The 57,671-nt window shown below is 45.6% G+C and carries 37 protein-coding genes (2 of these 37 running past the window's edge); 14 read left to right on the top strand and 23 right to left on the bottom strand.

Annotated features, from left to right (window positions below; genetic code table 11):
- Positions 1-845, bottom strand: partial view of a trigger factor gene (gene tig, locus OCV24_RS04650; protein WP_017056938.1) — the 5' portion only. The gene continues 454 nt to the left of window position 1, outside the view; only the first 845 of its 1,299 coding nucleotides appear in the window; it begins with the start codon at positions 843-845; its stop codon lies beyond the left edge, outside the window.
- 640 nt (positions 846-1,485) lie between these two features.
- On the opposite strand from tig, the gene OCV24_RS04645 reads away from it, so the two are divergent.
- From OCV24_RS04645 to OCV24_RS04635, 3 genes are all read left to right on the top strand, one after another.
- Positions 1,486-3,312 carry a sensor histidine kinase gene (locus tag OCV24_RS04645; protein ID WP_150878127.1) on the top strand — a complete coding sequence of 609 codons (1,827 nt, stop codon included), beginning with the start codon at positions 1,486-1,488 and terminating at the stop codon, positions 3,310-3,312.
- Positions 3,313-3,364: 52 nt separating this feature from the next.
- Positions 3,365-4,714: a sigma-54-dependent transcriptional regulator gene (locus tag OCV24_RS04640; protein WP_017056936.1), complete on the top strand. Its 1,350-nt coding sequence runs from the start codon at positions 3,365-3,367 to the stop codon at positions 4,712-4,714.
- A 78-nt stretch (positions 4,715-4,792) separates the two neighbouring features.
- Positions 4,793-4,966, top strand: a complete 174-nt coding sequence (locus OCV24_RS04635; protein WP_167346764.1) for a hypothetical protein — start codon at positions 4,793-4,795, stop codon at positions 4,964-4,966.
- Between the two features lie 60 nt (positions 4,967-5,026).
- Here the strand turns inward: OCV24_RS04635 and OCV24_RS04630 are convergent, their stop codons facing one another.
- The 3 genes from OCV24_RS04630 to OCV24_RS04620 all read right to left on the bottom strand — a co-directional run bounded on the left by OCV24_RS04630 (position 5,027) and on the right by OCV24_RS04620 (position 8,208).
- A complete protein-coding gene (locus OCV24_RS04630; RefSeq protein WP_017056934.1) occupies positions 5,027-6,388 on the bottom strand; it encodes a TRAP transporter large permease in 1,362 nt (453 codons plus the stop codon).
- Positions 6,389-6,390: 2 nt separating this feature from the next.
- Positions 6,391-7,146: a TRAP transporter small permease gene (locus OCV24_RS04625; RefSeq protein WP_150878124.1), complete on the bottom strand. Its 756-nt coding sequence runs from the start codon at positions 7,144-7,146 to the stop codon at positions 6,391-6,393.
- 66 nt (positions 7,147-7,212) lie between these two features.
- Positions 7,213-8,208 (bottom strand): TRAP transporter substrate-binding protein, encoded by a 996-nt coding sequence (locus OCV24_RS04620; protein WP_150878121.1) that lies wholly within the window; start codon positions 8,206-8,208, stop codon positions 7,213-7,215.
- A 347-nt stretch (positions 8,209-8,555) separates the two neighbouring features.
- Here OCV24_RS04620 and OCV24_RS04615 point away from each other — a divergent pair, with 347 nt between their 5' ends.
- Positions 8,556-8,963 carry a thioesterase family protein gene (locus OCV24_RS04615; protein ID WP_102506063.1) on the top strand — a complete coding sequence of 136 codons (408 nt, stop codon included), beginning with the start codon at positions 8,556-8,558 and terminating at the stop codon, positions 8,961-8,963.
- Positions 8,964-9,054: 91 nt separating this feature from the next.
- Here OCV24_RS04615 and OCV24_RS04610 read toward each other — a convergent pair whose 3' ends face one another.
- Positions 9,055-9,873: a 4'-phosphopantetheinyl transferase family protein gene (locus OCV24_RS04610; RefSeq protein WP_150878118.1), complete on the bottom strand. Its 819-nt coding sequence runs from the start codon at positions 9,871-9,873 to the stop codon at positions 9,055-9,057.
- 721 nt (positions 9,874-10,594) lie between these two features.
- On the opposite strand from OCV24_RS04610, the gene OCV24_RS04605 reads away from it, so the two are divergent.
- Genes OCV24_RS04605 through pfaD form a run of 4 tightly spaced genes read left to right on the top strand, consistent with a single transcriptional unit; the run spans position 10,595 to position 28,132 of the window.
- The gene (locus OCV24_RS04605; RefSeq protein WP_150878115.1) at positions 10,595-18,442 is read left to right on the top strand and encodes a type I polyketide synthase; all 7,848 of its coding nucleotides are present in this window, start codon (positions 10,595-10,597) and stop codon (positions 18,440-18,442) included.
- Complete coding sequence (locus OCV24_RS04600; RefSeq protein ID WP_150878112.1) at positions 18,442-20,490, top strand: PfaB family protein; 2,049 nt, start codon at positions 18,442-18,444, stop codon at positions 20,488-20,490. Before OCV24_RS04605 ends, OCV24_RS04600 begins: the two co-directional genes overlap by 1 nt.
- Positions 20,487-26,456, top strand: coding sequence for a hotdog fold thioesterase (locus tag OCV24_RS04595; protein WP_150878109.1), 5,970 nt, complete (start codon positions 20,487-20,489; stop codon positions 26,454-26,456). The genes OCV24_RS04600 and OCV24_RS04595 overlap by 4 nt, the downstream gene beginning before the upstream one ends.
- Before the next feature lie 38 nt (positions 26,457-26,494).
- The gene (pfaD, locus tag OCV24_RS04590) at positions 26,495-28,132 is read left to right on the top strand and encodes an eicosapentaenoate synthase subunit PfaD (RefSeq protein ID WP_150878106.1); all 1,638 of its coding nucleotides are present in this window, start codon (positions 26,495-26,497) and stop codon (positions 28,130-28,132) included.
- 96 nt (positions 28,133-28,228) lie between these two features.
- Here pfaD and hflX read toward each other — a convergent pair whose 3' ends face one another.
- The 10 genes from hflX to prmB all read right to left on the bottom strand — a co-directional run bounded on the left by hflX (position 28,229) and on the right by prmB (position 40,464).
- Entirely contained in the window at positions 28,229-29,596 is a 1,368-nt protein-coding gene (gene hflX / locus OCV24_RS04585) for a GTPase HflX (RefSeq protein WP_017056924.1), read from the bottom strand.
- Positions 29,597-29,875: 279 nt separating this feature from the next.
- Positions 29,876-30,988: an ABC transporter ATP-binding protein gene (locus OCV24_RS04580; RefSeq protein WP_048613122.1), complete on the bottom strand. Its 1,113-nt coding sequence runs from the start codon at positions 30,986-30,988 to the stop codon at positions 29,876-29,878.
- Positions 30,989-30,994: 6 nt separating this feature from the next.
- Positions 30,995-31,852, bottom strand: coding sequence for a carbohydrate ABC transporter permease (locus tag OCV24_RS04575; RefSeq protein ID WP_150878103.1), 858 nt, complete (start codon positions 31,850-31,852; stop codon positions 30,995-30,997).
- On the bottom strand, positions 31,849-32,787 hold the full coding sequence (locus OCV24_RS04570) for a carbohydrate ABC transporter permease (RefSeq protein WP_009848503.1): 939 nt from the start codon (positions 32,785-32,787) through the stop codon (positions 31,849-31,851). The genes OCV24_RS04575 and OCV24_RS04570 overlap by 4 nt, the downstream gene beginning before the upstream one ends.
- 181 nt (positions 32,788-32,968) lie before the next feature.
- Positions 32,969-34,216 carry an ABC transporter substrate-binding protein gene (locus tag OCV24_RS04565; protein ID WP_046224385.1) on the bottom strand — a complete coding sequence of 416 codons (1,248 nt, stop codon included), beginning with the start codon at positions 34,214-34,216 and terminating at the stop codon, positions 32,969-32,971.
- Positions 34,217-34,326: 110 nt separating this feature from the next.
- The gene (locus tag OCV24_RS04560; RefSeq protein ID WP_150878100.1) at positions 34,327-35,772 is read right to left on the bottom strand and encodes an ATP-binding protein; all 1,446 of its coding nucleotides are present in this window, start codon (positions 35,770-35,772) and stop codon (positions 34,327-34,329) included.
- A 45-nt stretch (positions 35,773-35,817) separates the two neighbouring features.
- On the bottom strand, positions 35,818-36,546 hold the full coding sequence (locus OCV24_RS04555) for a response regulator (RefSeq protein ID WP_150878098.1): 729 nt from the start codon (positions 36,544-36,546) through the stop codon (positions 35,818-35,820).
- A gap of 159 nt (positions 36,547-36,705) precedes the next feature.
- Positions 36,706-38,163 carry a protein adenylyltransferase SelO gene (locus tag OCV24_RS04550; RefSeq protein ID WP_150878095.1) on the bottom strand — a complete coding sequence of 486 codons (1,458 nt, stop codon included), beginning with the start codon at positions 38,161-38,163 and terminating at the stop codon, positions 36,706-36,708.
- Positions 38,164-38,650: 487 nt separating this feature from the next.
- Positions 38,651-39,292, bottom strand: a complete 642-nt coding sequence (locus OCV24_RS04545) for a LysE family translocator (RefSeq protein ID WP_136980156.1) — start codon at positions 39,290-39,292, stop codon at positions 38,651-38,653.
- 239 nt (positions 39,293-39,531) lie between these two features.
- Positions 39,532-40,464 (bottom strand): 50S ribosomal protein L3 N(5)-glutamine methyltransferase, encoded by a 933-nt coding sequence (gene prmB / locus OCV24_RS04540; protein WP_017056915.1) that lies wholly within the window; start codon positions 40,462-40,464, stop codon positions 39,532-39,534.
- 62 nt (positions 40,465-40,526) lie between these two features.
- Between prmB and smrB the strand changes: the two genes are divergently transcribed.
- The gene (gene smrB, locus OCV24_RS04535) at positions 40,527-41,057 is read left to right on the top strand and encodes an endonuclease SmrB (protein ID WP_017056914.1); all 531 of its coding nucleotides are present in this window, start codon (positions 40,527-40,529) and stop codon (positions 41,055-41,057) included.
- Positions 41,058-41,168: 111 nt separating this feature from the next.
- Here smrB and sixA read toward each other — a convergent pair whose 3' ends face one another.
- The gene (gene sixA, locus OCV24_RS04530) at positions 41,169-41,633 is read right to left on the bottom strand and encodes a phosphohistidine phosphatase SixA (protein ID WP_046224380.1); all 465 of its coding nucleotides are present in this window, start codon (positions 41,631-41,633) and stop codon (positions 41,169-41,171) included.
- Positions 41,634-41,938: 305 nt separating this feature from the next.
- Here sixA and OCV24_RS04525 point away from each other — a divergent pair, with 305 nt between their 5' ends.
- A complete protein-coding gene (locus OCV24_RS04525) occupies positions 41,939-44,716 on the top strand; it encodes an insulinase family protein (RefSeq protein ID WP_150878092.1) in 2,778 nt (925 codons plus the stop codon).
- Positions 44,717-44,816: 100 nt separating this feature from the next.
- Here OCV24_RS04525 and fadJ read toward each other — a convergent pair whose 3' ends face one another.
- The gene (gene fadJ / locus OCV24_RS04520; protein ID WP_150878089.1) at positions 44,817-47,033 is read right to left on the bottom strand and encodes a fatty acid oxidation complex subunit alpha FadJ; all 2,217 of its coding nucleotides are present in this window, start codon (positions 47,031-47,033) and stop codon (positions 44,817-44,819) included.
- Complete coding sequence (fadI, locus tag OCV24_RS04515) at positions 47,033-48,340, bottom strand: acetyl-CoA C-acyltransferase FadI (RefSeq protein ID WP_017056910.1); 1,308 nt, start codon at positions 48,338-48,340, stop codon at positions 47,033-47,035. Before fadI ends, fadJ begins: the two co-directional genes overlap by 1 nt.
- A gap of 561 nt (positions 48,341-48,901) precedes the next feature.
- Here fadI and OCV24_RS04510 point away from each other — a divergent pair.
- From OCV24_RS04510 to OCV24_RS04495, 4 genes are all read left to right on the top strand, one after another.
- A complete protein-coding gene (locus OCV24_RS04510; RefSeq protein WP_004736042.1) occupies positions 48,902-49,450 on the top strand; it encodes a sigma-70 family RNA polymerase sigma factor in 549 nt (182 codons plus the stop codon).
- The gene (locus OCV24_RS04505; RefSeq protein WP_077680070.1) at positions 49,443-50,171 is read left to right on the top strand and encodes a DUF3379 domain-containing protein; all 729 of its coding nucleotides are present in this window, start codon (positions 49,443-49,445) and stop codon (positions 50,169-50,171) included. The genes OCV24_RS04510 and OCV24_RS04505 overlap by 8 nt, the downstream gene beginning before the upstream one ends.
- A 296-nt stretch (positions 50,172-50,467) precedes the next feature.
- Positions 50,468-51,736 carry an outer membrane protein transport protein gene (locus OCV24_RS04500; protein WP_017056908.1) on the top strand — a complete coding sequence of 423 codons (1,269 nt, stop codon included), beginning with the start codon at positions 50,468-50,470 and terminating at the stop codon, positions 51,734-51,736.
- 297 nt (positions 51,737-52,033) lie between these two features.
- The gene (locus tag OCV24_RS04495; RefSeq protein WP_077680100.1) at positions 52,034-53,356 is read left to right on the top strand and encodes an outer membrane protein transport protein; all 1,323 of its coding nucleotides are present in this window, start codon (positions 52,034-52,036) and stop codon (positions 53,354-53,356) included.
- Between the two features lie 95 nt (positions 53,357-53,451).
- Here the strand turns inward: OCV24_RS04495 and OCV24_RS04490 are convergent, their stop codons facing one another.
- The 5 genes from OCV24_RS04490 to OCV24_RS04470 all read right to left on the bottom strand — a co-directional run.
- A complete protein-coding gene (locus OCV24_RS04490; RefSeq protein WP_077680069.1) occupies positions 53,452-54,237 on the bottom strand; it encodes an MlaA family lipoprotein in 786 nt (261 codons plus the stop codon).
- A 125-nt stretch (positions 54,238-54,362) separates the two neighbouring features.
- Complete coding sequence (gene ccmI, locus OCV24_RS04485; protein ID WP_017056905.1) at positions 54,363-55,583, bottom strand: c-type cytochrome biogenesis protein CcmI; 1,221 nt, start codon at positions 55,581-55,583, stop codon at positions 54,363-54,365.
- The gene (locus tag OCV24_RS04480) at positions 55,583-56,074 is read right to left on the bottom strand and encodes a cytochrome c-type biogenesis protein (RefSeq protein WP_017056904.1); all 492 of its coding nucleotides are present in this window, start codon (positions 56,072-56,074) and stop codon (positions 55,583-55,585) included. The genes ccmI and OCV24_RS04480 overlap by 1 nt, the downstream gene beginning before the upstream one ends.
- Positions 56,071-56,622 (bottom strand): DsbE family thiol:disulfide interchange protein, encoded by a 552-nt coding sequence (locus OCV24_RS04475; RefSeq protein ID WP_017056903.1) that lies wholly within the window; start codon positions 56,620-56,622, stop codon positions 56,071-56,073. Before OCV24_RS04475 ends, OCV24_RS04480 begins: the two co-directional genes overlap by 4 nt.
- A gap of 5 nt (positions 56,623-56,627) precedes the next feature.
- Positions 56,628-57,671 carry the 3' portion of a heme lyase CcmF/NrfE family subunit gene (locus OCV24_RS04470; RefSeq protein ID WP_017056902.1) on the bottom strand. It continues 927 nt past the right edge of the window, so the window shows 1,044 of its 1,971 coding nt (coding positions 928-1,971); the start codon falls outside the window, past its right edge — the gene reads right to left on this strand; the stop codon is at positions 56,628-56,630.

The raw sequence follows: 57,671 nt of genomic DNA, 5'->3' as shown, positions 1-57,671 counted from the left end.
TTAACAGCTTGCTTAAGCTCACGCTCCATGTTCTTACGAACTTCAGCTTTAAGACCTTCAACGCCGTCAGCAGCGCCGAACTTAGAAACGAATTCTTCGTTTAGTTCTGGAAGTTCACGAGCTTCAACTTTGTTCAACTTGATAGAGAACTTAGCTGATTTACCTTTTAGGTTTTCAGCGTGGTAATCTTCTGGGAAGTTTACGTCGATTTCGAATTCCATGCCTGCTGTTTTACCAACGATACCGTCTTCAAAACCAGGGATCATGCGACCAGCACCCATCTCTAGTGGGAAGTTCTCAGCTTTACCGCCTTCGAACTCTTCACCGTCGATAGAACCAACGAAGTCGATAGTTGCACGAGAGCTAGCGTCAGCTGCAGTGTCAACTTCAGTCCAAGTTGCTTGTTGCTTACGTAGAGTTTCGATCATCTCTTCAACGTCAGCTTCTTTAACTTCTACTGCAGGTTTCTCAACAGTGATGTTTTCTAGACCTTTCAGCTCAACTTCTGGGTAAACTTCAAAAGTTGCGTTGAATACTAGGTCAGCGCCTTCGCTGTTTTCAACTGGTGCGAAAGTAGGTGCGCCAGCTGGGTTGATTTTCTCTTTAACGATCGCTTCGATGAAGTGACGTTGCATTACTTCGCCCATCACGTCTTGACGTACTGCTTTGCCGTACATTTTAGCAACCATCTTCATTGGCACTTTGCCTTTACGGAAACCATCGAAACGACGATTTTTCGCGATGTTGCGTAGTTCAGCTGTAACTGCATCTTCGATGTTAGCAGCAGGAACAGTAATATTAAGACGGCGCTCTAGGCCTTCTAGCGTTTCAACAGTAACTTGCATTATATAAACCTCAAAACTGGCTCAGTAATCTGAGCATATGAGCCGTAACTTAGCTTTAATTCAAAAGCCGACGTTGTTGGCTGCATCCTTGTGTAGTGCTCTATCCGAACACCTAATTTAAAATCGAGCATTGATGTTTGAATTGATTATTCAACTAAACACCAGACTAATCAGCGATATCTTCGTTCTTCACGCGCCGATTAAAACGCAACAAAGCTTGTTTTCAGAAACAAGAAAGGTATCTCCGATTAGCCTCAGGACAGAGATTTTAGACGCGACATTCTAGCGATCTGTTTAATCTCTGTCGAGCCGTTCACCTCTGCTTAATGATGAATGCTCTAAATTCGTTCAACTAAATGATACAAAAACGATCAAAACATCACTTAGCACAACAGAAATGGGGACAATAGCGACTTTTTCAAGGGAATCGAGGCCTTTTTTTGCTAAAAACCTTAAAAAGAGATCTTGCTCTTGTTTTACCCCTCAGAGTCGATAAGTTTTTCAACAATCTCCGTTACAAAGCCTTAACCTACAACCATCTGTTCACTCTCTGCTTCCAGCAAAAACTACCGCTATTTGCTACCATAAACGAGAGGAGACAGGCTTGATTGTTTACCAAAGAAATTAGCGGAGAGCCTTCATGTTTCAAGCTTTTAGAATCCCAATACTGTTAATGGTCACATACAGTTTACTGATGGTGTTTGGCGGTCATTGGGTGTGGAGCACAAGCCATGAAAGTTTGTTAAATGATCATCAATCTAAGCTGGACCGTTTTTCGGTTCACATTTCCAGTCAATTGGACAAGTTCGCGCACATTCCAGAGCTGCTTTCAAAGGATATAGAACTGGTCGATGCCTTACATTCACCAGATAACTCCGCACAAATTGAACTGACCAATCGCTATCTAGAACACGTCAACACTGTGATTCAAGCCTCTGACACCTACTTATTGGACAGCATTGGCACTACCATCGCGGCTAGTAACTGGAACCTTAAACACTCGTTTGTTGGACGTAATTTTGCGTTTCGTCCTTACTATCAACAAGCGATTCTCGGCAATGAAAATCAGTACTTTGCTTTAGGTTCTACTTCAGGGAAGCGGGGCTATTATTATTCCTTTCCTGTCTCCTACGCAGCCGAAATCATTGGCGTGATTGTCGTAAAAATGGATTTATCACTGATTGAAACAAGTTGGAAAGGTAAACAGAGTTATTTTGTTGCTGACGATAAAGACCTGATTGTTTTTATGTCAAGTAATCCAGAATGGTTACTCAAAAGCCTCCAACCACTCAGTAAGGCCCAACAGGCTCGAATTCAAGAAAGTAGACAGTATCTAGATACAAAAATCGAGAGTCTGCATTTTTCAGGTGATTTGGAGAGCTCTACCAGCAGTATTAAGTCAACGCATAAACTCGTTCAAGAACACTTTTTTACTTCCTCACGTTTTTTAGATGACCCCAAATTAACCGTCCGGGTATTCTCTCCGACACACTTAGTTTGGTGGGATCTGATCGCCTATATGGTAGTGTTGAGCTTGGTATTTGCGATTATTTATCTCACTATACAACTCAACAACCATCGCCAACAAAGACGCGCCCAGATCGATAGGCTGCAATCTGAAGCCAAACAAAAGCTAGAATTTCAAGTTCTTGAGCGCACATCAGAACTGCACGTCGAGATCAAGCACCGTATCGAAACAGAACAGATACTCAGACAGACCCAAGACGAGCTAATACAAGCAGCAAAGCTGGCAGTATTAGGTCAGATGTCAGCAAGCATCAGCCACGAACTGAATAACCCATTGGCGGCCATTCGCAGTTATGCCGACAATGGCCGACTCTTTCTTGAAAAAGATAAGACAGACCGAGTCGATGACAACCTCTCTCGTATTTCAGCACTGACGGATCGTATGGCAAAAATAAGCCATCAACTCCGTTCCTTCGCTAAGAAATCCACGGCGGAAGAACTACACACATTGCAGATACTGCCTATTCTTCATTCCTCAAAAGAACTGATGAAACCGCAGTTAAAAACTGAACGAGTCAAAGTAAATGAGCTCCCTGAAATCTTCGACGTCTGCGTACTCGCTAATGCCATTCAATTGGAACAGGTGATCATTAACCTACTGACCAATGCTGTTCAAGCTATGGAAAATCAAGAAGATAAACAATTGGCTATCCTGTTAGAGATTAGGGAATCAGATAATGAACAATCAAAAACTCTGTTGATTCATGTCGATGACAATGGCCCTGGTTTTGTCTCGCCTACGACGGGACACTTTTTTGAACCCTTCCATACCACCAAGAAAAACGGACTTGGACTTGGGCTGTCGATTTCTCAACAAATAATCAGCGGAATTAACGGCAAACTAGTGACAGGAGTCAGTCCGCAAGACGGTGCTCGTTTTAGTATTGAACTCCCGATAGTGCCCGACGAGCAACGTTCCAAAAAGAACAAAACGGACTGAAGCAAAACAAAAATTTCAGCAATATTCAGTATCAAAGAGTAAAGGAATAACTATGTGTCACGTCTATTTCATTGATGATGAATCCGATTTAAGGATGGCAATTGAACAGAGCTTTGAGCTTGCTGGCATTAATGCTGAATTCTTTCATGATGCGGAATCAGCACTACTTGCGATCCAAAAAAATGGTCTTCCCCATGTGATCATCACAGATATCTGTTTACCGGGTATTTCTGGACATGATCTACTCAACACGGCCATGCACAAAGATAAAGAGATTCCGGTCATCATGATCACCGGGCATGGTGATATATCAATGGCCGTGCAAGCTATCCATGATGGTGCCTATGATTTCATTGAAAAACCATTTGCCAATGAGCGTTTGATCGAAACCACCAAACGGGCAATCGAAAAACGCCAATTGACCCTTGAAAACCAAGAACTGAAGCGTTCGTTGAAAGCGAGTAAAGCACTGGGTCCAAGAATCATTGGTGACACGCAATCGATGACTGAGCTTCGTTCGATCATCACTCACGTCGCCGATACCAACGCCGATATTTTATTGTTTGGCGAAACGGGAACAGGTAAAGAACTAGTCGCACGTTCCCTACATGAACAAAGCAGCCGTCGAGAGCAAAATTTTGTCGCAGTCAATTGTGGTGCAGTCCCTGAAAATCTGATTGAAAGCGAGCTCTATGGCCATGAAAAAGGCGCTTTCACGGGTGCTGATAACAAACGCGTAGGTAAATTTGAGTTTGCACAAGGCGGCACCCTGTTCTTGGATGAAATAGAATCCATGCCGATGCAAGCGCAGATACGTCTGTTACGCGTATTACAAGAGCGTGTCATTGAAAGGGTTGGCTCAAACGGTTTAGTGCCTCTCGACATCCGGGTGATTGCCGCAACCAAAGTGGACTTAAAGAAGGCTGCTGAAGAAGGAACTTTCCGCCAAGATCTATATTATCGACTTAATGTTGTCACTTTAGAGTTGCCGCCATTAAGAGGTCGCCAAGAAGACATCCCTGCACTCTTTCACCATTTCTTGCTCGTCGCAGCAGCTCGTTATGGTAAAACAGCCCCCGCACTGCCACAAACAGAACTGCACGCGCTTTTAGCTCATGATTGGCCCGGAAATGTACGAGAACTACGTAATACTGCAGAGCGTTTTGTACTTTTAGGTAAGCTTTCTCATTTATCAGACAACACCGTTGAATCAAACCAACACTTATCGCTAGCTGAGCTGGTCTCTGACTTTGAGAAAAGTGCACTAAAGCAAGCGCTTATTGAGTGTAATGGCAGTATAAAAGAGACCATGGAAAGGCTTCAACTTCCACGCAAAACCCTTTACGACAAGATGCAAAAATACCAGCTTGTAAAAGAATCATATCGACAAAGAGAAAACTAAGCTATTTGTGTGAGCAAGATCACCTATACTTATTTCGGTCATAGGATGTTCTACGATCAGAACAGTGAGGAGATGGTTATGGGTGAGAAAACGAGAGTGCCATCCATTACTGACACACTTGAAATAGATGGTGTTTATTACATTGATCAGCATGTCGACTTAAACACACCGGAGTTAGAAGCAAAAAGGTCCCTCTATCAACAGAGCGACCATCATTTGAACTTCGGTAAAAATATTGATGAGGAGGTCTAACGACCTCCTTTTTTCCATTCTAATTGTTCTTTTTCTATTTTACGCAAATAATGTCCACACTTACTTAGTGATAATTTCTGGTCCCATCAATGTGGTTGGTAACCATGTAGAAACCCAAGGCACGTAAGTTACGATAATCAAGAACAGGAACATTACTCCTACCCAAGGCAGTGCCGCTTTCACTACGTTCATCATCGACATCTTCGCAACCCCTGCGGTCACAAACAAGTTGAGTCCAACAGGCGGCGTGATCATCCCTATCTCCATGTTCACTACCATCATGATACCGAGGTGAATCGGGTCGATACCCAAAGCTATTGCGATTGGGAATACCAACGGCGCAACGATGATCAGTAAGCCTGATGGCTCCATGAACTGCCCACCAATCAAGAGTAGAACGTTCACTACAATCAAGAAGGTAATAGGACCTAACCCAGCAGAAAGCATCGACTCAGTGATCATTTGAGGGATACGTTCTTCTGTCAGTACGTGCTTAAGAATCAGAGCATTAGCAATGATAAACAGCAACATAATCGTTAGCTTGCCTGCATCGTAAAGCGTGTCTTTAGTGTCTTTGTGAAATAAAGTTTGGAACGCTTTAACCAGAGCCGGTTTAGTGTTGTTCCTGTCAGCAAATGGACCCATATCTTTATAGATAAAGTTGGCAATAAAGAACGCATACACCGCTGCGACTGCCGCCGCTTCTGTCGGAGTGAAGATACCGCCGTAGATCCCCCCCAAAATGATGACAATCAATAGCAGGCCCCAACTCGCGTCTTTTGCTGCCGCGAACATTTCGCCCCAACCCACAAATGGCTGTGCTGGAATCTTTTTAATACGTGCAGCAATGTAGATAGCAATCATCAACATCACACCCGCTAGCAGGCCAGGAATAACGCCACCAAGGAACATACGACCTACCGACACATCGGTCGCCGCTGCGTAAACCACCATCACGATTGACGGTGGAATCAAGATACCCAAAGTGCCTGCATTACAGATAACCCCTGCTGCGAATTCTTTTGTGTAGCCGTTTTTGATCATACCTGCGATAACAATACTACCGATTGCCACTACCGTTGCTGGAGACGATCCAGATAACGCTGCGAACATCATACATGCCACAACCGAAGCCATCGCTAACCCGCCACGGAACCAGCCGACCATTGCGATAGCAAAACGAATAATACGTTTCGCCACACCGCCTGTGGACATGAAACTAGAGGCCAAAATAAAGAAAGGTATCGCTAAGAGTGTGTAGTGGCCTGCAAAAGCATTAAACAACGTTTGTGCAACGGATGCCAAAGAAGCATCAGAGTGCATTAACAAGAATATGATGCTCGATAAACCTAGGGAAATCGCAATTGGTACACCGACCAACATGAAAGCAATTACCATTAAGAATAGAAATAACATTGCCATGATTAGTCTTCCTTTCCGTTAGATTTTGTACCCGACTCATTCGCCTTGTTCTGCTTAGTCGAATCCAATACCGCTATCGCGTCTTCATCAGAACCCGCTAACACATCAGCTTTCAATGCATCCAGCTCTTCTTCGGCTTCATGACCTGCAATCATACGGTCAAGCTTGCCAGTGACTACTTGGTAAGCGACTTGGGCAAAACGGAACGTCAGCATTGCCATACCAATCGGCAATGCCATGTAAGGAATAAAACGTGGCAGTTTCTCGTATCGCTCGCCTTCATTCATCCAATCAGAAAGAAACTGAAGCATCTCGGGCATTGGAATATCATCGGTTTCATACCATGCGCGCTCAGTCGCGAACGGGTACCAGTAATTCCAAGAACCGATAAGAAGTAAGATTGAGAATGCTAGGCAGCTTGTGACGGCTATTAACGCATACACTTTACGTAGCTTTTCTGGGGCAAGGTTGATGATCACATCAACGCCAATGTGGAAGTGTTTTTTAACGCCATAAGATGCGCCCACTAACACCATCCAAGCAAACATGAACACCGTCAGTTCTAGTGCCCACAAGATATTGCCATTGAATGCGTATCGAAATACCACATTGGCAAAAGTAAGTAGCGTCATTGCGCCAAGGAAAAATGCGATTAATGACTCTTCAATCGCATCCGTAACTCTTCCAACTTTGGAAAAAAGAGAGGGTTCCAGTACTGATTCGCTAGAATTTGGTTGTTCCATTTGAGGCTTTTCCATAATTGACTCCGCTTATAATTGTTTTAATAAGAAGTGGCGAAAACGCTCGCCACTTCTCTAGCGGTGTTATTGGTTTGAAGCTAATGCTGCATCGATAAGATCTGAACCGATGTCTTTTTCAAACTTCTTCCATACTGGTTGAAGTGCAGTTACCCATGCTTGACGCTGTTCAGGCGTAAGCGTACGAACCTCACCACCGGCTTCGATGATGTTATTTTTGTTCGCTAGGTTAACTTTTGAAGATTCAGCATTACGCGTCTCAGACACTTCTTTAACGATAGTGCCAAGCTGTGTGCGTACATCTTCAGGTAGGTCCTTCCAGAAGTCGTTTGAGGTTACAACTAGGTAATCCAAGATACCGTGATTGGTTTCAGTCACGCCGTCTTGTACTTCAAAAAACTTCTTACCGTAAATGTTTGACCATGTATTTTCTTGGCCATCGATAACCTTAGTTTGTAGGCCACCGTACACTTCTTTGAAAGACATCTTCTGTGGGTTAGCGCCTAGTTGTTCAAACTGAGCGACTAATACGTCTGATGCTTGAACACGGAACTTCAAACCTTTTGCATCTTCAGGGCTGATTAGAGGTTTGTTCGCCGACATCTGTTTCATGCCATTATGCCAAAAAGCTAGACCCTGTAGGCCACGACGTTTCATTGCGTTCTTCAGTTTTTCACCAGATTCTGAGTTTTGGAAACGATCTACAGCGTCTACATCTTCAAATAGGAACGGAAGGTCAAAAATGCGGTATTTCTTAGTGAACTTCTCAAATTTAGACAGCGATGGCGCCGCCATTTGAACATCACCATTTAACAGGGCTTCCAGTACCTTATTATCATCGTAAAGTGTTGAGTTAGGGAAAACTTGCATACAAGCTTTTCCATTCATTTCCGTGTTTACTCGCTGTTCCAGTAAAGAAGCGGCGATGCCTTTCGGGTGCTTATCGGTATTGGTTACATGACTGAATTTAATCACGATTTCACCAGGGTCACAGTTTGCAGCAGCATTAAAACTTGTGAGCGCCAGAGCAGATACAGACAGCAGGGTAAGAGGCTTAAACATTATTATTCTCCTTAGTAAACAAAGCAGCCCTTCAATGGGAACTGCGTGCATTAACTAAGGCAATTTGCGCGCCATATTGACACAATCCATTAACAACCCTTTAACCATAAGGCTTCGTCAGATCTGCCAGTAATCGTCGCCAACTCGCTGCATAAATTAATGGGTGGAAAATGACACATAGAATATTTGTAAATGGGTGGAAGCTGACCAATGTATTAGTAATGAATGAGGCAGAATGAGGTCTGACCAAAAGCCACATTACCGATGATGCCTTGAAGTAATTTCGATCTATCCTGTAGAGTGCAGCACAACTTAGTCAGATTTACACTTAATAAGAGTTGATACCAATGAGTCAGATCTACCATCACCCAGTACAAATTTACTACGAAGATACCGATCACTCAGGCGTGGTTTATCACCCTAACTTTCTTAAATACTTCGAGCGTGCTCGCGAGCATGTCTTGGGTAGCGATAAACTGGCGGAATTGTGGAATGAACACGGACTAGGTTTTGCGGTCTATAAAGCCAACATGACTTTTCAAGATGGGGTTGAGTTCGCTGAGATCTGCGACATCCGAACCTCTTTTGAACTCGATGGAAAATACAAAACCTTATGGCGACAAGAGGTATGGCGTAAAGATGCTACTAAGCCTGCTGTGATTAGTGATATTGAAATGGTCTGCCTTGATAAAGACAAGCAACTTCAGCCTGTACCCGCTGAAGTATTAAAAGCGATGCTTGGCGAGACGATTTAACCAATATTACGAGTGGCTGAAAGTGCGAGTGGCTGATGGTGTGCTTTTTTCAAGATTAGAGGTTTAAGTTTCTAGTATAACAAGCTCACACTCAGCCAAGTAGCTTAGCTACTGGGAAACATTTCATCTCTAAGTGCATCGGAAGCGTTGCACCGCCAAGCGTTACGGCAAATCGGAACTGGTCATCCAGCCGTCCTAAACGACATTGCCAGCTTGTAGAAGCATCGTCAATTTCAGCAGCGTCCAAATCCAACCCAATTCCACTGTACAACCGAATCTCTCCATTCAACACCGATTGGAAATCAGAAGAACTAAATGGCAGCGTTTGCTTAGTCAGATTGGAGAAATTGAACGAAAAACTTTTCAACGATGTGGCTAGCCCCTTGCCTGTCGCTTTTATATACGACTCTTTCAGCGCCCACAAATCGAAAAAACGTTCTCTTTGGGATGCGTCATCCAGCTCGAGAAAGTCGCTAATCTCGGATTCCGAAAAGTAATGCTTCATGATCGCAGCAATATTGGTCGAGATTCTTGCATGTTCAATATCCACCCCAAGCTGAAGTGGTTGCCCTTTCATTTGGCATACCGCGATTAACAAATATTCTTTGCTATGACTGATATTAAAATTCAGGCCAGTTTCTATCTGTTGCTTCTCAACTAAGCTTGGTTTGCCTTTTTCACCATATTCAAAGCGCCACTCTTCAGGCTGAAAACAAAAGTAACGAGATAAGATCGCTCTCAAACAGCTTCGCACATACAGAGCTTGAGTCTGAGATGAAGGCATTCGATAGCGCTCAACTTTGGCTACTTCATCGGCAGTAAGTTTCTGTTTTAGGCGCGACACATGATCACTATCTTCATCCAAATCACTTAGAGAACAAAACCACAAATCAATGACTGACGTTTCCATCTTTTTAGCACTCATTTCTTAAAAATCAACCACCATAAAGCCATCAGTAAAACATCAAAACGAACAAATTTAACCCACCTATGTTTTGAGGTAAACATAGAGAGTTTGGCCAGGAAACTCCCTTCATATGCGGATTTAAAACTCATTTTTCAAATAATAACAAATTGAAACATAGATCACACTAAGCCTTACTGAACAATTACCTATTAAATATTACTTACAAAAACCTGACGTAGATCTCACCAACCCATAAAATAGAGTATAAACACTAAAAAACCACCTATACCCCTTAAATATCAACAGGTTAAATTTAATTAAAACACAAAAAACAAAAACACACTCAATTCATCTGGTCTGAACAGATCGTGGCGGCCTTTAGGAGCATTGTATCGGTTACGTACCTCGGGTAGCCTGCTCAACCATTAAACAAATTCACATGTTTTTATTGCGGATATCTGCTTTAACAAAAGCAGTACTTTGGACAGGATTTTAATGGACACTACCCTCACATTCGAATGCCTCTCCCGCACATGAAACACGTTCTCAATTTCCGTAAGTCAACGCACTTTGAAGGCCTAACTTCTATCTGGTTGCCGCCACTCAGCAACCTGAATTTTCAGCTGCGCTTCCCTAAATCTGTTTCAGATTTTCTTCCTATAGCTTTAAAAGCGCAGCCTCAAAACACGACATCACTTTCTGTGATTTCTAGTGGAGACTCATAATGAGCCAACCCGAAAAAAATACACCGGAATCAGTCGACGACACTCGACTTAATAAACGTCTTAAAGACATGCCTATTGCTATCGTTGGTATGGCAAGCATGTTTGCGAACTCTCGTTACTTAAACAAGTTCTGGGATTTGATCAGTGAAAAGATCGATGCCATTACCGAAGTACCTGATACGCACTGGCGTCCAGAAGATTACTACGATTCAGATCGTACTGCGCCAGACAAGTCTTACTGCAAGCGTGGTGGTTTCATCCCTGAAGTAGACTTCAATCCTATGGAGTTCGGCCTTCCGCCAAATATCCTAGAACTGACTGATACCTCACAGCTACTTTCTCTGATCGTGGCAAAGGAAGTACTCGAAGACGCCAAGCTGCCTGAAGGCTACGATCGCGACAAGATCGGTATTACGTTGGGTGTGGGTGGTGGTCAGAAGATTGCTCAAAGCCTGAATGCTCGTCTTCAATACCCTGTTTTGAAAAAAGTCTTCAAGAGCAGTGGCATCAACGACGAAGACAGCGAAATGCTGATCAAAAAGTTCCAAGACCAATACATCCACTGGGAAGAAAACTCATTCCCTGGTTCATTGGGTAACGTAATTTCAGGTCGTATTGCTAACCGCTTTGACCTTGGTGGCATCAACTGTGTGGTAGATGCTGCGTGTGCAGGTTCTCTAGCCGCAATGCGCATGGCACTGAGCGAGCTGGTTGAAGGCCGCAGCGAAATGATGATCACAGGTGGTGTGTGTACTGATAACTCGCCAACCATGTACATGAGTTTCTCTAAAACACCTGCATTTACCACCAATGAAACCATTCAACCTTTCGACATCGACTCAAAAGGCATGATGATTGGTGAAGGCATCGGTATGGTTGCTCTGAAGCGCTTAGAAGATGCAGAACGCGATGGCGACAGAATCTACTCAGTGATTAAAGGTGTCGGTTCTTCTTCGGATGGTAAATTCAAGAGTATTTACGCACCTCGCCCTGAAGGACAAGCAAAAGCACTGAAACGTGCTTACGACGATGCTGGTTTCGCACCGCACACGCTTGGCCTATTAGAAGCGCACGGTACAGGTACAGCAGCGGGTGATGTTGCTGAATTTGGAGGCTTAAACTCGGTATTCAGTGAGAACAATGAAGAGAAGCAACACATTGCGTTAGGCTCTGTGAAATCTCAAATTGGTCACACCAAATCAACCGCGGGTACTGCAGGTTTAATCAAAGCTGCATTAGCACTGCACCACAAAGTACTGCCGCCAACGATCAACGTATCGGCTCCGAATCCTAAACTGGATATCGAGAACTCTCCGTTCTACCTAAACACACAAACGCGTCCTTGGATGAAACGTGTCGACGGCACACCACGCCGTGCAGGTATCAGCTCATTCGGTTTTGGTGGCACTAACTTCCACGTTGTATTGGAAGAGTACACACCAGAGCACGCTCGCGGTGACAAATACCGTCAGCGCCAAGTGCCGCAAACGCTGTTATTCAGCGCAGAATCTCGTCAAGCACTGATCAATGAGCTCAAGCAGGTTTCAACTCAAGCTGCAGACGCTGCGTTCAAACTGGAAGCGCTTGCTGAACAACACGCTCTACGCGAAGTTGATGCTAAGCATGCTCGTATTGGTTTAGTTGTCACTGACCAAGCAGACCTTCAAGCGCAACTGACTCAAGCGGTTTCTATGCTTGAGAGCCAAACCAAAACACATTGGCAGATGCCAAACGGTACTAGCTACCGTGAATCAGCACTGATTGCTGAAAACGGTGCTGGTAAAGTGGCTGCATTATTTGCAGGTCAAGGTTCGCAATACCTAAACATGGGTCGCGAGCTTGCTTGTCATTACCCTGAGATGCGTCAACAGCTTGCTCAAGCGGATCAGGTATTTGGTCAACACAAGAAAACGGCTCTGTCGCAAATTCTGTTCCCAATTCCAACCTTCACACCAGAAGCAACCAAAGCTCAAGAAGCGGTGCTAACCAACACGGCCAATGCGCAAAGTGCGATTGGTACTGTGTCTATGGGTCAGTTCGACATCATGACTCAAGCTGGCTTCAAAGCCGACATGGTCGCAGGCCACAGCTTTGGTGAGCTAAGCGCACTATGTGCATCGGGTGTTATCTCGCAAGACGATTACTACCAGCTAGCTTTCGCTCGTGGCGATGCGATGGCGGCGACACCAGAACAAGGCGACAGCGGTACTATGTTTGCGGTCATCCTAGACGCAGACAAGCTTCCAGCCGTTGAAAGCTGCATCAGCCAATTCGAAGGTGTGAGCATTGCCAACTACAACGCTCCGACTCAATTGGTTATTGCAGGTCCAACGGCGACGGTTCAACAAGCAGCACAAGCGCTAACTGAACAAGGCTTCAAAGCGATTGCTCTGCCAGTGTCTGGTGCTTTCCACACACCGCTTGTTGCTCACGCTCAAAAACCATTTGCTGCTGCAATTGATAAAGCTTCATTCAGCGCTCCAACGCTACCGCTTTACTCAAACGCAACGGGCAAACTGCACAGCAAAGACGCGAAAGCGATCAAGAAAGCGTTCAAGCAACACATGCTGCAATCGGTTCGTTTCAGCGAGCAAATTGAAGCGATGTATGAAGCCGGTGCGCGTGTATTCGTTGAGTTCGGTCCTAAGAACATTCTTCAAAAGCTGGTTGAGAAAACATTGGCTGATAAGAACGAAGAGCTTTACGCAATCAGTATCAACCCAAGCCCTAAAGGCGACAGTGACCAACAGCTTCGTTTAGCTGCGGTTCAACTGTGCGTGGCAGGTGTCTCATTAGACAACATTGACCCTTACCAAGCTGACATTGCTGAACCTGCAAAGGCATCACCAATGAACATCAAGCTGAATGCAACCAACTACATCAGCCCTGCTACTCGTAAGAAAATGGCTCAATCATTGGCTTCGGGCAACGTCACCGAAAAGGCTGGGATTGTTGAAGTGAAAGTTGAAGTCGAGAAAATCGTGGAAAAAGAAGTGATTAAGACAGAAATCGTTGAAGTACCTGTGGCTGCTCCTCAAGCTTCAAATGTACAACAGTCAGCTGCTCCAGCACCAAGTGCACAAGTGGCAACAGCAGCTCCGCAATCACAAGTGGTTCAAACTGCCCCAGCTACTAGTCAGCCAACAGCTCAAGTAACAGTAGATGAGTCTTCATTGCAGTCGTTCTTCAATGCTCAACAACAAGCAGCAGAAGTACATCAGCAGTTCCTTGCGATTCCTCAGCAATACGGTGACACGTTCAACACCCTAATGTCTGAGCAAGCGAAAATGGCAACAGCAGGCGTAGCAATTCCTGAGAACCTACAGCGTTCTATGGAGATGTTCCACCAGCACCAAGCTGAAACGCTAAAAGCTCACGCTCATTACCTAGAAATGCAAGCGCACAGCAACAACTCAGCACTTAATATGCTGACGCAAGGTTCAGTACAAACGGCACAACCAACCTTCGTTGCTTCTGTAAATGCTCAGCCAGCGATTCAAGCGACTCCAACAACTATCGTTCAACAGCCTGTAGCTCAAGTACAAGCGACTCCTGTACAAGCCGCGCCAGTTCAAGCTCAGTCTGTTCAAGTTACACCAGTACAGAAAGCTGCTCCTACACCACAAGTAGCGGCTCAAGCGGCAGCGTCTGTTGCAGCTCAACCTGTGCCAGTTAAAGCGCAACCAGCTCCTGTGGCTGCACCAGTAGCAGTACAATCAGCCGATGCTGAAAAAGTGATGCTAGAAGTGGTCGCCGAGAAAACGGGTTACCCAACGGAAATGCTTGATCTAGAAATGGACATGGAAGCTGACCTTGGTATCGACTCAATCAAGCGCGTAGAGATCCTTGGTACCGTTCAAGACGAAATGCCAAACCTACCTGAGCTGAACCCTGAAGATTTAGCTGAGTGTCGTACTCTTGGTGAAATCGTCGAGTACATGAACAGTAAAAGCATGAACAGCAAGATGCCAGCATCAGCGCCTGTGGCAGCACAGCCAAGCGCAACTGCTACTGTTCAAGCCGCTAACGGTCTTGATGCGAAAGTCGTTCAACAAACCATGCTAGAAGTGGTTGCTGAGAAGACAGGTTACCCAACGGAAATGCTTGATCTAGAAATGGATATGGAAGCTGACCTTGGTATCGACTCAATCAAACGTGTTGAGATTCTTGGTACGGTTCAAGATGAACTGCCTACTCTTCCAGAGCTAAATCCTGAAGACTTAGCAGAGTGTCGTACTCTTGGCGAAATCGTTGCTTACATGAACAGCAAGCTTCCAGCTTCTGCTCCCGTGTCTTCACAAGCAGCAGTAGTTGCTCCAGCAACAGCTAGCAATGGCCTAGATGCAGCTGTCGTTCAGAAAACCATGTTAGAAGTAGTCGCAGAGAAGACGGGCTACCCGACTGAAATGCTAGACCTTGCAATGGACATGGAAGCTGACCTTGGTATCGACTCAATCAAGCGTGTTGAAATTCTAGGTACGGTTCAAGACGAACTACCGACTCTTCCAGAGCTAAACCCTGAAGACTTGGCTGAATGTCGCACTCTAGGCGAAATCGTAGCCTACATGAACAGCAAGCTTCCGGCTTCTGCTCCAGCAGCAGCTCAAGTATCTGCACCAGCGCAAGCAGTCTCAAACGGTTTAAACGCCGAGCAAGTTCAAGGCGCAATGCTGATCGTAGTAGCGGATAAAACTGGCTACCCAACAGAAATGCTAGACCTAGCAATGGATATGGAAGCTGACCTTGGCATCGACTCAATCAAACGTGTTGAGATCCTTGGTACAGTTCAAGACCAGCTACCAACATTGCCAGAGCTAAAGCCTGAAGATCTAGCTGAGTGTCGTACACTAGGCGAAATCGTTGCTTACATGAACAGCAAGCTAGGCGCTAATGAAGCTCCTAACGCAGCACCTGCTCCAGAAGCAGCTACAGCCGCTGTAGAAAGTGCGAGCAACGACCTAAACCCTGCTCACGTTCAATCAACAATGATGGAAGTGGTTGCCGACAAAACTGGCTACCCAGCAGAAATGCTCGACCTAGCGATGGACATGGAAGCAGACCTTGGTATCGACTCAATCAAACGCGTTGAGATCCTAGGTACAGTTCAAGACCAGCTACCAACGCTGCCAGAACTGAACCCTGAAGACCTAGCTGAGTGTCGTACGCTTGGTGAAATCGTTACTTATATGCAAAGCAAGCTATCCGCAGCTGCACCCATAGCGACTCCAAAAGCTGAATCAGTAACGCCTATCGCGGAAACAGCGACAGCGGAACTTCCTCCACACAATGAGGTGGCGCTAAAAAAGCTACCAGCGGCAGATAAACTCGTCGATTGTTTCTCAAAAGACGCTTGTGTCGTGATCACAGATGATGGTCACAACGCCGGTGTTCTAGCAGAAAAGTTGACCGCTAACGGCATTCAAGTTGCTGTAGTGCGTAGTGCTCTTTCTGCCGCGTCACCTTTAAACAGTGAAATCGCAAGCTACACACTCAACAGCGTCGATGATGCGGGTGTGACTGCGGTTATTAACGACATCGAAGCAGACCTTAAAACGTCGAACAAAGTGATTGCTGGCTTCATTCATTTACAAGCTATCGTTGATACGAAACAAAGCAACGAGCAAGCGGTTAACTTGAATGCAGACTCAAGAGCTTCACTAACCACAGCGTTCTTATTCGCCAAGCACCTAAATGGTCAGCTGAATGCCGTTTCTGGTCGTAGCGTGTTCTTCACACTGAGCCGTATTGATGGTGGCTTTGGTTACCTAGATACTAAGCAATTAGCGAATGCAGAACTTAACCAAGCGGCTCTATCTGGTCTAACTAAGGCACTGAGCCATGAATGGTCAAACGTGTTCTGCCGCGCATTGGATGCTAACGCTTCGATTGATGCTCGTCACCTAGCTGAAGCAATCACAGGCGAACTATTCGATATCGATACCAACACGGTTGAAATCGGCCTTAGCCATGCGGAAAACAGTGAATCTGGTCGTGCAACATTAATTGCGGCAACACCAGGTACTGCACAAACCAAAAACACAGGCGCTCAACTCACCAAGAGCGACAAAGTTCTCGTAACTGGTGGCGCTAAAGGCGTGACGTTTGAATGTGCACTGACGCTTGCTAAACAATGTAAGTCTCACTTCATTCTTGCAGGTCGTAGTAAGCATATTACTTCAGCTGAGCTACCTCAGTGGGCACAAGGCAAGCAAGAGAAAGAGCTAAAACCAGCGGCTATTGCTCACCTACAAGCAACAGGTAACAAACCAACGCCAAAGAAAGTTGATACCTTGCTAAAACCTGTATTGAGCAGCCTTGAAATCAACGCAGCACTTGCCGCTTTCAACGAGATTGGCGCGAGCGCTGAATACCTAAGCCTAGATGTATCGAACCATGAGTCAGTAGCGAAAACGCTGGCGAATTTCGAAAGCATCACAGGTCTTATCCACGGTGCAGGCGTACTGGCTGACAAGCACATTCAAGATAAAACGCTTGATGAACTGAACATGGTTTACGGCACGAAAGTGGGCGGGCTAGAAGCGGTTCTTGGTGGTCTTGATAGCAGCAAGCTTAAGTTGATTGCGATGTTCTCTTCGGCGGCGGGCTTCTACGGAAACACAGGCCAAAGCGATTACTCGATGTCTAACGAGATCCTAAACAAAGCGGCTCTACAATTGTCTGCGCGTAACCCTCAAGCGAAAGTGATGAGCTTCAACTGGGGACCGTGGGACGGCGGCATGGTCAACGCGGCACTGAAACGTATGTTCACAGAGCGCGGCGTGTACGTAATTCCTCTTCAGGCAGGTGCAGAGCTGTTTAGTTCTCAACTACTGAACGAAACTGGCATTCAACTGCTGGTTGGTACGAGCATGCAAGGTACTGACAACAAGGAAGCTGCTGTAAAAAAGCTTAATGCGGAGTCTGTGCATCTTGCAAAGAGTCCGCTGAATACAAGCATCACTGTGACACGTCATCTTGATCCTAAAGCTTTGCCTTTCATTCAAGATCACTGCATTGCCGGTAACCCAGTGTTACCGACAGTGTGTGCCATCCAATGGATGCGTGAAGTGGCAGAGCAACTGTTAGGGGTGAACGTTAGCGTTCACAACTACAAACTGCTTAAGGGTGTGATTTTTGATACTGATGAAGTGCAAGAGCTAACACTTGTCTTGTCTTCAGACGCTAAATCAAAAGATCAGCTAAAAGCAGTAATCAGCTGCCAAGGGCGGCCACAGTATCAAGCTCAGTTGCAAGTTGCCTCTGTGCAAGTGTCTGAATATGTTCAACAAGCGTCGACAAAGCGCTTTGAAGCCAACACTTCAGCACCTGTAACAACGGCACAAGCTCTATACAGTGACGGCACTCTGTTTCATGGACCCAGACTACAAGGTATTACCTCAGTCGAACGCTTTGACGGCTTAGGCTTATTGGCTCAATGCCAGTTGCCTCAGATTGAAAACAGCGACTGCGGATCATTTATTCCTAAGCAAGGCTTTGGCGCTAGCCAACCATTTGCTGAAGATTATCTGTTGCAAGCAATGCTGGTATGGGCTCGATTGAAATACGGCGCGGCAAGCCTACCGTCTGCAATCGGTGAGTTTATTTGTTACGCACCAATGCACAATGGTGACCAAGGTTGGCTAGAGCTGAACGTGATAAAAAGCACGGCTCGTTCGCTGCAAGCTGATATCTCGCTTTACCACCAAGATGGTCGTTTAAGCGCAGTAATGAAAGGTGCCAAAGTCACCATCAGCAAGAGCTTAAACGACGCATTTTTGCCGAAGTCTAGCTCAGCAGTATCAAAGAAAGAGGCGACTAAGAACGCAGAAAAGGAGCAATTGTCATAGTGACTGTTCCTACGAATAAAGCGATGCCATTGCGCATCGCTCTTTTAGCTCAGCCAGCAAACGCGGCTGAGCTTTCTGCCGACTTATTCCTTTCGCTTCCAGAGATGGTAACGGTTGTGGTTGATGGCAATTTTAATCAAGCACTTGCTCACGCCATCGAGACAGTCAATCAAGGTAATGTTGTTAAGCTTTGTTTGGATTCTCACTCACCATCATTGGTGATGTTGAGTGCACTGACCGCGGCTCAGAATAAGATTCACCCACACGCGAATTTAGCGGGTTTTGTAGATACAGCTACCGGAGATAGCATTCAGCTAGCTCTGGATATGTCACGCCGCCCCGCTTCAGACTTAAGCCATCAACAGCAATACTCAGCCCTATCTGCTTCGCAGCAGTTTAATGAATTGTTGAATTTGGTTAATGCGATATCGAGCCGTTCATTACCGAGCTATTCATTACCGAGCCACTATTGGTTCACTGAGCCGAACAAAGCACGTGTTGCTGCGTTAACTTTCAGTGACGATAGCCAAAAAGCCACCAGCCTGATATTGACTCAAGCGACCGGTTTGCAAGAACCAAAGTCCTTGCTATCGAGCGAACGTTTGATGTTTGTGGTTTCTGGCAATGACCAAGCTGAATTGGTTTCTCAGCTAACCTCGTTAAGAGAAGAGCTAAAATGCGTTAGTGATTCGACGGACAGCGAACTTGCTATCGCCACCTTGATGCATTCAAACCTAAGCCACTTTCAAAGCGTTCAACACAATGCTGGCCGTGGTGCGAACATCGTGATTCAAGCGGCTTCAATTGAGGCTGTACTACAAGAGATCACAGCGCTAGAAAATGCGTTGCCAAAAGTAATGGCTGAAAATAGCCAATACAAGACTCCTGCGGGCAGTTGTTTCTCACCAATGCCTCAAAGCAAAGGTGGTGTTGCATTTGTTTACCCTGGTGTTGGCACGGTTTATCCCGGCATGTTGCGCGAATTTCACCACCATTTCCCACAGTTATTTGCTCGTTTAGAACGTGAAGGTAACTTGAAAGAGATGCTGCAGGCTGAAAAAACCTATGCTGAAGACGCGCAAGAAATGTCGCTCAGTGAATTGGCAATTGCAGGCGTCGGCAGTAGTTATCTGTTAACACAACTGCTATGTGATGAATTCAAAGTGCAGCCAGACTTCGCCTTGGGTTACTCCAAGGGTGAAGCTTCCATGTGGGCCAGCTTAAATGTTTGGAAAAACCCACATGCGCTGATTGAGATGACTCAAACCAGTCCTATCTTCACCACGGCTATTTCTGGCGAACTCACCGCAGTACGTCAAGATTGGCAGCTAAACAGCGACGAAAGCATCCAATGGAATAGCTTTGTGGTTCGCAGTGATGCGCAAGCGATTGAGGCTCTGTTACCAGAGTTTCCGCGCGCTTATCTCGCTATCATCCAAGGTGATACTTGCGTACTGGCAGGTTGTGAAAGCACCTGTCGTGCATTGCTCAAGAAACTGGGTAAACGTGGCATTGCCGCTAACCGTGTTACCGCAATGCACACTACACCAGCATTGAGCCAACATAGCCAAGTGCGTGAGTTTTACACACAACCACTGTTCGACGAATTGCCAAAGCATATCCGCTTTATCAGCGCAGCAGGTCTACCGACTGGCGCACCAATCAATATCGACAGCGACAGCATCGCCCTTTCGATTGCCGACACCTTCTGTTCGACGCTGGATTTCACTGCGTTGATTCAGAGTGCACGTCAACAAGGTGCGCGTCTGTTTGTCGAAGTAGGTGCCGATCGTCAAACCAGCACATTGATCGACAAGATCAATCGTAGCGACAACGTAGCCGACCAATACTGCACAATCGCTTCCAATGCCAAGGGTGGTGACGATATTGTCACGCTCATCAAATGCATTGGTCAGCTCATTACTCATCAAATTCCACTCTCTGTCGAGCCTCTTATTCAAGGGCTAGAACAACAGATCACCGCCGCTAAGCAATTAAGTGGTGTGTCTCAAGGCAGCGCAGTGAATCATCAAGGAGAGCTAGTATGAGTTCTCAATCAAACCAGTATCAGGCTCAGAACAAACAGCAAGTGAAGTGCAATAAGATCGCGATTGTCGGTATTGCTAACCAATACCCTGAAGCCGATACGCCAAAAGACTTTTGGCAAAACTTGCTGAATAAAAAAGACTCTCGAACCACATTAAGCGCTGAAAAGTTAGGTGCTAAACCTGAACGCTATCAGGGTGTGCAAGGTGAGTCAGACCGCTTTTACTGTGATAAAGGCGGCTACATCGAAAACTTCAATTTCGATAGCAATGGCTACCGCTTAACAGCAGAATCGTTCAACGGTGCTGACCAGAGTTTCCTATGGGCTTTGGACACGAGTCGTAAGGCGTTAGTCGACGCAGGCATTGATCTGAATGCCGATGTTTTAGAGCGCACAGGCGTGATCATGGGTGCCCTTTCGTTCCCAACCACACGTTCAAACGACTTGTTTCTACCGATGTATCACTCAGTGGTCGAGAAAGCACTCAAAGATAAATTGGCTAATGACCAGTTTTCACTGCTACCAACCAATGAAACCGCGCAAGACCTCAATCCTATCAATGGTGCTGCAGCACACAACGCCTCTAAGTTAGTGGCTGATGCGCTAGGTTTAGGCAACGTGCAACTTAGCCTAGATGCGGCATGTGCAAGTTCAGTGTATTCATTGAAGTTAGCGTGTGATTACTTGAACACAGGTAAAGCCGACATGATGTTGGCAGGCGCGGTATCAGGTGCCGACCCATTCTTTATCAACATGGGGTTCTCCATATTCCATGCTTACCCAGATCATGGTGTCTCCGCTCCGTTTGATTGCAACAGTAAAGGTCTGTTTGCTGGCGAAGGCGCCGGTGTTTTAGTGCTAAAACGCTTAGCTGATGCAGAGCGTGATGGCGATAACATTTACGCAGTCGTCAGCGGTATTGGCTTGTCGAACGATGGCCGTGGCCAGTTCGTATTAAGCCCAAATAGCAAAGGACAAGTACAAGCCTTTGAACGCGCTTACGAGGCATCAAACCTATCACCAGACAGCATTGAAGTGATTGAGTGTCACGCAACCGGCACACCATTAGGTGACAAGGTTGAGTTAACCTCAATGGAGCGTTTCTTTGCTGACAAATTGAATGGTTCTAACCCGCCATTGATTGGCTCTGCGAAGTCAAACCTCGGCCACTTACTGACTGCTGCGGGTATGCCGGGGATTGTGAAAATGATCTTTGCGATGAAAGAAGGCGTGCTTCCTCCAAGTATTAATTTGGACAAGCCACTATCGTCGCCTGAAGGTTTATTTGGCCCACAGACTCTGCCAACGCAGGTTCAACCTTGGCCAAGTAAAGCGGGTAACTCAGAGCGCTGCGCGGGTGTTTCTGTATTTGGTTTCGGTGGGTGTAACGCTCACTTACTGCTTGAAGCGTATTCAGACACCAGTAATGTAAACCAGATTCCAGAATCAGTATCTCCAAGCCTACAACCGTCTAATTTAAGCATTACTGGTCTAGCGTCTCACTTCGGTTCTCTGCAAAGCATCAATGCGCTAAGCACTGCGATTGAGACCAACAACGATGCTTTCATTGCTTTGCCTAAGAAACGCTGGAAAGGCTTAGACCAACATCCAGAACTACTGAATCAGTTTGGTTTACACGGCATTCCAAACGGAGCGTACATCGATCAATTCGATCTCGACTTTCTACGCTTCAAAGTGCCGCCAAATGAAGATGACCGTTTGATCTCTCAGCAGTTGCTACTGATGAAAGTTGCAGACGAAGCCATCAAGGATGCCAAGCTTGTTGTTGGTCAAAAAGTTGCTGTACTCGTCGCAATGGAAACAGAGCTTGAGATGCACCAATTCCGTGGACGCGTAAACCTGCATAGCCAATTGGCTGACAGCTTTGCCAACATGGGTATCGAACTAACTCAAGACGAATACCAAGCGCTAGAAACCATCGCGATGGACAGTGTGATGGACGCAGCCAAGCTGAACCAATACACCAGTTTCATCGGCAATATCATGGCTTCGCGCATCTCGTCATTGTGGGACTTTAACGGCCCTGCCTTTACGATTTCAGCCGCTGAACAGTCAGTTGCTCGTTGTATCGATGTCGCGCAAAACCTCATGTCGCAAGAATCCATGGATGCTGTTGTGATTGCAGCCGTTGACCTAAGCGGCAGTGCAGAACATGTGATTCTGAAGAACAGCGTGAGCCCAGTGTCACTTGCTCCAAAATTCGGACAAGCGCAAGACGGCAGTTGGAATGTCGGCGAAGGCGCAGGTGCAATTGTTCTTGTGGAAGAAGGTCGAGTAGCGAGCAACCAAGACACGGCTTACGGCAGCATAAACGCATTGGCCTTTGGTTCAAGCGAGAATAACAACGCCGTTGTTGATGAGTTACTGACTCAAGTCGGTATGAGCTCGAACGATGTTGCTCTGCTTGAGCTGAACCATGCACCAGAGTCTTCATCACGCGAGCTTGTATCTCTCAACTTAGGGGTTACCAAGACCACTCAAGCGAGTCAGCGTGTTGGTCACTGCTCTGCAGCCTCTGGTATGGCAAGCCTGCTACACGGCCTACTCAACTTGAACCTTGAGTCTCTGAATCCGAATGTCAGTTCTAAGAACGCGATTGTTGCCAACATCAGCGAAGGACAATGTTCACAGCTGCTACTAAGCCAATCGAGTGTTGAATCTCAATCACTTTCTGTTCGTTTAAGCAATGAACTGGCGAGTGATGCTAAGCGTCAATTGGTTAAGCAAGTGACTCTTGGTGGACGCGATATTTATCAACATATTGCCGAAACCCCAGTAACTAACTTGGCAACGATTCAGCAGAAAGCTTCTGGCAAACAAGCAGCAAGAGTGGCATCGATTCCAACGACAGCAAGCATTCAAGCAGCCCTTGCTCAAAAAGAGTTAGAGAAGAAAGCATTAGCGCAGAACGCGGTAGAGCCAGTCATCGAAACTCCTACATCAGTATCCCCGACTCTGGCGCCAACTCGCCACAGTCAGCTAACAGGTAACCACAGCAATATGACTCATGTCCTATCCGCTAAAAATGGCGTATCGAATATCGACGCTAATACGGACGCAGCATCACAGCCGTCTGTAACACCATACAACCAAGCTTTTGCTCAAAATCAGCAAGCGGCTCAGCAAGTACACAAAACATTCTTACACACTCGTGCCCAAGGCATGCAAATGGCTGATGCACTATTAAAAGCACAGTTAAACGCAGTGACGTCTGGTTTAGATAGCAATGCCCTGATTCAACAAACGACTAGCCAACAAACAACCGGTCAGCAAACATTAGCTCAGCCTGTTCAAGCTCAACCGGCTCCGGTTCAGTCAGCGCCAGTCAACGTACTTGCGACGCCAGCACCAGTAAAACCTGTTCGTAAGCCATGTATCTGGGATTACGATGATCTGGTTGAATACGCAGAAGGTGATATTGCGAATGTATTTGGCCCTGATTACGCGATCATCGATAGCTACTCGCGCCGCGTTCGCCTACCAACCACAGACTACCTATTGGTATCTCGTGTAACCAAGCTCAACGCGACAGTGAACGAATACAAGCCAAGCACAATGACCACTGAATACGACATCCCAGTTGATGCGCCGTATCTTGTTGATGGTCAGATCCCTTGGGCAGTGGCGGTAGAATCTGGTCAATGCGATCTAATGCTGATCAGCTACCTAGGCATTGATTTCGAAAACAAAGGCGAGCGTGTTTACCGCTTGCTTGACTGTACGCTGACCTTCCTTGGCGACTTGCCTCGTGGTGGCGATACGCTGCGTTACGATATCTCAATCAACAGCTTTGCTCGCAATGGCGACACGCTGCTGTTCTTCTTCTCGTACGAGTGTTTCGTTGGCGACAAGATGATCCTGAAAATGGATAACGGCTGTGCGGGCTTCTTCACTGATGAAGAGCTAGCAGATGGCAAAGGTGTGATTCACACTGAAGATGAAATCAAGGCTCGTAAACTTGCAACTAAGCAACGCTTCGACCCTATGCTGCACTGCCCTAAAACGCAGTTTAACCACCAAGAACTGCGCCACCTGCTGACTGCAAACATTGCAGAGTGTTTTGGCCCAACTCACCAATCCAATCGCCACCAGCCTTCTTTGTGCTTCAGCTCAGAGAAGTTCATGATGATCGAAAAGGTTAGCCGTGTTGAACCGCAAGGCGGCACATGGGGACTTGGTCTGATTGAAGGTCACAAACAGTTAGAGCCTGAACACTGGTACTTCCCTTGTCACTTCAAAGATGACTCAGTAATGGCTGGCTCTTTGATGGCCGAAGGTTGTGGTCAACTGCTGCAATTCTTCATGATGCACCTTGGCATGCACACGCTTGTTCAAAATGGGCGTTTCCAACCGCTTGAAAATGCGCCTCAACAAGTGCGTTGTCGTGGTCAAGTTCTCCCGCAATCGGCAGAACTGACTTACCGCATGGAAGTGACCGAGATTGGTCTAAGCCCTCGCCCATACGCGAAAGCCAACATCGATATCTTGTTAAACGGCAAAGTAATTGTTGATTTCCAAAACTTGGGTGTGATGATTAAAGAAGACGACGAATGTACTCGTTACCTACCTTCTTTAGAAACAGCTGTCGCAACCCCAGTTATCGAAAGCTTGGACCATAAAAGCTTGGGCCATACACCAGCAGTGAACCAACAGGCTTCAGCGAATGCGCCATTGATGGCACAAATTGAAGACCTAGAAACGGCGCCTAACAAAGGTGTGGTTCCTCTTCAACATGTGGAAGCTCCGGTAACTCCAGATTACCCGAACCGCACACCCGATACGGTTCCATTCACGCCATACCATATGTTCGAATTCGCAACCGGCGATATCGAAAAATGTTTCGGCCCTGACTTCTCAATCTACCGTGGAATGATCCCACCACGTACTCCGTGTGGCGATTTACAGCTAACCACTCGTGTCGTTGAGATTGACGGTAAGCGTGGCGACTTCAAGAAGCCTTCATCGTGTATTGCAGAATACGAAGTGCCAGAAAACGCATGGTACTTTGATGAAAACAGCCACCAGACCCTAATGCCTTACTCGGTATTGATGGAGATTTCACTGCAGCCAAACGGCTTTATCTCTGGCTACATGGGAACAACATTGGGCTTCCCAGGTGAAGAACTGTTTTTCCGTAACCTAGACGGCAGCGGCAAAATGCTGCGTAACGTCGACTTACGTGGCAAAACGATCACCAACGATTCTCGTCTGCTTTCAACCGTTATGATGGGCACCAACATCGTACAGAGCTTCAGCTTCGAACTGAGCACTGACGGCGTGCCTTTCTACCAAGGTACAGCGGTATTTGGTTACTTCAAGGGCGCAGCACTGAAAGATCAGCTTGGTTTGGACAACGGTAAAGTAACTCACCCTTGGCACGTTGATAACAACCGCACGCCGGATGTAAACATCAACCTACTAGACAAAACGACGCGTTACTTCAATGCACCCGTTTCTGCTACTGGTGAAGTGCAAGAGCACTACCAACTGGCTGGCGGTCGCTTGAACTTTATCGATACCGTGCAGATCACCAGCGATGGTGGTAAAGACGGTCTTGGTTACCTATACGCTGAGCGTACGATTGACCCAAGTGATTGGTTCTTCCAGTTCCACTTCCATCAAGACCCAGTAATGCCAGGTTCTCTCGGTGTCGAAGCGATCATCGAACTGATGCAAACCTACGCGCTAAACAAAGACCTTGGCGCTGGCTTCCGTAATCCTAAGTTTGGTCAAATCCAATCTGAAGTGAAATGGAAATATCGTGGTCAGATTAACCCTCTGAACAAACAGATGTCTCTGGATGTACATATCACTGCGATTAAAGACGAAGACGGCAAACGCATCATCGTTGGCGACGCAAACCTGAGCAAAGATGGTCTGCGTATTTACGAAGTGAAAGACATTGCGATTTGTATAGAAGAAGCTCCTTCTATCGATAAAGCATAAGCCGCCATTAGTGACAGAGAACTAGGAAAGAATTAATTATGACAACTCAAACTACAATTAATAACGAAAAGCTATCTCCGTGGCCTTGGCAGATCGAAGAGAACACTACACATTTCGATAACGCAGCAATGTCGACAATTTTGAAAGATTTAAGCCTTGCTTGTTACGTAGTGAACCACCCAGAAAAAGGCTTAGGCGTAAGCCAACAAGCTGAGATTGCATCAGGCGATTCAGCAAGCTCGGCTAACAGCCAACCTGTTAGCGCCTTTGCTCCCGCTCTTGGTACACAAAGCCTAGGCGACGAAGATTTTCGTCGCTGCCACGGCGTGAAATACGCTTACTACGCTGGCGCAATGGCAAATGGCATTTCATCTGAAGAGTTGGTGATTGCGCTTGGCCAAGCTGGCATTCTTTGTTCATTTGGCGCGGCGGGCTTAATCCCGTCTCGTGTTGAGCAAGCGATTAACCGTATTCAAGCAGCACTGCCAAACGGTCCTTACGCGTTTAACCTGATTCACAGCCCAAGCGAACCCGCACTAGAGCGCGGCAGTGTTGAGCTGTTTTTGAAGCACAAAGTGAAAACAGTTGAGGCTTCTGCCTTCTTAGGTCTAACACCGCAAATCGTTCACTACCGTGCCGCTGGCCTTAGCCGCGATGCACAAGGTGAGATTCAGATTGGCAACAAGGTTATTGCTAAGGTAAGCCGTACTGAAGTCGCAAGTAAGTTCATGCAGCCAGCTCCTGTAAAAATGCTGCAAGCTTTGGTTGATGAAGGCCGAATCACAACAGAACAGATGGAGCTAGCACAGCTGGTTCCTATGGCTGATGACATTACCGCAGAAGCCGATTCTGGTGGTCACACCGATAACCGCCCACTGGTTACTCTACTGCCAACGATTCTTGGGCTGAAAGAGCAAATCCAAGCTCAATATCAATTCGAAACACCGCTACGTGTCGGTTGTGGTGGTGGCGTAGGCACGCCTGACGCGGCTCTAGCAACGTTTAACATGGGTGCGGCATACATTGTTACCGGTTCTATCAACCAAGCGTGTGTTGAGGCTGGCGCGAGCGAGCACACACGTAAGCTGCTTTCGACAACCGAAATGGCTGATGTGACTATGGCTCCGGCGGCAGACATGTTCGAAATGGGCGTGAAACTGCAAGTGGTTAAACGTGGCACCTTGTTCCCAATGCGTGCGAACAAGCTGTACGAGATCTACACACGTTACGACTCGATTGAAGCGATTCCAGTAGAAGAACGTCAAAAGCTAGAGAAGCAAGTATTCCGTTCAACACTGGATGATATTTGGGCTGGTACTATGGCGCACTTTAACGAGCGCGACCCTAAACAGATCGAACGTGCAGAAGGCAATCCAAAACGTAAAATGGCGTTGATCTTCCGCTGGTACTTGGGTCTTTCGAGCCGTTGGTCAAACACAGGTGAACAAGGTCGTGAGATGGATTACCAAGTATGGGCAGGCCCAGCACTTGGCGCATTCAACGCATGGGCGAAAGACAGCTACCTAGACGATTACCAACAGCGTAATGCAGTCGACCTTGCTAAGCACTTGATGCACGGTGCGGCTTACTTAGCACGTGTTAACCTGCTGACCTCTCAAGGTATCAAGCTTGACCCAGAACTAGCACGTTGGAAGCCAACTCAAAGAATGGCATAGGCATTTCAATACAGCGTTAATTAAGCTCAACCAATAAAAAAGCGACCACTTAGGTCGCTTTTTCTTTGGACGTTCTTATCTAAATTAGATAGACGATCAAGATTTCTGCATACGCTTTTTCAGTCGAGCTAAGTCAATTTCACTAGAGCGAACGGTCAACTTAATACACTCATAGTCGTACTCTTCTTTAACCACACTCATGTTTGAGCGAATCTCACCGATGATGCCTTGGCCAGAATAAGGGATCGTGATCTCTTCTTCGATCATGCCTTCTTCAGCAACACCAACGATGTACTTGTGCAGCTTCGTAATATCTAGCGGATCACGAGTCGACGTTAGCATCGCATCTGGGAATTCTTCGATCAGCTCTAATTGCTGTTCTTCAGTCAATCTATCGCACTTATTCAGCACTAATAGCTTTTCACTTCCTTCAACGCCCACTTGTGCTAATACGTCGTGTACCACATCAAGTTGTGCGCGGAATGAAACATCAGAAGCATCAACCACATACAAAAGCAGTGAAGCATCATGCGCTTCTGCTAGCGTTGAGTGGAATGATGCAACCAGATCATGTGGCAGTTTCTTGATGAAACCCACTGTATCTGAAACAAGGATACGCGGTTGAGTGATTGGCTGAAGCGCACGAACCGTGGTGTCTAGCGTTGCGAACAGTTTATCTTCACCCACCACTTCGGTTGCGGTCATTGCACGCATCATCGAAGATTTACCAGCATTGGTGTAGCCAACTAAAGCAACAGTGAAAAGCTCCGCGCGCCTTGTGCGTCGGGTCTTCATTTCATCTTGTACGCTTACTAGCTCACGTTTAAGCGCAGCAATTTGGTCACGTACGTTACGACGGTCTAGCTCTAGCGAAGTTTCACCGGCGCCCTGACCCATTTGACGCTCTTTATCACCCTCAGCCGTTTCACGAAGTCGCGGCACTAAGTAGTTTAGACGAGCGATATCAACTTGCAGACGAGCAGTACGAGTACGAGCGTGACGGCTGAAGATTTCGATGATGATGCCAGTACGGTCAAATACTTCCACACCCAAACTCGCCTCAACAGTGCGCAGTTGAGATGGGCTTAAATCACAGTCAAAGACCACAACATCAGCGGCGCCGTATTGGAAATTGCCCGTTGGAAGATCATCAAAATCTAGCTCGTCGATTTCTGAATCAAATAGACCTGATTCATCAAGGAAGTCTTCATCTTCTGCTTCTTCAATCGAACCTTGGTAACCGGTTAGATGAGCGATTTCCGCAAGCTTACCAGCACCCAACACGTTTTGTCGTTGAGCTGAACTGTGGTGCTGCGATTGAGTACCAACCACTTTAAACCCTAGGGTTGTTACTAAGCGAGCAAGTTCGGCAAGAGACTCTTTTGCTTCGTCACCTTTGAAGTCCGGTGTCGTTATAGAAATAAGTAAAGCGTTACTAGCTGAGGGTTTTGCTGTTAGTTTCATGTATTCTTCTGTTTATGCACCAAAGTGCAACCTAGTATTTGGTCTAAAGTTGAGTCGATCCTACGCTGTTCTACGTCAGCTTTATAGAGCTAAGAGATACTAAATCGCGATATTATTGCCGTTAAAGCATTTAACTTGGTTATCCCTCTGTTTTTGTGAGGAATAAAAAGCAGCTAAAACAACGAAAAAGGCAGCATCACGTTAGTTATGACTAATTGGTGATACTACCTTTGATTTAGACATGAAGTTAGGTTGTTAAACTAACTCAGCAACTAGAAGTTAGAAGTCGATTCTCGCTTCGGTTTGAGCATCGAAGAATACCGCCTTTGATAAATCAAAATGAAGCGGCGCCATTTGCCCAACTGATACCTCAAATTCCGGTGACAATCGACACGCAACTTCTTGGTCATTCACTTTAACCATTGCAATGGTATCTGGCCCTGTCGGTTCCAATACCTCTAGCTGTAAGTCTAGCTTTGTGGAGGCAGAAACATCATCACCTTCCTGTTCGGTAATGTGTTCTGGACGCAGCCCTATCACCAATTCTTTGCCGTCTTGGTCGCGCATACTTTGTGGCAAACGAATATGGTGTTCTTGATCTGCAGTACCAACCACTTTAATAATCGGATTCTGTTCCTCATCCAAGTCCACCATGGTTTTAATGAAGTTCATTGATGGTGAACCCATAAAGCCAGCCACAAACATATTGTTGGGTTTGGTGTAGATCTCTTGCGGTGTGCCGAGCTGCTGTAGCTCGCCATCTTTCATTACTGCGATGCGATCAGCCAGTGTCATTGCCTCGATCTGATCATGGGTTACATAAACGATCGTGGTGTTGAGCTTCTGGTGCAAGCGCTTAATCTGATGACGCATCTCAACACGTAACTTGGCATCCAAGTTCGAAAGCGGCTCATCAAACAGATACAGCTTAGGGCGACGAGCTAGAGCACGGCCCATCGCGACACGTTGACGCTGACCACCAGAAAGCTGCGATGGCTTACGATCAAGCAACTGTTCTATTTGCAGCATTTCAGCGACTCGATTCACTTCAGCATCGATCTCGTCCTGAGGCATCTTGCGAATCTTCAGACCGAAAGCGATATTGCCACGTACCGTCATGTTTGGGTAAAGCGCGTAGGATTGGAATACCATCGCAATGTCGCGATCTTTAGGTTCAACCTGTGCAACGTCTATACCATCAATCACGATTTCACCCGAGCTAATGTTTTCTAACCCAGCAATGGTGTTCATTAAAGTGGATTTTCCACACCCCGAAGGGCCGACAAGTATCAAAAATTCCCCCGAATCGATACTAATGTCGATGCCCTTTAACGTTTCGTTGTCCGCGTTGCGATAGGTTTTACGGATCTGTTTTAAATCTAATGTTGCCATGGGTAATTATCCTTTTACTGATCCTGCCGTTAGGCCACGAACAAAATATTTTCCTGCGAAGACATACACCAACAGCGTTGGCAGTGCGGCGATGATCGCGGCAGCCATGTCGACGTTGTATTCTTTAACGCCAGTGCTGGTGTTGACTAAGTTGTTTAATGCCACGGTGATTGGCTGAGTTTCTGAGCCCGAATACACCACCCCGAACAAGAAATCATTCCAGATAGCGGTAAACTGCCAGATCACCGTCACCATGATGATTGGCGTTGAGATCGGTAATAAGATCTTGAAGAAGATGGTAAAGAAGCCAGCACCATCGAGCTTTGCCGCCATGATCAATTCATCGGGAATCGAAATGTAGAAATTACGGAAAAACAGTGTGGTAAACGCCATGCCGTAGATAACGTGGACAATCACCAAGCCAATCGTGGTGTTCGCTAAACCCATCTTGCCAAGCATGGTTGCCATTGGTAGTAGCACCACTTGGAATGGAATAAAGCAGCCAAAAAGCAACAAACTAAAGAACAGGTTTGAACCTCTAAATTGCCATTTCGTCACCACATAACCATTGAATGCACCGAGCAATGTTGAAATCGCAACCGCAGGAATCACCATTTGGAATGAGTTCCAGAAGTAGCCTTTGATGCCTTCACATTTCACGCCCGTACAAGCCGTATCCCACGCTTTATACCAAGCATCGAACACCCACTCTTTCGGCAAGCTCATCAAATTACCCGCCTTGATATCAGGCAGAGTTTTGAATGAGGTCAGCACCATCACGAACAATGGCATTAGATACACTAAACAGAAGAAAAGCAGTGCTGAATAGATAAAGATTCGAGCAAAGTTGACGTTATTCATCATGACTTTTTCTCCCTAAGTTCAGAGTAAAGATAAGGCACGAGAATCGCTAAAATACCAGCAAGCATCATCATGGCACTGGCAGCACCAAGGCCGATTTGACCACGAGTAAAAGAGTGGGCGTACATGAATAGTGCAGGTAGATCCGATGAATAGCCCGGGCCACCCGCCGTCATTGCGGTCACAAGGTCGAAGCTCTTAATCGCAATGTGTGACGTGATGATCACCGCGCTGAAAACCACAGGGCGCAAGCAAGGCAGAATGATTTTGAGATAGATAGTGGGTAAGCTTGCTCCATCAATTTGTGCCGCTTTGATGATTGATGAATCGATGCCACGCAGACCGGCTAAGAACATCGCCATCACAAACCCTGAAGACTGCCAAAGTGCCGCGATAACCAAGGTATACACCGACATTTCAGAGTCGACTAGCCAATCAAATTTGAAGTCAGTGAATCCCCAATCTTGCATCAGCTTTTCAATACCAAGACCTGGATTAAGAATCCATTTCCACGCCGTACCTGTCACAATGAATGACAACGCCATTGGGTAGAGATAGATAGTACGAATCGCCCCTTCTTGGCGGATGTTCTGGTCAAGCAATACCGCTAAACCAACACCAAGTAAGATGGCAATCGCCATAAATAGAAAACCAAACACACCGAGGTTGGTGATTGAGGTGATCCAGCGATCGTTATCCATCAGCTTTTCATATTGGGTTAAACCAACGAAGTTAAAACTTGGCAGAAATCGAGAGTTAGTGAACGACAGCGCTGCCGTCCAAAATATATAGCCGTAGATACACACCACGGTCACTAACGCGGTCGGCGCCAGTACTATTTTAGGTAACCAATGTTGCAACCTGTCAGCAAAACTCGGTTTCGGTGCAGGCTGGCTCCTTGTGGGTTTTGGAGTCGACTCAGTCAAAACATGCTCCATAACTTATCCTTGTTGCACAATCGAGCCGATGGCTTACCTTTCGGCACCACATCAGCATCACGCATATCAGAATTGGGAGTGAAGAGTAGATAGGCTCCCTACGAGCCTACCTACCCTGGGGGTTTGGTAAAGCAACACAACCCGTCACTGACGTGCATTGTGTGTCGCTTATCAAGTTAGATTAGATAGCCGCCTTCACTGCTTTCGCTAACTTAGCCGCCGCTTCTTTTGGATCGGCATCTTTTTCGTTGAAGAAGTTGGTTACCACGTCATAGATAGCGCCTTGAGCGTAGCTTGTTGTCGCTAGGCCATGAGCCATACTTGGAACAAGATCGCCAGATTCCGCACTCGCTTTGAAGGTAGCCATTGAATCCAACGCACATTGGTCGAACTTAGACATGTCCATATCTAGACGTACAGGGATAGAACCCTTGTTAAGGTTGAAGACTTCTTGGAAATCTTTAGTAAGAATGGTTTTCGCTAAATCTTGCTGCGCTTCTTGGTTCTCTTTGTCACTCAGCTCAAAGAACGCAAAGCTATCGATGTTGAAAGTGAATTGACCATCAGTACCTGGAGCCGGAGCACAGATGTAGTCTTTACCCGGTACTTTGCCTGCCGCAGTAAATTCGCCTTTCGCCCAGTCACCCATGATCTGCATCGCGGCTTCGCCATTGATAACCATTGAAGTTGCTACGTTCCAATCACGACCTGGAGAGTTGCTGTCGATGTAGTCACGCATCTTTTTGAACTTGGTGAACACTTCCACCATTTTATCGCCAGATAACACGTCCATATCCAGATCAACGAACGCTTTGTTGTAATCTTCACTGCCTAGAACATCAAGAGCCACCGCTTCGAATACGGTCGCGTCTTGCCAAGGTTGACCACCGTGAGCCAGTGGAATGAAGCCAGCCGCTTTAATCTTGTCTGCGGCAACAAAGAACTCATCTAACGTAGTTGGAACCGTCACGCCTGATTTTTCTAAAACAACAGGGTTCGCCCATAGCCAGTTAACACGGTGAACGTTGACAGGAACCGCCACATATTCTCCGTCCCACTTCATCACTTTAGTGACAACTTCTGGCAGTAGCTCATCCCATTTTTCTTGTTTCGCCGTTGCATCGAGAGACGTTAGAAAACCTAAACCACCCCACTCTTGAATATCATGACCTTTGATCTGCGCGGCAGATGGAGGATTGCCCGACACTGCTCGAGTTTTCAAAACAGTCATCGCACTTTCACCGCCGCCACCAGCAACAGCGAAATCTTTCCAAGTATGACCTTGTTCTTCAATCATCTCTTTCAGTACCGCTGCGGATTTCGCCTCGCCACCGGCAGTCCACCAGTGAAGTACTTCCACTTCACCGGCTTGAGAAAATGTTGAGGCTGCAAGAAGAGATAGAGTAAGTAGGGTTTTATTGATTTTCATTATAATCTTCCATGTTTAGCGGACTCGACGTCCGGTTCAATAAAGAGTCTACTTATTTTGATTTTTAGGATTGAAACAAAAGGTAAGCCTTATGTAACACAATTGTTACATTACACTTCTAAGCCTGTCGGGATATAGACTTTGGCTTCTAAGCCACCTTGAGAGGAGTTGCGAATAATGAGATCTCCGCCGTGTCCGTGTAGGATATTTCGGCAGATCCCTAGGCCAAGTCCATGTCCTTGATCATCCGTTGCTAACCTAAAGTAAGGTTCAAAAACTAACTCTAGCTTGCCTTCTGGAATACCGTTACCACGGTCTTGAATAGTGACAATAACCCAAAACTCATCACCACTGATTTCAACAACTGCTGAGGAACCATACTTAACTGCGTTATCGATTAAGTTGGTCAGTACACGCTTTATCGCCAGTGGTTTAGCGACCAATGGCTCAATGACGACCGGTTCGAACTCTACCTTCGTTTGGTACTGGTTATGAGATTCAATCACAGAGAGCACCATTTCATTGAGGTCAATAATGGCATTGTTCTCGTGTAGATCGGTGTCTCTTACCGCTTGCAAAGCACCTTTGACCATCATCTCAAGCTCATCAAGATCTTTGTTGAACTTGTCTTTCTTTACTTCACTCTCCAACAACTCTGCACGCAATCTTAGACGTGTTATTGGTGTCTTTAAGTCATGGGAGATCGCAGAAAAAAGGTGCTCTCGGTCGGCAACATAGCGACGAATCCGTTGCTGCATGCGATTAAAGGCTCGGGTTGCGGTGACCAGTTCAGTCGCCCCTTCTTCTTTCAGTTGGGGTTGCTGAATGTCCATACTCATCTCATTAGCTGCTCTTGCTAACTTTTTCAGAGGACGCACTTGGCGACGAATCATCAAGTAAGTTAGAACCAGCAGAATAAGCGTTGAAGAAACTAAGAAGATCACCTGCTCTCTGCCAAGAATCGTATCGTCGAGTTTCACATATGGAGCAGGCAACAATGCCGCAATGTATACCCATTCGTGACTGGTCAATTCGATTTGTACAACCAGAATGGGTGGATTCAGCGGTTCTAACGTTAAAGTATGATGTGCCCAAGATCGCGGGAGATCGCTTAAATAGATGTCATTTTTGAGCAAGCGAAGGTGTTCAGGACGAGAAAAATCAACCCGCACTGATTCTACTTTATTGAGCTTGTTACTCAACACACTTTGTATGGCCTCTATCGAGGCGGTTTTTAAGCGAGTATCGGGTATCGGCTCGACAATCAGCGCCTCTTTATTGAAAGAGACAAAGAAACGCGTCCCGCCCATATTTCTAATTTGGTCTAACACGATATGGCGATATTTGACGGGCAAAGACTGAAAGAAAGCCACCGTTGAAGCAAACATGTTCGCCATGCTCGATGAAGCCGAACGAATGCCTTCCAGTTCTTTATGTTTGGATTCGCTATACCAAATAGACGTTGCGATACCTTGAGCAATCACCACAGCTAACAAGGTCAACAACAAGGTTCTTGCGACCAAGGAGTTGGGCTTTAACCGACTCATCCAGTTCATAGGAAGTACTTCATTGGCAAGGCGTTCATTAACAGCACTTGATTATCAGTGTTCATACTGAACAGGCACAGCGAGGATATAGCCATTGCCGCGCATGGTTTTGATGTAGTGAGGATACTTGCCACTGTCGCCCAATCGGCTTCTCAGACGACTAAGCTGCACATCAATGCCTCGCTCAAAAGGCAACGCTTCACGGCCTCTGGTCGCGAATGAGATAGTGTCACGGTCGAGAACTTCGTTAGGGCGGGTTAAGAACAACATCAACAGAGAAAAATCACTACCCGACAAGTCCAACTCTTCCGAGTGTTCATTGTGGGAAATTCGATGCGCTAACGTATCAAGCGTCCAATCACCAAAAACGATTTGCTTTGGCAGTGCATCACTTGGCTTGTCATCCACCACTTGAACGCGGCGTAATAACGCTTTGATACGCGCCATTAACTGACGAGGGCTAAACGGCTTGGCAATGTAATCATCAGCACCAATTTCTAAGCCGATAATCTGGTCGGTTTCATCCGATACGGCAGTCAGCATGATGATAGGCACATTCGATTGCTTACGGACGCGTTGACACAAGGTAAAACCGTCGTCACCGGGTAGCATCACATCAAGCAGAATCAGATCTGGATAACCTTGGTTTTGCAGATGAGCTTCTAGTTCAACACCGTCTCCCACAGAAGAAACATCGAAACCAGATTTTGTGAGGTACTCTTCCAGCAGCTCGCGGATTTCTTGATCATCATCCACCACGAGAATTCGAGTATTTGTTGGCATCGCCCAAACCTATTAAATTTACAACTTATTCACATAGTGTATAGGCTGGCCGATTGTTTGATTATTGACATGTTTGTAAAGTTAGAAGAACAAACAGATAAAGATCACAACTTAGTGACCTCTATCTGAATCTTTAGGGCTTAATCCGCTATTGGTTGGTTATGAAGAGCAGCTGATCTCCATGGCTTTACCCCACTCAGGAGGTAGAGCCGCCAGGTATTCATAATCCGGGTGTTCCGCATAAGGGTCAGCCAGTACCACCATCAAAGCGTCAATATCACTGCTATCACCGCGCTCTGCTTTGTCGATAGCTAGCTGAGCTAGGTAGTTTCTAAGGATGAATTTAGGGTTTACTTGCCTCATCTTTTCGCAGCGCTCGGCGACTGAACCCTCTTCCAGTTCGCAGCGTTGTAAGTAGTTATCTACCCACAGTTTTGCGGCCTCTCGGTCGATAACCAAATCAATCACTTTTTGTGGCGACAAGGTGTCTAGGTTAGACAGCGTTCTAAAGAACCTTGGGTAGTCGACTTTATTTTGTGACATCAGCTCGAACATAGATTCGAACAAACGACTGTCGCCTTCTTGTTTCGAAAGCAGCCCCAATTTACGACGCATCATCTGACTGAAATAACCGTTCATTTGTGGTTCGTACTGCTCTAAAGCCGCCTCTAAGTCGGCCTTATCAACCAGCGGAGAAAGTGAGTGAGCCAGTGCCGACAGGTTCCAAAGCCCTATTCTTGGTTGCTGATTAAAGGCATAGCGCCCTTGGTAATCCGAGTGATTACAGATCAAGCGAGGGTCGTATTCGTCAAGGAAGGCGAATGGCCCGTAATCGAATGTTTGCCCGATAATCGACATGTTATCGGTGTTCATCACGCCATGAGCAAAACCATTCGCTTGCCACAACGCGACCATTTCCGCAGTACGATCGACAATCTCATTAAACATGTCTGCGTAGGGTTTCTCTTCATCGAGGCATTCTGGGAAGTGCCATTCGATGACTTTATCAGCCAGTAATTTATGTTCTGCCAACTGATTGGTATAAAACAGGTGTTCAAAGTGACCGAAACGGATATGTGACTCAGCAGCACGCACCAACAATGCGCCCCACTCTTGCTTCTCACGATAAACTGGCGTGTCACTGGTCATCATGGCTAATGCACGTGTGGTTGGGATATTAAGCCCCGCCATCGCTTCGCTACATAAGTACTCGCGAACCGTTGATCGAATAACAGCGCGTCCATCCCCCATACGAGAATAAGGCGTTTTACCTGCACCTTTGAGGTGTAAATCGAACGTTTCACCACTTTTAGCGACAATTTGAGCTAATAACAGCCCCCTTCCATCACCTAAATCAGGGTTATAAGAGCCAAACTGGTGACCTGCGTATTTCATTGCTACAGGCGAAAACTGCTCAGGTTCAACCTTGCCCGACAACGTCTCAAGCAATTCCTCTGAAGCATCATCAAATGACGGAAAGCCGAGTTCATCCGCAAGGTTATGGTTCCATGCGAGCCATTGGACATTGCTGAGCGGTGTAGGTTGAATTGGGGTATAGAACAGTCGAGGTAATGCAGTAAATCGATTGTTAAATGAAATAGAATCCCAGACAGACATGAGAGATACACTGTAGATAAAAGATAACTTAAGATTATCACAGTTTAATAACAACTTCAGATCAGGTTATGCAGTGAGTCTTTTCAGGTAAGGGGTTAATCAGACAAAGAGATTATTCAGAGAAAAAGGTTAAGTGGCTAGCCTGATGAGAAGAGCCACATTTAAGAGAGGAAGAGTTCTAACTTTGAAGACTTTTTAACAAGTGTGTTCATAATAAAAACTAAAAATATAGAGCCATAAAGCTGACTACATTAGAGCAAGAATACCCACTAGAGACAGGGTAGAGAAAAGCCAAGTGCGGCTGATAACGCCAAAGTTACTGTGTTGAATCATTTCTTGATGCTGCATATGTCTCTCCTTGAGAACGTGATGGTGTAACTACAATATATCGGCTTTTCGATAAAATCAGCAAGCATATTAATATTAACCTTTTATGACAGCATTAAGAATTTTCTGTAACTATTCAGCCCTTTGATAAATCGAAAAGTTATGCTCGGCTTGTCGTCGAAAGTAGCGCTCCTGCACCAATAAACACGCCCCCTGTAACACGGTTAAATACCTTGGCTCGACCCTTGGCAAATAACCAAGTTGATGATTTTGCACCTAGGTAGGCGTAGACCAATAACCAAGACAATTCCATGACAACGAAGGTCAAAGCGAACACCACAAATTGAGGAAATATCGCTATCGAAGGGTCAATAAACTGAGGGAAAAGTGCGGTAAAAAATAGGATAGCTTTGGGATTGCTCGCACCAACAATGAAACCACTTAAGTAATGCTGCGCAGCACTTTCTTTAACAGATTTAGAATCGGATTGTTGAGTCGACAGGTTGTCATAATCTTGCTGACTTGACCGTAGCGACTTCCAACCGAGATAAATAAGATAAGCCGCACCAGTCCATTTTATGACATTAAATACCATTTCAGACGAAGCAATAATCACCCCTAGCCCGGTAAACGATAAGGTTAGAATTCCAGTAATCGCAGTTAAGCTACCCAGCGCGGTAAATATCGATAATTTAAAGCCAGATTGCACACCTTTGGTCATGCATAATAAAGAGCTTGGCCCGGGCGAAGCCGTTAAGATCAGCACCGCTAATAAATAATAAATCCATGTATCAAAGCTCATCGCGAATTCTCCTTAACTCACTAAAACGACTAAACATTGACCGTTAATATGTGATAGTTATTCATATTAAGCAACTAAATAATATGCAACGAATCCTCAACGCTAAGCCCCGATATCCAAAATGTAGGCAATAAAAAACGCCATGCATTGCTGCATGGCGTTTAAATTAATACAGAGCGGGTTTCTCTAATAACGAAGGTAACCCGAATCTAATCAAAAAAGCTTTTTCGATACAAAGCTTAGTCTTTGTAGATAGAGAACTCATCTGCGCAAGCCACTAACTGCTCGCGAGTGATCATGAATACACCGTGACCACCGTTTGAGAATTCAATCCAAGTGAATGGAAGCTCTGGGTACTGATCCATCATATGAACCATTGAGTTGCCAACTTCACAGATCAGAATACCATCATCAGTTAGGTAGTCTGGTGCGTTTGCTAAGATGCGGCGAACCAATTTAAGTCCGTCTGTACCTGCAGCTAGGCCAAGTTCTGGTTCGTGTGTGAACTCATCTGGCAGGCTGTTCATATCTTCTTCGTCCACGTAAGGTGGATTCGATACGATCAGGTTGTATTTTTCTTTTGGCAAATCACGGAAAAGATCTGAACGGATTGGGAACACTTGTTGCTCCATGCCGTGATCTTGAACGTTCTGCTCTGCAACTTGAAGTGCGTCAGTAGAGATATCAATCGCATCCACTTCTGCATCAGGGAAAGCATGAGCACATGCAATCGCAATACAGCCACTACCCGTACACATATCCATGATACGAACAGGTTCTTCAGTTAACCAAGGTTGAAATTGAGCTTCGATCAGCTCACCAATTGGAGAACGAGGCACAAGAACACGCTCGTCAACAAAGAACTCAAGGCCACAGAACCAAGCTTTGTTGGTTAGGTAAGCCGTTGGTGTACGATCATTGATACGCTTGATCACGCGCTCAACAATACGCAGACGTTCGCTGCTTGTTAAACGAGAGTTCATCACATGCGAAGGAACATCAATCGGCAGATAAAGAGTAGGTAAAATAAGTTGTACCGCCTCATCCCACGCGTTATCAGTGCCGTGACCATAAAATAGGCCCGCTGCATTAAAGCGGCTAACAGTCCAACGAATCACATCTTGAAGCGTGTGTAGTTCTGATACCGCTTCTTCTACAAAAATCTTATCCAAAATTGTCTCCGAAAAGCGCTACAATACCGCTAATTACGTTTCTAATTAGAATTCATAACCTGATGAGCAAAAAAGACACCGACTTCGATGACGATTTCGCCCTATTCAATGATGCAGTAAAGGGCGTTAAAAAGTTGCGACAGGATACCATAGTCCAGCAGCCAAAAAGAAATGCCAAGCAAAAAGAAATTACGCGAACGGCGAGACAAGCCAGTGACAGCGAGTTTTATTTCTCGGATGAATTTATTCCGCACCTTAGCGAAGACGGCCCAACACGTTATGCGCGTGATGATGTCTCTAAATATGAGGTGAAGCGCCTGCGTCGTGGTGTCTACGTACCAGATGTGTATCTCGATATGCACGGTATGACTCAACAAGAAGCGAAACGCGAATTAGGTGCAATGATTGCCCACTGCGTAAAAGAGAGCGTGGCGTGTGCCTGCGTTCAACATGGTATTGGTAAACACATCCTTAAACAAAAGGTGCCTTTGTGGTTAGCGCAGCACCCGGACATAATGGCTTTTCATCAAGCGCCATTAGAGTTTGGTGGCCATGGTGCACTGTTGGTTTTAATTTCGATCCCTGAGAAATGATCTGTTGGCCTGTTAAGAATTCCAACGTCAAATACAGCAAAGGGTATCTCAAATAATTGGGATACCCTTTTCTTTGTTACCTTTCAGCATGCAGCTTCTCTAAAGCCTCGCCTATGGATTAATATTCCAAAGTAACTCGCCTCTTTGTGTCTCTAGCTCAAAGTCGATACAGGCCAAACCTGAAGTCGGAAACATAGGTGGCGCCATACCTGTTGCGAACTCCGCAGTTAAGTAGCCCACTAAAGGTAAATGAGACACAAATAAAACAGTCTCTAGCTTTTCCACTTCCGTCATCGCTAAGGTCAAATCAAACACGTCGTCAGACATTCCATAAGGAGTAATATCATCACAGGTTTCAACTTTCTTTGCAGAAAACACCTGAGAGATCTCTAACCACGTTTCTTGTGCTCTTAAGTAGGGGCTTACCAGTACTTTATCAAATTGACTTATGCCTTGCTCATTTGCCGCTTGCGCGACCGCAAGAGACGCCATTTTACCGCGCTGAGTTAACGCACGCTCTGCATCAGAGTTTGCAAAATTTTCTGCTTCACCGTGGCGCATTATGAATACTTTCATGCTCAATCCTGTCTACGTAACATTTCGAGAGTTGATATATCCCATATCAACGATACGCTACTTAGCGTTTGGCTCTCAGTCCAGAGAAAACGCAGTCTATATAAATAATTATATCAAGTCACTTGCTAAAGAGTTCGACTTTCTTAACAATCTTATTAAAAGAAAATAAATTACTGATAAAAATCGATAAAAGATGATTTTTAAGTCGCTAAAAATCTCTTCATATCCCAAAAAATGATCACAACGTTTGCACGCCGAATCATCGGGTACATAATTTAAAAACCACCTTCTCTGGAGATGCTCCTGTGCACTTAAGCCCCAATGATGAACATCAATACCGTTACATAACCTTAAATAACGGGTTACGCGTACTGTTAGTTCAGGACCCAAATGCTCAAAAAGCCGCAGCCGCACTCGCCGTTAATGTGGGGCACTTTGATGACCCTACAGACCGAGAGGGTTTAGCTCACTACTTAGAGCATATGCTATTTTTGGGAACTGAAAAGTACCCAAAGGTCGGAGAGTTCCAAAGCTTTATCAGCCAACATGGCGGTAGCAACAATGCATGGACGGGCACAGAGCACACCTGCTTCTTTTTTGATGTTGAATTGAATGCATTTGAAACCGCACTCGATCGCTTCAGCCAATTTTTTACTGCTCCCCTGTTCAATGAAGAAGCATTAGATAAAGAACGTCAAGCGGTTGATTCAGAATATAAAATGAAACTCAACGACGATTCACGACGCTTGTACCAAGTGACCAAAGAGCTGGTGAATCGCAATCATCCATTCTCGAAGTTTTCTGTCGGTAATATCGATACGTTAGGAGACAGAGACGGTGAGACGATTCGCCAAGAGATCTTATCGTTCCACCAGCAACAATATTCTGCAGACCTAATGACGCTGACACTGTCTGGCGATCAATCATTAGATAAAATGCAAGGCTGGGTTGAGGAACGCTTTAGCTCAATTACCAATCACAACCTGCAAGGTAAAAAAGTTCAAGAACCAATTATTGGCGAGTTAAGCACAGGCGTTCAAGTACACGTCGAACCAATAAAAGAAGTACGCAAACTCATACTCACCTTTCCTATGCCAAGCATGGACGAACACTACGGCGTTAAGCCCTTGTCGTTCTTTGCTCACCTTTTAGGTTACGAAGGTGAAGGCAGTTTAATGATGCAGTTGAAAGAGAAAGGTTGGATCACTTCTCTCTCAGCCGGTGGTGGCGCAAGTGGCAGTAACTATCGTGATTTCACCGTCAGTTGCTCGTTGACCATCGAAGGTTTAACCAAAACCGATAACATCATCCAAGCAGTGTTTCAATACATCAAGTTGATTAAACAGCAGGGCATTGAAGAGTGGCGTTATCTAGAAAAACGCGCTGTGTTAGAATCAGCGTTCCGCTTTCAAGAGCCAGCAAGGCCACTTGATTTAGTCAGCCATCTGGTGCTCAACATGCAACACTATCAAAAACAAGATGTGGTATATGGCGACTATAAAATGTCACATTTCGATGACGAATTACAGCGTTCTTTACTCCCCTACTTAACCGCCGACAACATGCGCGCGACCATTGTGGCTCAAGGCTTCGAGTATGATAGAAAAGCAAAATGGTACTACACGCCCTACTCAGTGACACCTTTTAGCCCAGAGCAAACTCAAAGCTTTATGTGCATTAATCCTGGTTGGCAGTTTGAGCTTCCAAGCAAAAACCCATTTATTTGCTACGACTTGGATCCGGCAGAGCTCGAAGGTGACGCTAAGTATCCTCTACTATTAGAAAAGTTGGATGGATTTAAACTGTGGCACCTGCAAGACCATCAATTTCGAGTACCAAAAGGTGTCGTTTATATCGCTATCGATAGCCCACATTCAGTAGCCAGTCCTAGAAACATCGTCAAAACACGCTTATGTGTAGAGATGTTTTTGGATTCTCTAGAGAAAGATACCTATCAAGCTGAAATCGCGGGTATGGGTTACAATATGTATACCCATCAAGGAGGGGTAACCCTGACTCTTTCTGGATTTAGCGAAAAGCAACCGCAATTGCTAAATATGATCCTTGAACGCTTTCAAGCTCGTGAATTTAGTCCAGCCCGCTTCGAAACCATTAAGCACCAACTGCTTAGGGGTTGGAGCAATGCGTCGCAAGATCGCCCTCTTTCACAACTGTTTAATGCCATGACTGGGATACTGCAACCAAATAACCCTCCTTATTCGGTTCTAATTGAAGCGCTAGATACTATTGAAGTCGATGAGTTGTCCTCATTTGTTCAATCGATATTAGCCGAACTTCATGTTGAGATGTTTGTGTATGGCGATTGGAGGCAAGCGGATGCTCTCAAGATGGCTGAAACGTTAAAAGATACATTACGTGTCCAAGATCAAGCTTATGAAGAGTCACTGCGACCGCTAATCATGCTGGGTGAAAATGGTAGCTTCCAGCGTGAAGTCATGTGTAATCAGGATGATTCTGCCATCGTGGTTTACTACCAATGTGCTGATATTTCACCTAAAAATATTGCGCTGTATTCATTGGCCAACCATTTGATGTCAGCCACCTTCTTCCATGAGATTCGTACCAAGCAGCAGCTAGGCTATATGGTCGGCACTGGCAATATGCCGCTCAACCGACATCCAGGTATTGTGTTGTACGTGCAATCACCAAATGCCGCTCCGGCAGACTTGTTAGCCTCAATAGATGAGTTCCTCAATGCCTTTTACATGGTGCTGTTGGAGCTGAATGACTACCAATGGCACAGCAGTAAACGCGGTCTCTGGAATCAAATTTCAACGCCTGATACGACTTTGCGCGGTCGTGCTCAGCGCTTATGGGTTGCTATAGGTAATAAAGATATTGAGTTCAACCAAAGAGAGCGTGTATTGGAAGAGCTTAAAGAGTTGACTCGCTCGGACATGATGCGTTTTGTGGTTAGCCAACTGAAGCCACGCACGGCCAATCGTCTAATTATGCACGCTCACGGTAATGCTCATCAGGACGAAGAGAAGCTGTCGGCGGGTGTGGAAATAGGCTCGATTGATGAGTTTCAGTTACGACCTAAAGACTGCCAGCTTGGTTAATAAGACTGGAATACAAACCAGAATAAACTAAAAAAGCCCGTATCAATTGCTTGATACGGGCTTGATAATCAATGTGCTTGAAAGTTACTTTTATAGAGAGTTACTTGTAGAAAGACTCATCCAAACCAGCGCGTGTCAGTAGGCCATCACATGGCGCAAAACGATCACCGTACTTCTTAGCGAAGTCATTCATCATCTCAACCAGTGACTTAATGCCGATTTGATCCATATAACGGAAAGGACCACCTAGGAATGGAGGGAAACCGATACCGAAAATAGCGCCAATATCGCCATCACGAGGACTGCGGATAATGCCATCGTCCAAACAACGAACCGCTTCGTTAAGCATAGGTAACACACAGCGCATCGCGATATCGTTATCGCTCAACTTAGGATCTGGTTGCAGCTTAAGCAGCTTGTAAACTGACTTATCAACTTCCTTCTTCTTCCCTTTGTAAGTGTAGAAACCTTTGCCGCTCTTACGGCCTTTACGGTTGTCATTCAAAAGAATATCGAACACATCAGGGCCTTGGAAACGATCGCCAAGCTCATTCACTAAAATCGGAATGATCTTCGCACCGATATCGACACCTACCTCATCTAACAAGGTAATTGGGCCAACCGGGAAACCGAAGTCCAATAACGTGCTGTCGAGCTTTTCAATCGGCTCATTTGCCAATAGCAGATGTGCTGCTTCATTCATGTACGGCGCAAGGATACGGTTCACATAGAAACCCGCTGTATCTTTAACAACAATCGGAGTTTTGCCTTGCTTCTTCGCTAATGCAACCACCGTCGAAATCGTCTCTTCTGAGGTTGTTTCATGAGGGATAACTTCAACTAGAGGCATTTTCTCTGCAGGGCTGAAGTAGTGAAGACCGACCACATTTTCTGGTCGCTTCGCCTTCTCCGCGATCTTATGGATTGGTAGCGAAGATGTGTTGGTCGCGAAGATCGTCTCTGGCTTGGCATTAGCTTCGATGTCCGCAACCATCGACTGCTTAAGGTCGAGATCTTCAAATACCGCTTCAATCACCACATCTGTGTGGTTAAAGCTTGTAAAATCAATTCCACCAGACAGTTGAAGCATCTTACTTTCAAGGTCAGCTCGGCTCAGAATACGACGCTTACGCTGTTTATCGAACAACTTATAGTTGTAATTTAGTGCGTTCAGCACACCTTCATTGGATACGTCTTTGATACGAACGGGGACTTTCGCTTTAGCGACACTAACGTGGCTAATACCCGCCCCCATTAGGCCACCGCCTAGCACGCCAACACGCTTAACCGCTTTTGGTTCTGCGTCTGCACCATGTTCTTTTTTCATTTCTGTGGTTGCAAAGAAAATAGAACGAAGAGCTTTAGATTGTGTCGTCATCACCAGTTCAGAGAAGCGCTTGGCTTCGTACTGAAGGCCTTTGTCAAAACCGTTCTCTAAGCCATAACGAATCACATCAAGAATCGCATCGGCTGCTGGGTAATTGCCGAGTGTTTTCTGATTGGTCTTCTTTGAAGCCTGTTCAAAAATCACCTTACGACCTAGGCCCGTGCGTGAAATCAGTTTTTCTTTAGTCGAAGCTTGGCTTTTAGACGCAAGACGCTTACCTTTTTTACTGCCCGTATTCTTTTCAACAAAACTTTTAGCGACTTCAAGCAGGATAGTTTCAGGCACACAAGCATCCACAACACCGAGCGATTTCGCTTTCTTAGCGCGCAGTTGCTTGCCCGTAAGGATTAGGTCGAGCGATGGTAACAAACCGATAAGGCGAGGAAGGCGTTGTGTGCCGCCAGATCCTGGTAACAGGCCTAGTTGAACTTCTGGCAGGCCAAGACGAGTCTTATCTGAATCGGTACATACACGGTAATCACACGCCAGTGCGAGCTCTAAACCACCACCTAAACATGGGCCATGAATCGCTGCGACCACTGGGTACGGTAGTGCAGACAGAGTTTGGAACATCTCCTGCCCTTGGCGAGCTAGAGACTGTGCTTCGTCAGCCGTTTTACACGCATCAAGCATTCTTACATCAGCGCCAGCGATAAAGTTATCTGGCTTAAGGGAATGAACGATTAGGCCCTTAACTCGGCTCTGCTTTTCTTTTAGCTGCTCGAAGATGGCTTTCATTTCTTCAGCAAAAGCCGCTTGCAGCGTGTTCATTTTCTCGTTTGGTACATCAATCGCTAACCAAGCAATATCTTGCTCATCGATATTAAGAGTAAATGCTGTCGCTTTCTTTTTGGTTGATTCAGTCGCAGACGTTGAATCTGGTTGAGCGACTGTTTCTTTTTCTGTTGTTGCATCAAGAGTCGTAGACATTATTCTACCTCCAAGATCATTGCTGCACCTAAACCACCAGCCGCGCAAGCTGTGTTCAGTGCCAAGCCGCCACCGCGACGTTTCAGTTCACGTAGTGTTTGAGTCATCATGCGCGCGCCAGTCGCCGCAAACGGGTGTCCGTAAGCAATCGAGCTACCCAGCACGTTGAACTTCTCCATATCAATCTCACCGATCGCTTTATCGCGGCCAAGATTCTTCTGTGCAAACTCATCGCTCGCAAACATTTTAACGTTAGCCAAAACTTGGGCAGCGAATGCTTCGTGCATCTCGATCAGTGTTAAGTCTGACAAATCTAAACCTGTATTCTTCAATACTTGTGAGGTCGCATACGTCGGGCCCATCAGCATATCTGTTTCAACACCAATCGCTGAGAACGCATAACCACGAATATAGCCAAGTACTTCTAGGCCTAGCTCCTTCGCTTTACCTTCGCGCATCAACATCACTGCAGCACCGCCATCAGTCAGCGGCGTTGCATTAGCAGCGGTTACACTGCCGTACTTTCTATCAAATGCAGGGCGCAGCTTGGCGTAACCTTCAACCGTTGAGTCGTGGCGAATGTTGTTGTCTTCCGCTAGATACTTTTTGTAAGGCGCCGGGAAGGCCGTCATCACTTCGCCTTTAATCTTGCCTTCTTTCCATGCCTGAGAAGCCAAAGAGTGAGAACGGTGAGCAAGGGCGTCTTGAGCTTCGCGAGTAATACCATGCGTCTTAGCCATTTGCTCAGCCGTTTGTCCCATGGATAAACCGGTCGAGTACTCTGCAACTGCAGGTGGTACTGGCATCAAATCTTTTACGGAAAGCGTTTTAAGAATTTTCAGCTTTTGACCCATAGTTTTCGTTTTACTCAGCGCTAATAGATTTGCCGCTAACTTTTTCGAAACACCGATAGGCAATACAGAAGAAGAGTCCGCACCGCCCGCAATACCGACATCAATTGCGCCAGCCATAATGCTTTCGGTCACGTTGACTGCCGCTTGGAAGCTGGTCGCACATGCTCGTGTGACACTGTAGGCATCAGTATTGATGTCCATGCCGGTGCCCAACACGATTTCACGCGCAATATTCGGCGCTTCTGGCATTTGCACGACTTGGCCGAACACAACTTGTTCGATAAGCGCAGGGTCGACATCAGTTCTTGCAAGCATTTCGCTCACAACCATTTTGCCTAAGTCGACCGCAGGCACTTGACTAAATTCTGTGCTCTGACGAGCGAATGGGGTTCGTAACCCAGCGACAACGGCAACACGTTCTCCAGAACGCGTTTTGACTTCCTGTTTGCCCATGGTTTCTCCTTAAAGTTAAGAGGTCTGACCTGAATCATTGTAAAGAAGTTGTTAATTAAATCAAACGAGCGTTTAAATAAACGTGATACGAGTATCTCACTGTTTGAAAATATAACTGCAAATTCAGGCGAATCTTTTAGGGGGAAAGGTTGTCGTAAGAGGCTAAACTAGCGTAAGCAAATACTGTTATCGCTTTGTAGGGAATAGTTTTCTTGAGGCAAAAAAAAACCACACAAAGCTGTGTGGTTGGAATGTGTATAAAGCAATTAACTTGACGCCAATTGAAATAATCAGTTTCCTGATTAGGAGAAAGTAAAGTCAGCCTTCAAAAGGAAGTGTCGTCTTGCTCAACATGCTAGCCACGAATGACTAACTAGACGACAAGGTGTACTATAACTTGTTCGAGGCCTTAGATTTTGAAGTAGATCAATTTTAATGTGATTTTACGAATTCCTGCCGATCGTTCGCTCTGAAAACGAAACAGAATATAAAAACGAAGCACAACGTATAGAGACAGCTATACGCAGAGCAATTATGGAGGCTCGTGTGTCAATAATAAAAATGTTTGGAAAGAAAACAGCCAAGCGTCCGGTCAACTCTGATATGGACAAACAAAGAAAATACGAAGCACTCGTGCGTGCCTATCATCGTGACCTCTTTCGCTACGCCTATTGGTTATGTAAAGACAAAAGCATTGCCGAGGATTTAGTGCAAGAGACTTGCCTTCGTGCATGGAAGTCACTCGATAGCCTACAAGATGAAAAAGCTGCTAAATCTTGGCTGATTACTATCTTGAGACGCGAGAACGCTCGACGTTTTGAACGTAAACAATTTGATCTGGTTGATATCGATGATCATGGTAACGATGCTAGTGTCAGTGATGACCCGCACCATCAACATCTGTGGTTGCAAGCTCAGATCATGAAACTTGAAATTGACTACCGTGAACCGCTCTTCTTACAAGTCATTGGTGGGTTTAGTGGTGATGAGATAGCGGACATTCTCGATCTCAACAAAAACACGGTAATGACACGTTTATTCAGAGCTCGAAATCAATTGAAAGAGATGCTGGATACAGAAGAGGCAGAAAGGGGGCAACATAATGGATGATTTGGAATTTCGTCGTCGTGTATTGTCGGAACCTAAACAGCGTACACAAGATATTGTTGATGCAGCCGCGAATAGCGAAGCCAATAGTAACTTCTTAGACGATGTACTATCGCTTGATAAACAGATCCACGCTGCAATGAACGTAGATGTGCCAGACGATCTTGCTGACCGTATTCTGTTCAATCAGACCTCAAGCGAAGAAAGCAAAGTAGTAAGGCCAACTTTTGCTCGACGAGCAATGGCGATGGCGGCTTCAGTGGCATTCGTTGCTGGTTTATTAGTTGGCCAGGTCAACTGGGGCAATGCATTCGTTTCACCCGCACAAGCAAGTTTGGCTGATACAGCAATGAAGCACGTTGTTGATGAAAAGAGTTTTGTTAGTAGCATCGATGAACAGGTTACATCGCAGCAGATCAACGCAAAAATGAACCCATTTGCTTTTCAGTTTGATGATGCTTTCCCTTACCACGTCTATTACCTAAACCACTGTGGCTTTGGTAAATCCAACGCGGTACATATGGTCTTCCAAGGCGCAAAAGGCAAAGTAACGTTGTTTTTAACCGGTATTCCGACAGACAAACCTATCGACTTTGATGAAAAAGGCATGTCCGGTTCGGTAACCCCCGTGGATGGCAGCAGTTTGATCCTTGTAGGTGAGAATGGTGAGGACATTTCTAAGATCGCCGAAAAGCTTACCAAAATGATCAAACCTATGAGCTAATTCGCTCTCAAAGCCCCGTAATAAAAGGCCCAGCAACTATACTCTTGATATTGCTGGGCTTTATTTATAACAAACCCTCAAACCATTCACAGAACCAATACCACTAGAGTTAAAACTCTAAAAATAAGCATTTCTCACCATTTTCGTGCCAGATAGGCGTCATTTCCATAATTTTCCACTCAAATTTTTCAATGGTCGGATTTGTATATCGTATACTTGCGAATAGGATCAGCCACCATTGAGCAATTGCTCAAATTAATCGCCCTGTAGAGGCGGATATATAAAGGAATAAATAAATGACTACCAACAACACGCGTCTGTTTAAAAAGTCTCTTTTAGCAGTAACAATTACACTGGCGTCTTCGCAAGCGATGGCAGCAGGTTTCCAAATCAACGCACAATCAGCAACCGGCATCGGCCGTGCTTTCGCTGGTGATGCAGTAATCGCAGATAACGCGTCAGTAATGGCACGTAACCCTGCAGCAATGGCACTGTTTGATAAAACTGAGCTTTCTCTTGGTTTTGAAAGTATTACTTCAATGATTGAAGTCAAAGATGCTGAATACAATATTAACGGCAGCCCAATCCCAGTTGCCAATACTGATGATGTCGGTGACACTTCTATTGCACCCAATATCCACCTTATCGTCCCAGTAAATGATAAATTTGCTTGGGGTGTGAATGCATATTCAAATTTTGCTACAAAGACTGAGTTTGATGACAGCTACACTGCAGCTGAATACGGCGGCCTAACTGATGTTAAGAGCATTAACTTTGGTCTTGCTGGGTCATATCGCCTAAGTGAACAATGGAGTTTCGGTGCAGGTTTAGACCTGATTTACGGCCAAGGCACGATGAAAAGAGAAACAAGTGCGGCTCTAGGAGTCGCTAGTGGTGGCTTAGTCCCAGCTGGAACAACGTTAGTTGATGTTGATGAAGCTGATGGTTGGGCAGTAGGCTTTAACGTGGGTACTGTGTATGAACTAGATGAAAACAACCGTTTTGGTCTATCGTACCGTTACAGCCCTGAAATTACAGCTAAAGATGACAAAGGGCAGGAAATTACTCTACCTCTACCCGACATTGCTGAATTCTCTGGTTACCACAAAATCGAAGATACTAAATTCGCAGTTCACTATTCTGTACAGTGGATTGGTTGGGGTGCATTCGATCAGATTGACTTTGACAACCTACAAGGTTCACCACTTGGTTCAACGTATGCAAAACAATACCAATGGCAAGACGGTTGGCACTACGCAATTGGTGGTACTTACTACCTAAACGATACTTGGACACTACGTACTGGTTATATGTATGACACGAGCGCACAAGACGATCTAACTTCTATCTCTGTACCAGACTCTGATCGTCAGTGGTTCTCTGCAGGTTTCACATACCACATTGATACAGTTTCTAATGTTGACTTCGGTTTCACATACTTAATGGGTGATGATGTAAATGTATCAGAAAACACACAGTTAGGAACAGGGCTTTCAACTGGTGTCAACGCGACAACACACGCTGATGCAATCCTACTAGGTCTACAATACAGCCGCAGCTTCTAATATAAGCTAGGTTATAAATATCCAAAGGGTCGCATCACGCGACCCTTTTTTGTTACTTAAACCACTGACTGGCATCGATTTAGGCTTACAGGTGTAGGCTGCAGAGGCAAAATATGCCTACACCTGTACGCTCAAATTTCGCAACACAGCCGAAACATTCAGGCTATTTACCTAATAATTCGGCACATTTGACAATTAAATCCCTAAAACACTGTTTTATTCGAATTTCGTTTTTAAAGTAATAACTCTAAACGTAGAATCATGTCACTAAATACTTATGATTCAGCGAACATCACAATGAAAATGAATAAGACTCTTCTATCTGCTGCAGTGGCAGTTGGACTACTTTCGACTTCTACCGTGACTCAAGCGGCAGGTTTTCAATTAGCAGAATACTCAGCTACAGGCCTTGGCCGTGCATACGCGGGGGAAGCTGCAATCGCAGACGGTGCGGACGCACAATGGCGCAACCCTGCAATGTTGACTTACCTAGAAGGTACACAAGTTTCTGTTGGTGCTATCTACGTTAACCCTAACATTGATGTTAAAGGTGAAGTAAACCACGCTCACCCTGCGATAGGTACAAGCCAAGCATCTTCAAACGATTTCGCAGATGATGCCATTATCCCTAACCTTTACATTTCTCACCGTTACAACGAAAAGTTTGCTATTGGTCTTGCATTTGGCACGAACTATGGCATGGAAACTAATTTAGGTGATGACTTTAACGCCTCTCACTTCGGCAACGAAGCAAGCGTAATCACTAAAGAAGCTAACCTAAACTTTGCTTATCAACTTGTTGAGCAAGTTAGCATTGGTGGTGGCATTCGTTACGTTATGGGTGAAGGTAGCTTCGGTGCGACTGCACCAGCAAAAAACGCAGTCGCACTAGACTCAAATAAAATGCCAATCTCCGTTCCTGCAGGTACAACACTAAAATATATGGAAGGTGATGACACGGCTTGGGGTTGGCAAGTAGGTACAGCGTGGCAGATCAACGAAGACCACCGTATAGGTTTTGCCTACAAATCTGAGGTTGAACTGAAATTGGAAGGTCACGCTGAGGGGATAGGCTTTAAGATGGCACAAGGTCAACGTGCCAACGGCCATATGATGTTAGCACTTCCTGCAACAGCAGAACTCGCAAGTTTCCATCAACTGACTAAAACCTTAGCACTTCACGCTAGTTTCAACTGGACGGATTGGAGTTCATTCGAGAAACTGCAAGCAGAGCTAGGCACATCTGGCAGCCATACAGTTAAAGTCGAAAATTGGGAGGATAACTACCGCTTTGCTTTAGGTGCAACTTACCAAATTGATCCTAAGCTAGCGCTACGTACCGGTATTGCTTACGATACCTCAGCAGTAAGTGACAAAAACCGTACTATTACTATCCCAGAAACAGACCGCACTTGGTTAAGTGTTGGTGCTGGTTACCAATGGTCTGAGCAATTGTCATTTGATGCTGGCTTTACATACATTATTGCTAAGGATGCTCCAATCACGGAATCACGTGGCTATGCATCTGACGATACTGCTGAAGCCGTTGGTGGTCAATTTGTTGGTACAACAACTGGTAATGTTTGGCTAGTGGGTATCCAAGCCAACTACCGCTTCTAATCTGTTTGACTTAATCTAAAGTCATAAGCATTAAAAAGGCTCGATGTTGTTCTCAACATCGAGCCTTTCTTTTATCGATTTTCTAAATCATGTTTCTAGTAATCTTCTAGATAACCATCGATGAAGTCTTCTTCTTCAAGATCGACTTCTTCCGGTTCGATTTCGGCTTTGAAGTCACGGCGTTGAATGTAGACGTCACGTGTTAATGCGTATGGATCCGGAGAGTCATCCAATTGGGCTTCTTGAGAAACTAATTGAGCCCGAGTCTCCATACCTTCAAATGCCCACTTGCCCAAGCTCGCCCAGAAGTTCAAGAAAGAGAGAGGCACATACAAACCATCGACGGTGTCCGTTACTTCACGAGTCGTCAATGGGCCGTAACCTGGCACCATAAAATAAGGGCCATTTCCTACTCCATGATGACCAATCGCATCAGAAAATGATTTGTCATCAAACTTAGTGATCCCTGCTTCGCTGGCAATATCGATCAAGCCTAACAAACCAATCGTTGAGTTAATCCAAAAACGATTGAAATGGTCGAGTGCTTTTTCACCATTGCCCATAATGAGGTTGTTCACCATGCTTGATGGTTCGTCTAAGTTGGCTAGAAAATTGGAAATACCAGAGCGAATGGGCACAGGAGTATAATCAACATAGGCAAGAGAAACAGGACGAACCAAGTAAGGGTCTAGATACTCGTAGTTGAGATCCCACATCGCTCTGTTGAACCCTTCAAAAGGATCATTAGGGTGGGATTCTACGACGTATTCAGAAGTTTCAAGGTTATTATCGTAAGCGCTTTCATCTGGCGCGCTAGAACAACCCACCGTTAAGCTAGCGATAAAAAGTAAACTCGAGAGTCTTAAAACACTGCTAGACATATCACCTTTTCCATAAGGAATTCATATAATAATAAAAAGGCCAGCAATCGCTGGCCTCAATTGTTGCGTAAGTCTATACCGTTTATCAACAAATCGGAATAGCTAACACCTATGCAAAGTGATGATTAATATTGTTTGTTGATATCAATGGTCACTGGAGCACCCAGTTCAACCACTTCACTCTCACCGTACCAATCACCATCGCGAGTTGAAACATTACCATCGGTATCAAGCCTAGCTCTAACCATCAGAGTTTCAAGGCTAGACAATTTTTGGCCTTCCAACATGCTGTTACCATCATCAAGCACAACAGTACGAGGGAAAGTCCCCAGTGGGTAACGAGCCGCAGCAACCGGCATTGGCGAGCCATCCGCTCTGTGTATTGATACTACCAACACTGAATTAGGATCAGCATTCACTTCACCAGATATCTCAAGCGTTACCGCTACACTCTTACCTTGGTCAACGCCCATGGCATTGCCCATTTTCTTCTGAGCACTTTCAATACTGCGTGACAACATTTCGTAGCGACTGTCTTGAGGACCAATCATCTGCTGCATGATACTCCAGTACTTCACAGCACCTGGGTAATCTTGACGCTCAAATGCATCGAACGCTAGCAATGAGAACACACGAAGATCAACGTAATCGTTTTGAATCAAACGGCTCAAAATCAAGCGAGCTTGGTTCTGATCGGCTTCATCAGGCGAAAGCATCAGTGCTTGTGCGAAACCTAACTGAACATCTTCATTCTTAGGCTCAAGCTTATACGCTCGTTCCATAGAATCTTTTGCTGTTTCAGCATCGCGGTTAGCCAGTGCAATACGACCAAGAAGCAACCAACCCGTTGAGTCTTTAGGTTGATAGTGAAGACGAGTACGAAGCGCTAGCGTCAAATCTTCGAGTTCATCATCCGTTAACGCGCCACCTTCTGATGACATCAACTTTTTAGACAACTCAGGAAGGTTCGAACTCACTTCTTGCCAGTGTTGAACTTTGTCTAGCGCACCAAACTTAAAGTACATACCATACGTCACAACTACAACCAGAATTATCGACGGTACAACAACGCCAAGCGTAGAGATTTGAGTCTTCTTCATCTCTTCTTGTGCAGGAACATCATCAAGCAGAGACTGTTTCAAATCAGCGATCAATTCCTGCTGGTTATCAACAAGGCCTTCTTCTGCTTCTACCTCTAACTCAACGAGGCGGTCTTTATAGAATGCTTTGTTCAACTCGTCGCGAAGCATTTCGTCGTTGTTCGCCTTCTTGTTAATGAAGGGTAGAACAATTAAGAGAATTGCCGCTAGCGAAAGGATAATGGTAGAAATCCAAAATAGAGTCATTACTGTTTATCTCCGTCGTTCTCTTCGTCGAGTAACGCTTTTAAACGTGCTTCTTTGTCTGCATCCCAGTCTTTATCTGACTCTACTGCCGCTTTCGATTTTGACTTTCTGCTGCGTAAAATGATCAAACCAAATCCAACAACAACCACTGCAAACGGACCAACCCAAAGGATTGAAGTTGCTAGTGTCAGAGGTGGATTGTAAGTAACAAAGTTACCATAGCGAGCAATCATGTAATCAATGATGTCTTGCTTCGACTTACCGTCTTTTGTCATCTCGTACACTTTTTGGCGTAAATCGACCGCTAACTCAGCATTCGAATCACCAATGGTGTTGTTCTGACATTTAGGACAACGTAGCGTGTTACTCAACTCTTTGAATTGCTGCTCTTGGTCTACATTATCAAACTCATGAAATTCGATAGGTGCCGCAAAAGCCGTTGCCGAAATTGCAAACGTCGCGAATAGAGTAATCAATGTCTTTTTAATCATTTCGCTTCCTCCAACAAATCTTGATACATCGGCTCAAGCGTCGACGCCCAGTTAGTTGGATTCACATCACCAACATGGCGGTAACGAACGACGCCGTTAGCATCAATCAAGAAGGTCTCAGGCGCACCATACACACCTAGGTCTAGACCTAGCATACCGTTACCATCAAATAGACTGATCAAGTACGGGTTACCCAGCTCGTTTAACCAACCGACAGCCTTGTTACGGTCATCTTTGTAGTTAAGACCAATGATCTTAACGCCTTGATCCGCAAGCTTGTTCAGGTAAGAGTGCTCTGCATAACAGGTAGGACACCACGTTGCCCACACGTTAAGAAGTAATGGCTCGCCCTTAAAGATCACTTGGTCGTGAAGCTTGCCCGGTTGCTCTAAGTCTTCTAGACGAAACTCAGGAACCGTTTTGCCAATCAATACGGATTCCAGTTTAGTCGGATCATCGCCCGACTGGTTGCGCATCAATTGCGTTGCAAAGACTCCAGCTAGCACCATGAACGCAATCAATGGAATGAATAAAATCTTCTTGTTCATTCGAACTAAGCCTCCTGCTCTTTAGCCGACTTTTTCACTGGCTTACGAAAACGGTAACGACGGTCACTGATAGCGATAACACCACCAAGAGACATGATCAAAGAACCCGCCCAGATCCAACGTACAAACGGTTTGTAGTAGATACGAACAGCCCAAGATTTATTGTCGTCCAAACGCTCACCCATTGCGATGTATAGGTCGCGTGTTACACCACGGTCGATCGCAGCTTCTGTCATCATAGATTTAGCTGTGGTGTAGAAACGTTTTTCCGCATGAAGCGTGTTGATGTATTTGCCTTCTTTAGTGATTTCAAAGTCAGCAATGTAACCATCGTAGTTAGGACCATCTTTGTCACGAACGCCGGTAAACAGGAAGCTATACTCTTCAAGTTGATAGCTTTCGCCGGGTGCTAAGCGTACATCGCGTTCGATACTGTAGTTTTGCACCATCGCGATACCAATCACTGTCACGGCTAAACCGATGTGACCACACATCATCGCCCAGTGGCTACGAGGTAGCTTAGTCAAACCTTTCATAAACGTATGACGGTGAGTCGCACGCTCATGCAGCTCAAAACCATGCATGAAGATGATCCAGAACGCCATGACCCAACCAGCAAACGCAGTACCACTGAAGCGGTCAGCCAATAGAGTAACCATTAGTACACTCAAACCTAGTGAGAATGCACCTGAAATCAGCATTGGTTTAACAAGCTTGGATAGATTGTCGCGTTTCCAGCGGATCAGAGGACCGATACCAAGCAAGAACGAGAACGGGATCATTAACCAGAAGAACAACATATCAAAGAATGGTGCACCGATAGATACCGAGCCCAAGCCTAACTGTTTGTGAACTAATGGCAGTAGCGTACCGACTAGCACAACCACAAGCGCTGCAATCAATAAGATGTTGTTACCAAGCAGTGCGTTTTCACGAGAAACCAGATCGAAGTTGCCGCGAACACGAACCGATGCGCCTTTAACCGCGAATAACAGCAGTGAACCACCGATAACAAAGACTAGGAAACCTAGAATAAACATACCACGAGC

It is taken from the genome of Vibrio kanaloae, assembly GCF_024347535.1.
Lineage (GTDB): Bacteria > Pseudomonadota > Gammaproteobacteria > Enterobacterales > Vibrionaceae > Vibrio > Vibrio kanaloae.
This window is presented reverse-complemented; position numbering and strand designations above follow the sequence as displayed.

What these genes read in the sequence shown, in the direction of transcription:
- OCV24_RS04625 (WP_150878124.1), bottom strand. Translation starts at nt 7,146, where the DNA reads ATGGAAAAGCCTCAAATGGAACAACCAAATTCTAGCGAATCAGTACTG.
- OCV24_RS04595 (WP_150878109.1), top strand. Translation starts at nt 20,487, where the DNA reads ATGAGTTCTCAATCAAACCAGTATCAGGCTCAGAACAAACAGCAAGTG.
- hflX (WP_017056924.1), bottom strand. Translation starts at nt 29,596, where the DNA reads ATGAAACTAACAGCAAAACCCTCAGCTAGTAACGCTTTACTTATTTCT.
- OCV24_RS04505 (WP_077680070.1), top strand. Translation starts at nt 49,443, where the DNA reads ATGGATGATTTGGAATTTCGTCGTCGTGTATTGTCGGAACCTAAACAG.
- OCV24_RS04495 (WP_077680100.1), top strand. Translation starts at nt 52,034, where the DNA reads ATGAAAATGAATAAGACTCTTCTATCTGCTGCAGTGGCAGTTGGACTA.
- fadI (WP_017056910.1), bottom strand. Translation starts at nt 48,340, where the DNA reads ATGGGCAAACAGGAAGTCAAAACGCGTTCTGGAGAACGTGTTGCCGTT.
- ccmI (WP_017056905.1), bottom strand. Translation starts at nt 55,583, where the DNA reads ATGACTCTATTTTGGATTTCTACCATTATCCTTTCGCTAGCGGCAATT.
- OCV24_RS04640 (WP_017056936.1), top strand. Translation starts at nt 3,365, where the DNA reads ATGTGTCACGTCTATTTCATTGATGATGAATCCGATTTAAGGATGGCA.
- OCV24_RS04645 (WP_150878127.1), top strand. Translation starts at nt 1,486, where the DNA reads ATGTTTCAAGCTTTTAGAATCCCAATACTGTTAATGGTCACATACAGT.
- OCV24_RS04610 (WP_150878118.1), bottom strand. Translation starts at nt 9,873, where the DNA reads ATGGAAACGTCAGTCATTGATTTGTGGTTTTGTTCTCTAAGTGATTTG.
- OCV24_RS04565 (WP_046224385.1), bottom strand. Translation starts at nt 34,216, where the DNA reads ATGAAAATCAATAAAACCCTACTTACTCTATCTCTTCTTGCAGCCTCA.
- sixA (WP_046224380.1), bottom strand. Translation starts at nt 41,633, where the DNA reads ATGAAAGTATTCATAATGCGCCACGGTGAAGCAGAAAATTTTGCAAAC.
- OCV24_RS04555 (WP_150878098.1), bottom strand. Translation starts at nt 36,546, where the DNA reads ATGCCAACAAATACTCGAATTCTCGTGGTGGATGATGATCAAGAAATC.
- OCV24_RS04500 (WP_017056908.1), top strand. Translation starts at nt 50,468, where the DNA reads ATGACTACCAACAACACGCGTCTGTTTAAAAAGTCTCTTTTAGCAGTA.
- OCV24_RS04605 (WP_150878115.1), top strand. Translation starts at nt 10,595, where the DNA reads ATGAGCCAACCCGAAAAAAATACACCGGAATCAGTCGACGACACTCGA.
- OCV24_RS04480 (WP_017056904.1), bottom strand. Translation starts at nt 56,074, where the DNA reads ATGATTAAAAAGACATTGATTACTCTATTCGCGACGTTTGCAATTTCG.
- OCV24_RS04475 (WP_017056903.1), bottom strand. Translation starts at nt 56,622, where the DNA reads ATGAACAAGAAGATTTTATTCATTCCATTGATTGCGTTCATGGTGCTA.
- OCV24_RS04615 (WP_102506063.1), top strand. Translation starts at nt 8,556, where the DNA reads ATGAGTCAGATCTACCATCACCCAGTACAAATTTACTACGAAGATACC.
- smrB (WP_017056914.1), top strand. Translation starts at nt 40,527, where the DNA reads ATGAGCAAAAAAGACACCGACTTCGATGACGATTTCGCCCTATTCAAT.
- OCV24_RS04490 (WP_077680069.1), bottom strand. Translation starts at nt 54,237, where the DNA reads ATGTCTAGCAGTGTTTTAAGACTCTCGAGTTTACTTTTTATCGCTAGC.
- OCV24_RS04575 (WP_150878103.1), bottom strand. Translation starts at nt 31,852, where the DNA reads ATGATGAATAACGTCAACTTTGCTCGAATCTTTATCTATTCAGCACTG.
- OCV24_RS04560 (WP_150878100.1), bottom strand. Translation starts at nt 35,772, where the DNA reads ATGAACTGGATGAGTCGGTTAAAGCCCAACTCCTTGGTCGCAAGAACC.
- OCV24_RS04635 (WP_167346764.1), top strand. Translation starts at nt 4,793, where the DNA reads ATGGGTGAGAAAACGAGAGTGCCATCCATTACTGACACACTTGAAATA.
- OCV24_RS04545 (WP_136980156.1), bottom strand. Translation starts at nt 39,292, where the DNA reads ATGAGCTTTGATACATGGATTTATTATTTATTAGCGGTGCTGATCTTA.
- OCV24_RS04570 (WP_009848503.1), bottom strand. Translation starts at nt 32,787, where the DNA reads ATGGAGCATGTTTTGACTGAGTCGACTCCAAAACCCACAAGGAGCCAG.
- OCV24_RS04620 (WP_150878121.1), bottom strand. Translation starts at nt 8,208, where the DNA reads ATGTTTAAGCCTCTTACCCTGCTGTCTGTATCTGCTCTGGCGCTCACA.
- OCV24_RS04580 (WP_048613122.1), bottom strand. Translation starts at nt 30,988, where the DNA reads ATGGCAACATTAGATTTAAAACAGATCCGTAAAACCTATCGCAACGCG.
- OCV24_RS04550 (WP_150878095.1), bottom strand. Translation starts at nt 38,163, where the DNA reads ATGTCTGTCTGGGATTCTATTTCATTTAACAATCGATTTACTGCATTA.
- OCV24_RS04510 (WP_004736042.1), top strand. Translation starts at nt 48,902, where the DNA reads ATGTTTGGAAAGAAAACAGCCAAGCGTCCGGTCAACTCTGATATGGAC.
- fadJ (WP_150878089.1), bottom strand. Translation starts at nt 47,033, where the DNA reads ATGTCTACGACTCTTGATGCAACAACAGAAAAAGAAACAGTCGCTCAA.
- OCV24_RS04630 (WP_017056934.1), bottom strand. Translation starts at nt 6,388, where the DNA reads ATGGCAATGTTATTTCTATTCTTAATGGTAATTGCTTTCATGTTGGTC.
- pfaD (WP_150878106.1), top strand. Translation starts at nt 26,495, where the DNA reads ATGACAACTCAAACTACAATTAATAACGAAAAGCTATCTCCGTGGCCT.